Annotated in this window: 49 protein-coding genes (2 of these 49 cut by a window edge); 32 read left to right on the top strand and 17 right to left on the bottom strand. The window is 72.7% G+C overall.

Annotated features, from left to right (window positions below; all coding sequences use genetic code 11):
• The 3 genes from H9641_RS11705 to H9641_RS11715 all read right to left on the bottom strand — a co-directional run.
• Positions 1 to 257, bottom strand: partial view of an amino acid ABC transporter permease gene (locus H9641_RS11705; protein WP_030150550.1) — the 5' end (the start) only. It extends 433 nt beyond the left edge of the window; only the first 257 of its 690 coding nucleotides appear in the window; its start codon is at positions 255 to 257; its stop codon lies beyond the left edge, outside the window.
• Positions 258 to 378: 121 nt separating this feature from the next.
• The gene (locus H9641_RS11710; protein WP_191803950.1) at positions 379 to 1,242 is read right to left on the bottom strand and encodes a glutamate ABC transporter substrate-binding protein; all 864 of its coding nucleotides are present in this window, start codon (positions 1,240 to 1,242) and stop codon (positions 379 to 381) included.
• A 200-nt stretch (positions 1,243 to 1,442) separates the two neighbouring features.
• Positions 1,443 to 2,276 carry an amino acid ABC transporter ATP-binding protein gene (locus tag H9641_RS11715; protein ID WP_191803952.1) on the bottom strand — a complete coding sequence of 278 codons (834 nt, stop codon included), beginning with the start codon at positions 2,274 to 2,276 and terminating at the stop codon, positions 1,443 to 1,445.
• 137 nt (positions 2,277 to 2,413) lie between these two features.
• Here H9641_RS11715 and miaB point away from each other — a divergent pair, with 137 nt between their 5' ends.
• Positions 2,414 to 4,084: a tRNA (N6-isopentenyl adenosine(37)-C2)-methylthiotransferase MiaB gene (gene miaB / locus H9641_RS11720; protein WP_191803954.1), complete on the top strand. Its 1,671-nt coding sequence runs from the start codon at positions 2,414 to 2,416 to the stop codon at positions 4,082 to 4,084.
• A 95-nt stretch (positions 4,085 to 4,179) separates the two neighbouring features.
• Here miaB and H9641_RS11725 read toward each other — a convergent pair whose 3' ends face one another.
• A complete protein-coding gene (locus H9641_RS11725) occupies positions 4,180 to 4,683 on the bottom strand; it encodes a type III secretion system chaperone family protein (RefSeq protein ID WP_191803956.1) in 504 nt (167 codons plus the stop codon).
• The gene (locus H9641_RS11730; RefSeq protein ID WP_191803958.1) at positions 4,680 to 5,342 is read right to left on the bottom strand and encodes a type III secretion system chaperone family protein; all 663 of its coding nucleotides are present in this window, start codon (positions 5,340 to 5,342) and stop codon (positions 4,680 to 4,682) included. Before H9641_RS11730 ends, H9641_RS11725 begins: the two co-directional genes overlap by 4 nt.
• A gap of 59 nt (positions 5,343 to 5,401) precedes the next feature.
• On the opposite strand from H9641_RS11730, the gene H9641_RS11735 reads away from it, so the two are divergent.
• Positions 5,402 to 6,025 (top strand): hypothetical protein, encoded by a 624-nt coding sequence (locus tag H9641_RS11735; RefSeq protein WP_191803960.1) that lies wholly within the window; start codon positions 5,402 to 5,404, stop codon positions 6,023 to 6,025.
• 33 nt (positions 6,026 to 6,058) lie between these two features.
• Here the strand turns inward: H9641_RS11735 and H9641_RS11740 are convergent, their stop codons facing one another.
• From H9641_RS11740 to H9641_RS11750, 3 genes are read right to left on the bottom strand one after another with little or no spacing between them, the layout of a single operon-like run.
• Complete coding sequence (locus tag H9641_RS11740; RefSeq protein WP_191803962.1) at positions 6,059 to 8,077, bottom strand: hypothetical protein; 2,019 nt, start codon at positions 8,075 to 8,077, stop codon at positions 6,059 to 6,061.
• The gene (locus tag H9641_RS11745) at positions 8,074 to 9,978 is read right to left on the bottom strand and encodes an HSP90 family protein (RefSeq protein ID WP_191803964.1); all 1,905 of its coding nucleotides are present in this window, start codon (positions 9,976 to 9,978) and stop codon (positions 8,074 to 8,076) included. Before H9641_RS11745 ends, H9641_RS11740 begins: the two co-directional genes overlap by 4 nt.
• Positions 9,975 to 10,475, bottom strand: coding sequence for a type III secretion system chaperone family protein (locus H9641_RS11750; RefSeq protein ID WP_191803966.1), 501 nt, complete (start codon positions 10,473 to 10,475; stop codon positions 9,975 to 9,977). Before H9641_RS11750 ends, H9641_RS11745 begins: the two co-directional genes overlap by 4 nt.
• Positions 10,476 to 10,673: 198 nt before the next feature.
• Here H9641_RS11750 and miaA point away from each other — a divergent pair, with 198 nt between their 5' ends.
• A complete protein-coding gene (gene miaA, locus H9641_RS11755; protein WP_191803968.1) occupies positions 10,674 to 11,627 on the top strand; it encodes a tRNA (adenosine(37)-N6)-dimethylallyltransferase MiaA in 954 nt (317 codons plus the stop codon).
• Positions 11,624 to 12,616 carry a diaminopimelate epimerase gene (locus H9641_RS11760; RefSeq protein ID WP_191803970.1) on the top strand — a complete coding sequence of 331 codons (993 nt, stop codon included), beginning with the start codon at positions 11,624 to 11,626 and terminating at the stop codon, positions 12,614 to 12,616. Before miaA ends, H9641_RS11760 begins: the two co-directional genes overlap by 4 nt.
• A gap of 95 nt (positions 12,617 to 12,711) precedes the next feature.
• Here the strand turns inward: H9641_RS11760 and H9641_RS11765 are convergent, their stop codons facing one another.
• Positions 12,712 to 13,374: a class I SAM-dependent methyltransferase gene (locus tag H9641_RS11765; RefSeq protein WP_191803972.1), complete on the bottom strand. Its 663-nt coding sequence runs from the start codon at positions 13,372 to 13,374 to the stop codon at positions 12,712 to 12,714.
• Between the two features lie 226 nt (positions 13,375 to 13,600).
• Between H9641_RS11765 and hflX the strand changes: the two genes are divergently transcribed.
• From hflX to H9641_RS11780, 3 genes are all read left to right on the top strand, one after another.
• On the top strand, positions 13,601 to 15,133 hold the full coding sequence (gene hflX / locus H9641_RS11770) for a GTPase HflX (protein ID WP_191803974.1): 1,533 nt from the start codon (positions 13,601 to 13,603) through the stop codon (positions 15,131 to 15,133).
• Positions 15,134 to 15,254: 121 nt separating this feature from the next.
• On the top strand, positions 15,255 to 17,312 hold the full coding sequence (locus tag H9641_RS11775; protein ID WP_318244539.1) for an ATP-dependent DNA helicase: 2,058 nt from the start codon (positions 15,255 to 15,257) through the stop codon (positions 17,310 to 17,312).
• An 80-nt stretch (positions 17,313 to 17,392) separates the two neighbouring features.
• A complete protein-coding gene (locus tag H9641_RS11780) occupies positions 17,393 to 18,346 on the top strand; it encodes an L-lactate dehydrogenase (protein WP_191803976.1) in 954 nt (317 codons plus the stop codon).
• Positions 18,347 to 18,477: 131 nt separating this feature from the next.
• On the opposite strand, the gene lexA is transcribed toward H9641_RS11780, so the two are convergent.
• A complete protein-coding gene (gene lexA, locus H9641_RS11785; protein ID WP_191803978.1) occupies positions 18,478 to 19,227 on the bottom strand; it encodes a transcriptional repressor LexA in 750 nt (249 codons plus the stop codon).
• Between the two features lie 295 nt (positions 19,228 to 19,522).
• Here lexA and H9641_RS11790 point away from each other — a divergent pair, with 295 nt between their 5' ends.
• The gene (locus H9641_RS11790) at positions 19,523 to 19,882 is read left to right on the top strand and encodes a LysM peptidoglycan-binding domain-containing protein (RefSeq protein ID WP_191803980.1); all 360 of its coding nucleotides are present in this window, start codon (positions 19,523 to 19,525) and stop codon (positions 19,880 to 19,882) included.
• A gap of 396 nt (positions 19,883 to 20,278) precedes the next feature.
• Positions 20,279 to 20,824 (top strand): transcriptional regulator NrdR, encoded by a 546-nt coding sequence (gene nrdR / locus H9641_RS11795; RefSeq protein WP_191803982.1) that lies wholly within the window; start codon positions 20,279 to 20,281, stop codon positions 20,822 to 20,824.
• Positions 20,825 to 20,925: 101 nt separating this feature from the next.
• On the opposite strand, the gene H9641_RS11800 is transcribed toward nrdR, so the two are convergent.
• Positions 20,926 to 22,002 carry an aldo/keto reductase gene (locus tag H9641_RS11800; RefSeq protein WP_191803984.1) on the bottom strand — a complete coding sequence of 359 codons (1,077 nt, stop codon included), beginning with the start codon at positions 22,000 to 22,002 and terminating at the stop codon, positions 20,926 to 20,928.
• A gap of 114 nt (positions 22,003 to 22,116) precedes the next feature.
• On the opposite strand from H9641_RS11800, the gene H9641_RS11805 reads away from it, so the two are divergent.
• Entirely contained in the window at positions 22,117 to 22,308 is a 192-nt protein-coding gene (locus tag H9641_RS11805; RefSeq protein WP_056648816.1) for a DUF5302 domain-containing protein, read from the top strand.
• Positions 22,309 to 22,403: 95 nt separating this feature from the next.
• Here the strand turns inward: H9641_RS11805 and serA are convergent, their stop codons facing one another.
• Positions 22,404 to 23,603 carry a phosphoglycerate dehydrogenase gene (serA, locus tag H9641_RS11810; protein ID WP_056648818.1) on the bottom strand — a complete coding sequence of 400 codons (1,200 nt, stop codon included), beginning with the start codon at positions 23,601 to 23,603 and terminating at the stop codon, positions 22,404 to 22,406.
• Between the two features lie 140 nt (positions 23,604 to 23,743).
• On the bottom strand, positions 23,744 to 25,978 hold the full coding sequence (locus tag H9641_RS11815) for a HelD family protein (protein ID WP_318244553.1): 2,235 nt from the start codon (positions 25,976 to 25,978) through the stop codon (positions 23,744 to 23,746).
• 351 nt (positions 25,979 to 26,329) lie between these two features.
• On the opposite strand from H9641_RS11815, the gene H9641_RS11820 reads away from it, so the two are divergent.
• The 5 genes from H9641_RS11820 (at position 26,330) to H9641_RS11840 (ending at position 31,642) form a co-directional block, all read left to right on the top strand.
• Entirely contained in the window at positions 26,330 to 27,640 is a 1,311-nt protein-coding gene (locus H9641_RS11820) for a PP2C family protein-serine/threonine phosphatase (RefSeq protein ID WP_318244540.1), read from the top strand.
• A complete protein-coding gene (locus tag H9641_RS11825; RefSeq protein WP_318244541.1) occupies positions 27,637 to 29,385 on the top strand; it encodes a sensor histidine kinase in 1,749 nt (582 codons plus the stop codon). The genes H9641_RS11820 and H9641_RS11825 overlap by 4 nt, the downstream gene beginning before the upstream one ends.
• Positions 29,386 to 29,507: 122 nt before the next feature.
• Positions 29,508 to 29,948, top strand: coding sequence for a response regulator (locus H9641_RS11830; RefSeq protein WP_191803987.1), 441 nt, complete (start codon positions 29,508 to 29,510; stop codon positions 29,946 to 29,948).
• Between the two features lie 229 nt (positions 29,949 to 30,177).
• Positions 30,178 to 31,125, top strand: coding sequence for a proteasome assembly chaperone family protein (locus H9641_RS11835; protein ID WP_191803989.1), 948 nt, complete (start codon positions 30,178 to 30,180; stop codon positions 31,123 to 31,125).
• A gap of 313 nt (positions 31,126 to 31,438) precedes the next feature.
• Entirely contained in the window at positions 31,439 to 31,642 is a 204-nt protein-coding gene (locus tag H9641_RS11840; protein ID WP_056648823.1) for a cold-shock protein, read from the top strand.
• Positions 31,643 to 31,714: 72 nt separating this feature from the next.
• On the opposite strand, the gene H9641_RS11845 is transcribed toward H9641_RS11840, so the two are convergent.
• The gene (locus H9641_RS11845) at positions 31,715 to 32,803 is read right to left on the bottom strand and encodes a spermidine synthase (RefSeq protein WP_191803991.1); all 1,089 of its coding nucleotides are present in this window, start codon (positions 32,801 to 32,803) and stop codon (positions 31,715 to 31,717) included.
• A 116-nt stretch (positions 32,804 to 32,919) separates the two neighbouring features.
• Here H9641_RS11845 and H9641_RS11850 point away from each other — a divergent pair, with 116 nt between their 5' ends.
• The 3 genes from H9641_RS11850 to H9641_RS11860 are packed head-to-tail and all read left to right on the top strand — an operon-like array spanning position 32,920 to position 35,097.
• Entirely contained in the window at positions 32,920 to 33,360 is a 441-nt protein-coding gene (locus H9641_RS11850; protein ID WP_191803993.1) for an SAV_6107 family HEPN domain-containing protein, read from the top strand.
• A 34-nt stretch (positions 33,361 to 33,394) separates the two neighbouring features.
• A complete protein-coding gene (locus H9641_RS11855; RefSeq protein WP_191803995.1) occupies positions 33,395 to 34,654 on the top strand; it encodes a DNA polymerase IV in 1,260 nt (419 codons plus the stop codon).
• A 38-nt stretch (positions 34,655 to 34,692) separates the two neighbouring features.
• A complete protein-coding gene (locus tag H9641_RS11860) occupies positions 34,693 to 35,097 on the top strand; it encodes a DUF3040 domain-containing protein (RefSeq protein WP_191804111.1) in 405 nt (134 codons plus the stop codon).
• Here the strand turns inward: H9641_RS11860 and H9641_RS11865 are convergent.
• From H9641_RS11865 to H9641_RS11875, 3 genes are read right to left on the bottom strand one after another with little or no spacing between them, the layout of a single operon-like run.
• Entirely contained in the window at positions 35,045 to 37,366 is a 2,322-nt protein-coding gene (locus tag H9641_RS11865) for a transglutaminase family protein (protein ID WP_191803997.1), read from the bottom strand. The two genes, H9641_RS11860 and H9641_RS11865, sit on opposite strands and share 53 nt — an antisense overlap.
• Positions 37,363 to 38,682: a DUF58 domain-containing protein gene (locus tag H9641_RS11870; RefSeq protein ID WP_191803999.1), complete on the bottom strand. Its 1,320-nt coding sequence runs from the start codon at positions 38,680 to 38,682 to the stop codon at positions 37,363 to 37,365. Before H9641_RS11870 ends, H9641_RS11865 begins: the two co-directional genes overlap by 4 nt.
• A 1-nt stretch (position 38,683) precedes the next feature.
• Positions 38,684 to 39,688, bottom strand: a complete 1,005-nt coding sequence (locus H9641_RS11875) for an AAA family ATPase (protein WP_191804001.1) — start codon at positions 39,686 to 39,688, stop codon at positions 38,684 to 38,686.
• A gap of 337 nt (positions 39,689 to 40,025) precedes the next feature.
• Here H9641_RS11875 and mraZ point away from each other — a divergent pair, with 337 nt between their 5' ends.
• The 14 genes from mraZ to H9641_RS11945 form a co-directional block, all read left to right on the top strand.
• Positions 40,026 to 40,460: a division/cell wall cluster transcriptional repressor MraZ gene (gene mraZ, locus H9641_RS11880; protein WP_191804113.1), complete on the top strand. Its 435-nt coding sequence runs from the start codon at positions 40,026 to 40,028 to the stop codon at positions 40,458 to 40,460.
• 248 nt (positions 40,461 to 40,708) lie between these two features.
• Positions 40,709 to 41,731: a 16S rRNA (cytosine(1402)-N(4))-methyltransferase RsmH gene (gene rsmH / locus H9641_RS11885; RefSeq protein WP_191804003.1), complete on the top strand. Its 1,023-nt coding sequence runs from the start codon at positions 40,709 to 40,711 to the stop codon at positions 41,729 to 41,731.
• Entirely contained in the window at positions 41,728 to 42,171 is a 444-nt protein-coding gene (locus H9641_RS11890) for a hypothetical protein (RefSeq protein ID WP_191804005.1), read from the top strand. The genes rsmH and H9641_RS11890 overlap by 4 nt, the downstream gene beginning before the upstream one ends.
• Before the next feature lie 500 nt (positions 42,172 to 42,671).
• Positions 42,672 to 44,429, top strand: a complete 1,758-nt coding sequence (locus H9641_RS11895) for a peptidoglycan D,D-transpeptidase FtsI family protein (protein WP_191804007.1) — start codon at positions 42,672 to 42,674, stop codon at positions 44,427 to 44,429.
• 225 nt (positions 44,430 to 44,654) lie between these two features.
• On the top strand, positions 44,655 to 46,286 hold the full coding sequence (locus H9641_RS11900) for a UDP-N-acetylmuramoyl-L-alanyl-D-glutamate--2,6-diaminopimelate ligase (RefSeq protein ID WP_191804009.1): 1,632 nt from the start codon (positions 44,655 to 44,657) through the stop codon (positions 46,284 to 46,286).
• Positions 46,283 to 47,686, top strand: a complete 1,404-nt coding sequence (locus H9641_RS11905) for a UDP-N-acetylmuramoyl-tripeptide--D-alanyl-D-alanine ligase (protein WP_191804011.1) — start codon at positions 46,283 to 46,285, stop codon at positions 47,684 to 47,686. The genes H9641_RS11900 and H9641_RS11905 overlap by 4 nt, the downstream gene beginning before the upstream one ends.
• Complete coding sequence (mraY, locus tag H9641_RS11910) at positions 47,683 to 48,783, top strand: phospho-N-acetylmuramoyl-pentapeptide-transferase (protein ID WP_191804013.1); 1,101 nt, start codon at positions 47,683 to 47,685, stop codon at positions 48,781 to 48,783. Before H9641_RS11905 ends, mraY begins: the two co-directional genes overlap by 4 nt.
• Entirely contained in the window at positions 48,768 to 50,267 is a 1,500-nt protein-coding gene (gene murD / locus H9641_RS11915; RefSeq protein ID WP_191804015.1) for a UDP-N-acetylmuramoyl-L-alanine--D-glutamate ligase, read from the top strand. The genes mraY and murD overlap by 16 nt, the downstream gene beginning before the upstream one ends.
• A gap of 289 nt (positions 50,268 to 50,556) precedes the next feature.
• Entirely contained in the window at positions 50,557 to 51,774 is a 1,218-nt protein-coding gene (locus H9641_RS11920) for a peptidoglycan glycosyltransferase FtsW (protein WP_318244542.1), read from the top strand.
• A 106-nt stretch (positions 51,775 to 51,880) separates the two neighbouring features.
• Complete coding sequence (murG, locus tag H9641_RS11925) at positions 51,881 to 53,002, top strand: undecaprenyldiphospho-muramoylpentapeptide beta-N-acetylglucosaminyltransferase (RefSeq protein WP_377616578.1); 1,122 nt, start codon at positions 51,881 to 51,883, stop codon at positions 53,000 to 53,002.
• Positions 52,999 to 54,498, top strand: coding sequence for a UDP-N-acetylmuramate--L-alanine ligase (gene murC / locus H9641_RS11930; RefSeq protein WP_191804019.1), 1,500 nt, complete (start codon positions 52,999 to 53,001; stop codon positions 54,496 to 54,498). Before murG ends, murC begins: the two co-directional genes overlap by 4 nt.
• A 299-nt stretch (positions 54,499 to 54,797) precedes the next feature.
• Positions 54,798 to 55,610, top strand: coding sequence for a cell division protein FtsQ/DivIB (locus H9641_RS11935; protein ID WP_191804021.1), 813 nt, complete (start codon positions 54,798 to 54,800; stop codon positions 55,608 to 55,610).
• A gap of 242 nt (positions 55,611 to 55,852) precedes the next feature.
• The gene (gene ftsZ / locus H9641_RS11940; RefSeq protein ID WP_191804023.1) at positions 55,853 to 57,178 is read left to right on the top strand and encodes a cell division protein FtsZ; all 1,326 of its coding nucleotides are present in this window, start codon (positions 55,853 to 55,855) and stop codon (positions 57,176 to 57,178) included.
• A gap of 4 nt (positions 57,179 to 57,182) precedes the next feature.
• On the top strand, positions 57,183 to 57,383 hold the 5' portion of the coding sequence (locus tag H9641_RS11945) for a polyphenol oxidase family protein (protein ID WP_318244543.1). 585 nt of this gene lie beyond the right edge of the window; the window shows 201 of its 786 coding nt (coding positions 1–201); the start codon lies at positions 57,183 to 57,185; its stop codon lies beyond the right edge, outside the window.

The raw sequence follows: 57,383 nt of genomic DNA on the forward strand, positions 1-57,383 counted from the left end.
ATCTTGAGCTGGCCCCAGACCCCGAGGGTCAGGAACACCATGATGATCGTCAGCGGCGTGTTGCGGAACAGCGTGACGTACGTGGCGCCGGCCCACTGCAGGCTCGGGATCGGCGAGATCCGCATGAGCGCGAGCACCGTGCCGATGACGAGCGCCAGGATCGCCGCCCAGAACGTGAGCTGGATGTTGACCCAGAACGCGCCCAGGACGTCGTACGACTCGAAGAGCCGCAGGAACTGAGAGAGGTAGTCACCCACGACGGGTCACCCTTCACGAGGTGCAGCGCGGACGCTGCACGAGACCGGACCGGGACGGGTGCTGCGCCGGGCGGGCGCGTCCCCGGAGGGCACGCGCTCACCCGGCGCAGCAGCGGACCTGTCAGGCGCAGGCGTCCGGCGTCGGCGGGTTCTCCGAGGCGTTCGGGGTGTACCCGGTGCCCTCGGTGTTGGTCGTGATGGCCTCCTCCCACGACCCGTCCTCGATCATCTCGGTGATCGCGGCGTTGATGTCCTCGCACTTGTCGCTGCTCTGCGGGATCCCGACGCCGTAGCGCTCGGTCGAGAACGGCGCCCCGACGACCTTGACCTTGCCCTTGTTCGCAGGCTGGGCAGCGAGGCCGGCCAGGATGATGTCGTCCGTGGTGACCGCGTCGACCTGGCCCGAGAGCAGGGCCGTGACGCACTCGGCGTAGCCGGGCTGCTCGAGGAGCTGGACCCCGGCGGCGTACTCGTCCTTGATGCGCTGCGCGGACGTGGATCCCGTGACCGAGCAGAGGTTCTTGCCCTCGAGGTCCTCAGGGCCCTTGATGTCGGTGTTGTCCTCGGCGACGAGCAGGTCCTGCCCGGCGACGAAGTACGGACCGGCGAACGCGACGGTCTCCTTGCGCTTGTCGGTGATCGAGTACGTCGCGAAGATCATGTCGACCTGGTCGGTGCTCAGCAGCGTCTCGCGCTGGGCGGACGGTGCTTCCTTCCACTCGATCTGGTCCTCCGAGTAGCCCAGCTTCTCGGCGACGTAGCGGGCGACGTCGGTGTCGAACCCCGTGTAGGTGTCGCCCTCCTTGAAGCCGAGGCCCGGCTGGTCGAACTTGATGCCGATCGTGATCTTCTCGCCGCCGCCACCGGTCGTGGCGGCGTCGGTCTCGCCGCCCGAGTCGTCGGTGCCGCCGCTGCAGGCGCCGAGGATCAGGGCGGTGGCTGCGGTGAGGGCGAGGAGCCCTCCGGTTCTGGTGCGTGCTCGCATGGTGTCTTCCCCTTCGTCGTGCCGAGCCGTCACGGGGGACCTGGTGGTCACCCGCTCCGCCCGGCTGGTTCGTGGCCGGTCGAGCTGTCGGTTCTTGCAGGTGGTCGCCGGGCTCTTCGTCGAGGCCGGGACCCGTGGGGCGTGCTGTGCTGCGCGGGGAGGTGCTGGTCGGGGGCGGTGTGCTGGTGTCGGACGTGCGGTCAGTGCGTCAGGATCTTGGACAGGAAGTCCTGGGCGCGGTGGCTCTGGGGGTTCGTGAAGAACTCCTCGGGCGGGGCCTCCTCGACGATCTGGCCGTCCGCCATGAAGACGACGCGGTGCGCCGCCTTGCGCGCGAAGCCCATCTCGTGGGTCACGACGATCATGGTCATGCCCTCCTTGGCCAGCGCGACCATGACGTCGAGGACCTCGTTGATCATCTCCGGGTCCAGGGCCGAGGTGGGCTCGTCGAAGAGCATGACCTTGGGGTGCATGGCCAGCGCCCGGGCGATCGCCACGCGCTGCTGCTGCCCGCCCGAGAGCTGGGCCGGCATCTTGTCGGCCTGGTTCCCGATCCCGACCCGGTCGAGCAGAGCCAGCGCCTCCTTCTTGGCGTCCGCGGACTTCATGCGCCGGACCTTGAGCGGGCCGAGCGTCACGTTGTCGAGGATCGTCTTGTGGGCGAAGAGGTTGAACGACTGGAAGACCATCCCGACGTCCGACCGGAGCCGGGCCAGGGCCTTGCCCTCCTCGGGGAGCGGCTCGCCGTCGATCGCGATGGTGCCCGTGTCGATGGTCTCGAGCCGGTTGATGGCCCGGCACAGCGTGGACTTCCCCGAGCCCGAGGGACCGATCACGACGAGGACCTCACCGCGTCGCACCGTCAGGTCGACGTCCTTGAGGACGTGGAGGTCCCCGAAGTGCTTGTTCACCCCGCGCAGCTCGACGAGCGGGGCACCGAGCTCGTCGTCACGGGAGGTCCCGGCGGGCGCGGGCAGGGAGGAGGTGGGCGACGCGTCGGGAGCGTCGCTCGGGGTGTTCGGTTGCGCGTCCATTTCATGAACCTAGGGGGGATTTGTTGCGCACGCCACTGTTTCCGGCAACAGTTCGGCAACAGAAGGGCAACAGATGCCCGGCTCGTGGGGAACGCGCGTTTCGGTGGGGCGGGTGCGGCGCCGTACCCTTGACGGTGATGTTCTCCACCGCCCTCCGCCCCGAAGACAGCCCCGCCGCGGGTCCCTCCGACGCACCTGCGGGGGCCGCGCCGCGCACCTACATGGTCCGCACGCTGGGCTGCCAGATGAACGTGCACGACTCCGAGCACATGGCCGGCATGCTCGAGCAGGCCGGCTACACCCGCGCGGAGGCCGCCGACGAGGCCGCGCACCGCGCCGACGTCGTCGTCATCAACACGTGCGCGGTCCGTGAGAACGCCGCGACGCGCCTGTACGGGAACCTCGGCCAGCTCGCGTCGATCAAGGCCAAGCGCCCCGGCATGCAGATCGCGGTCGGGGGCTGCCTCGCGCAGAAGGACCGGTCGGGCATCGTCGAGAAGGCTCCCTGGGTCGACGTGGTGTTCGGCACGCACAACCTCGACGCACTGCCCGTGCTCCTCGAGCGTGCACGGCACAACGAGGCCGCGCAGGTCGAGATCGCCGAGTCGCTCCAGGTCTTCCCGTCGACGCTGCCGACCAAGCGCGAGTCGGTCTACGCGGGCTGGGTGTCGATCAGCGTCGGCTGCAACAACACGTGCACGTTCTGCATCGTGCCGCACCTGCGCGGCAAGGAGCGTGACCGGCGCCCGGGGCAGGTCCTGGCCGAGGTCCAGGCGCTCGTCGAGCAGGGTGCGATCGAGGTGACCCTGCTGGGTCAGAACGTCAACAGCTACGGCGTCGAGTTCGGCGACCGTGGGGCGTTCGCCAAGCTGCTGCGCGCGTGCGGTGAGATCGAGGGCCTCGAGCGGGTGCGCTTCACGTCCCCGCACCCTGCGGCCTTCACCGACGACGTGATCGCGGCCATGGCCGAGACGCCCAACGTCATGCCCCAGCTGCACATGCCGCTCCAGGCCGGCTCGGACCGCGTCCTGCGGGCCATGCGCCGCTCCTACCGCTCGGAGAAGTTCCTCGGGATCCTCGACCGCGTGCGCGAGGCCATGCCCGACGCGTCGATCACGACGGACCTCATCGTGGGCTTCCCGGGCGAGACCGAGGAGGACTTCGCCGAGACGCTGCGCGTCGTCGAGGCCTCCCGGTTCTCGTCGGCCTTCACGTTCCAGTACTCCCAGCGCCCGGGGACCCCGGCCGCGACGTTGCCGGACCAGCTGCCCAAGGAGGTCGTCCAGGAGCGCTACGAGCGGCTCCAGGCGCTCCAGGACCGGGTCAGCGCCGAGGAGTCCGCGCGCCAGGTCGGGCGCACGGTCGAGGTGCTCGTGACCGAGGGGTCGGGGCGCAAGGACGGCGCCACGCACCGGTTGACGGGCCGTGCGGCGGACAACCGTCTGGTGCACCTGGCCGTGCCCGACGACGTCGTCACCCTCATGGCCGGTCGCGGTGACGGTGACGTCCTGGCCGACGACCCGCGCCTGGCCGACGGCCTGGACCCTCGCCTGCCCCGACCCGGGGACATGGTCACCGTCGAGGTGACGCGGTCCGCGCCGTACCACCTGGTCGCCGACTCGGCCGTGGCCGGCGCCACGGGGGCCGGCGGGACCGGCACCTACTCGGTCCGCCGCACGCGCGCGGGTGACGCCTGGGTCGCCCGCGAGAAGACACGTCTGGGCGGCGACGACCACGGGCACTCGCACGGTGCACCGGCCGCAGGTGGTCCGGTCAGCCTGGGACTGCCGAGCCTGCGTCGTCCCTGAGCCGATCCTGGGCGGGCGCCCGACTCGTCCTTCGGACGGGCCGGCGCGCCCGGGCCCTCTGCCGGGGCCGACCGCGCCCCCCACAGGAGCCCCGCTCACACCGGCGGGAGCTGGCCGCCGATCGTGTTGAACAGCTGGACCGCGGTCCCGAGCCCGCACGAGACGACCTGGCCGAGCTGGTCGTCGGTCGCGCCCCGTTCGAGGTCGACCGAGACCTCGGCGTACAGCGCCAGCCCCTGGCTCTCCTCGCGGACGTAGACCTTGGGCCAGATGCGCTCGCGGTTCCAGTCGTTGACGGCCTGGAGCACGGCGAGCCGGGACGTCACGGGCAGGGTCGTCGACCAGCGTCCACGGACCTGGAGGATCTCCTGGTGCTCGCCGAGCAGCAGGAACCAGAACCGGTTGCCGTCCCAGGTCCCGGTGACGTCGCCGTCGTCGTCGATGCGGAAGTGGTAGCCGCGCCGCGAGAGGTAGTCGCCGATGCGTCGGGTCGACAGGGGTGTGGGGAGCTCGACGTCGATCGCCACGTCGTCCACGGGCTTGGGCCGGTGGTTGCCGAACAGGCGCGCGAGCCAGCTGGTGCGGGGGGCGGGACTCATGGTGCCGACCTCGCCGGGTCCGGGTAGAACTCGTCGAGCGCGTCGAAGAACATGGACCCGGTCGACAGGCCGCACTGGAGCAGCTGGTCGAGCTGGTCGTCGTTGACGCCGTGCTCGAGGTCCACCGTGACCTCGGTGAAGACGTGGACCATGCCGTTGTCGCGCACACGCGTGTAGGCCTTGGGCCAGATGCGGTCGGCGTTCCACTCGTTGCAGAACTCGAGGATCTCCTCGAGGCGCTCGATCGTGATGTCCCTGTTCCACTGGCCGCGTACCTGCAGGATCTCCTGGTGCGTGCCGAAGAGCAGGAAGTAGAAGAGCCGTCCGTGCCACAGCCCGCCGACGTCGTCCTCGGCGTCGATGAAGTAGCTGTACCCGGCGTCGGCGATCCACTCGAGCACGCGCCCTCGCCGCAGGGGCGTGGGGATCTGGTCGTGGTCGATGTCGGCGATCATGGTGCCGCCGAGCTCGCGGAGCAGGAGGCTCTCGACCGAGGCGTGGAGCGCCGCGTCGTCGAGCGAGGGGGCGCCCGCACCGTCTGGTGCAACGGGGCTGCTCTCGTCCGGGCCGCCGTCGCCGCCGTGCCCCGACCCGTCCCCGGGCTCGGGGCGGTCCCCTCTCCCGGAATGCTGTCCCCGTCTGTCGCCGAAGAACCTCATGTGCCCACCCTACCCGCGCCCGGCGCGGATCGTCCTGCTCGCGCGGTAGCGTGGCGCGCGTGATCGTCCGTGCCGTCGCCCTGCCTGGAACCCCCCTCCTCGTCCCCGGCGTCGCCGGGAGTGCCGTGGTGCTCGCGGACACGCGCGAGCACGTGCTCGGTGCGCTCCGGGACCTCGTCGCGCACGTGGACCGGGTGGTCGTGGTGGCGCCCGCGCCCCGAGGCGCGCCTGGACGCCGGGGCGAGCTGCGTCCTGCGCTCGAGGCGGTCGGCGTCGAGCCCCGCTGGTGGGGATGGGCGCCCGCCCCGGGCGCGGAAGAGCTGCCCGCCGCCGGGTTGCCCGCGTCGGTCGGGTTGCTGGCGCTCGCGGCTGCGGGCTGGCGGGGACCGGTCGAGGTCGTCGAGCTCGACGCGCGTCCCGCGGGCGAGGCCGGGCGGCTGGTCCGTGTGCTCGGGGAGGAACCTGGCACGGGTCTCGTGGTGGTGACGAGCACCGCGCCCGACGGCGCCGCTCACCCGGGTGGACCGGCGGCGGACCCGGCCGGTGCGGCCGGAGGGGTCGAGCACGAGGTGCTCGGCGCCCTGGGCGACTCGTTCGAGCAGGTCGTCGAGCGTTCGGTGGGGGAGTACGAGCAGCGCGCGTACGAGGTCGTGAGATTCGCCGGGGCGCCGGCCGGTCGGTGACCCACCGACCCACCGACCGGCCGGGCGCGACCGCTAGCGGTCGCTCAGCGTCGCCGCGACCTGTGCGGCTGCGTCCTCGCGACCCAGGCCGTGCAGGATCGCGACGAGCTCGTTGCCCACGCTCGCGCGCGACCGCTGGTCGCGTGCGAGCCGGAAGCCGTCGACCGCCGACTCGAGCACGTCGACGGCGCCCTCCGGATCGCCCGCCGCAGCCCGTGTGGTCCCGGCGAGCCAGAACGCGTGCGCGGCGCCCGAGAGGTCACCGGCCCGGGCGTACTCCTCGGCGACGGCCTCCGCTGCGGCCGACGCCTGCGCGTGATCGCCCGACGAGGCGAGCAGCCGGGCCCGGGTGTCCGAGAGCTCACGGCGCTCGCGGGACCGGAGGTCCGCGCGGGACGCGGGCTCGTCACCCGGGCGGTCCGGGGCATCCTGTTCGGCGCTGTGCGCGCTGCCCGCGGCGCCGCAGGGGCCGCCCAGGTCCGCGAGCTCCTTCTCGACCGTGACCAGGCCCGCGAGCGGGTCCCCTGCGCGGGCCGAGAGCCGGGCGAAGGCGCGCGCGACCTGGCCCCTGAACTCTGGTGCCACCCCGCCCGCGCGCAGCAGGGCCACGGCGCGAGGGAACGCGGTCAGCGCCCCTTCCAGGTCCTGCTCGAGCGCAGCGATCTGCGCGGCCTCGGCCAGGGCGAAGCCGGCGTCGGCCGGCAGACCCTGGGCCTCGAACGTCGACGAGGCCTCCTGGTACAGCAGCGCCGCGGACGCCGGGTCCGTCGCCGCTGCCTCGGTCGCACGGGCGACGAGCTCGGGGCCCGTGGGCCCTCCTCCAGGGTGGGACGTCGGGGCTGTCGCGGTCGGTGCGGCGCCGGGCCCGGGTTCGGTGACGCGCGCCGGGGCGAGGTCGTCGGGCACGGTGCCGCCGGTCGCTCCGGCGGCCGGCGACACCCCGCCCGAAGGTGCCGCCAGCACGCTCAGGCTCACGGGCAGGACGGTCGCAGCGCGCGCCCAGACCTTCTCGGTCCGCCGCGTCGCGGCGTCCGTCCCGTTGCGCGCGTCGAACGCCGCGGCGAGCTCGAGGGCCTGGGACCTGATCCACGCGTCGAGCCCCGCGACCGTCGACGCCGGGACCTCGCGCAGCGCGAGGCTCCGGTCACCGTGCTCGACCGCGAGGAGCGCGGTCGCGGTCCCGACGCTGAGCAGGAACGACCACCGGTCTCGCGGGGAGTCGGCGGACAGCAGGCTGTCCTGCTGCTCCTCGAGGCGACCGAGCGCTCGCTCGCCGTTGCCCGTCCGGGCCAGGAACTCGATGTGACGCCCCTGCGGACCGGTCATCGCGACGCCGTTGTCGAGGTGCCGCAGCCCCCGACGGTGCGTGGTCGCGGCCTTGTCCGCCTGCCCCTGCTCGAGGTAGGCGAGCTGGAGGTGGGAGAGCATGTCGCCCGGTTCCGTGGCGCACTCGGGCGACCCCGCGAGCACGGTCTCGAGGAGCCGTACCCCCTCGTCGGTGCGACCCGCGTCGAACAGGTACGCAGCGCGGTCGCCGGGCTCGCAGGCCTCGCACTGGGAGAAGTCGTCGCGCGGCGTGGCGACCCACGCCTCGTACGCGGCGGCGACGTCCTGCGTCCCGCGCGACCGCTCCCACTGGAAGCGGGACATGGTCACGGCGTTCATGCCGTTGCCCGCGACCGCGTACCGGCGCTCCATGTCGTCGAGCGTGCGGTCGATCTGCGCGGCCGGGACGGCCGGGAAGTCCATGAGGTTGCCGACCATCCACTTGAACGACCAGAACAGCGAGTGCGCGTCCTGCTCGTCGAAGTGCTCGGGGTGCTCGTCCCACCAGCGCAGGAGCTGGGTGAACGGCAGGTAGGCCTTGGTGACCTCGTTGCCCCACACGTAGGACTCGACGAGGACGAACAGCGCGTAGGCGCGGGCCTCGACCGGACCGTTCGCCGTGATCTCGTCGAGCTCGGCGGCGGCCGCGGTGCTCCGGGCGATCCCGTAGGGCAGGTCGCGGATGCGGGACAGGGCCCCGTTGGCCTCGTGGACCGAGCGGGTCATCGGTTCTCCTCCAGGGGGGTCGTTCCAGGGTGCAGCGCGCGGTCGAGCAGGACCGCGAGCGAGCCGTTCATGAGCGTCGCCTCGGAGGACCGCAGAGGTCTTCCGGACAGGAGCAGGGCCGTGACGTAGAGCGACTGGGCTCCCGCCTCCCGGACCTGCGGGTCCGTGGTCGCCAGGAGGGAACGGACCGTCCCGTTGGTGTCGTTGAGCACGAGCTGACGCGAGCGCGCGGGGCCCGAGAGCCCGGCGAGCACCTGGCCCCAGAGGTCGTCCGCGGCCTCGACGGTCGCACGGGTCTCGCGCTCGTGGTCACCGTCGCGGTCGTGCAGGAGCATCGCGGGCAGCACCGAGGGCTCGAAGGCACGCACGATCACCTCGCAGTCCTGCGGCGCGAGCGCGGCGTCGATCGCCTGCACCGAGCCGGCGATCTCGAGCTCGCGCAGCGGGTCGACCTCCAGGAGCGCCTGTGCGACGTCGCTCGACGTCACGGGCGACAGCCGCCACCGGGGAAAGCGGCGCGAGATGCGCTCGAGCAGGTCCGCGTCGTAGACGTACCCGCCGTTGACGAGCCCGAGCCCCTGCGCCGCGGCGACCGGCGCGACGCGCCGGAACTCCTCGACGCTGGGGGTCCACAGCAGGCGCGCGCCCTCGGGGAGCGCCGCCTGGAGGTCCGTGAGCGTGCCCGTGCCCTCGGTCGTCTCGAACGGGAGCACCCGGGCCGCGAGGTCCAGCATGTCGTCGTCCTGGAGCGCGAGGGCGCGGACCGCGAGGTGGTGCACCCGCAGGAACGCGCGCCCGGCGGGGGAGTCCTCGGCGAGCGCGGCCAGCGCCCAGGCGCGAACCTGCGCTCCCAGGGCCTCACGCGTCGCGAGCAGCACCTCGTCCTCGTAGAGCCCCTCGCGCGACGCGGTGGGGCGCAGCGCCGAGGCGTCGAGCACGCACCGCACGAAGAACGCCCAGGGCGGCAGCAGGTCGTCGACCTTGGTCCCCAGGAGCATGCGCTTGAGGTACACGCGATGGCTAGAGGGCGTGGTGGGCGACACTGCGGCGGGCAGGACGTACGCGACGCCGCTCAGGCCCGCGACCGGGATGTCCAGGTCGATCCGGGCGAGCGGCGTGAAGCCGAGCGTCTGCTCGGCGTAGCGTGTCAGGGCCGCGTCACGCTCGGCGGGCGTGGCGTGCGACTCCTTCCAGGGCAGCTCGTGGCCGCTCAGACGGCGCCAGACGGTGCCGGCTCCGTCCTCGTGCCCGGGCGAACCCGGTGCGTCGGCGTCCAGGTCCAGGCGTACCTCGACCTGAAGGTCCACGGGGAGCAGCGACCCGAAGTCCTGGGCGAGGGCCGTCACGGTCGCGGGGGCGAGCCAGTGCTCCATGTCGCGGCGCGGGCGCAGGCGGACGACGCTCCCGGGCTCGGCAGGGGCGGCGGGGTCGTCGGGCCCGATCTCTGCGAGCTCGTAGCTGCCGTCCGCGAACCCGCGCCAGCGCACGGGTGCGGGCCAGGTCCCGTCGTCGTGCCGACGCGCCGAGCGGGACGTGAGCTCGATCTCGTCCGCGACCATGAACGCGGACAGGAGGCCGATCCCGAACTGACCGAGGAACTCCTCGCGGCCCGTGCCGAGCTCGACGTCACGCTTGGAGCTGCGCCCGATCGTGGCGAGCAGCTCGCCGGCCTCGGCGAGCGTCAGGCCCACCCCGGAGTCGGCGACCTCGAGCCCGCCGTCGGGCAGCGGCCGGAGCCGGACGGTCGCCGGGGCGTCCTCTCCCGCGAGGCCGCGCCGCGCGGTGATCGCGTCCACGCCGTTCTGCAGGAGCTCGCGCAGGTAGACGCGGGGGCTGCTGTACAGGTGGCGTGCCAGGAGGTCGACGACCCCGTGCAGGTCGACCTGGAACGTGCTCGTCAAAGCGGGCGGTCCTCGACGTAGACGTTCGCGTCCGTGGGCCCGGCGTCCGGGGCGGGGAAGCGCTCGTCGAGCTGCTCGAAGAACTGCAGGCCGGAGAACAGCCCGCACTCGACGAGCTGCTCCAGCTGGTCGTCGGCCACGCCGAACTCGAGGTCGGTCGAGACCTCGGCGTACACGCCGAGCTCGTCGCCCTCGACGCGGGAGTACACCTTGGGCCAGATCTTGCTCTGGTTGACCTCGTTGGCCAGGAGCGCGACCTGGGTCTGGTCGGCGGCCGAGAGCGTGCGGCTCCACCGGCCCCGGACCTGCAGGATCTCGTCCTTGGTCCCCATCACGAAGAAGTAGAAGACGTTGCCGTCCCAGCTGCCGCCCAGGTCGCCGTCGTCGTCGATGCCGTAGTTCCAGCCCTTGCTCGTGAGGATCGCCTCGATGCGGTCCCGCGAGAGCGGAGCGTTCGCGGGGGGAAGGGTCTCTTCCGGCTTGGAGAAGAAGCTCATGTCTCGATTCCTCGTCGTGTGGTGGGTCCGCGCACGGCGGCGCAGGGCAGGTGCGACGCACCGGGCTGCCGGTGGCCACCCGTGGAGCCTACGCAGGACCACCCACACAGGGACAGGGGGGACACACCGGACGGGAGGGGACGCGCCCCGCGGGCGGGGGCGAGGCGACGGGCCGTCCCCGGCGGGTACGGTTCTCGGATGCTCATCGTCGCCGTCGTCGGCCCCACCGCGACCGGGAAGTCGGACCTCGCCCTCGACCTCGCCCAGGCCCTCGCCCCTGCCGAGGTCGTCAACGCCGACGCCTACCAGCTCTACCGCGGCATGGACGTGGGCACCGCGAAGGTCCCGGTCGCCGATCGTCGCGGGATCGTCCACCACCAGCTCGACGTGCTGGACCCCCACGAGGACGCCTCGGTCGCCGACTACCAGGCCGCGGCCCGTGCGGACCTCGACGCGATCGACGCGCGGGGCGCTCGTGCGGTCGTCGTCGGCGGCTCGGGCCTCTACGTGCGGGCCCTGCTCGACGAGATGAACTTCCCGGGCACGGACCCGGACGTCCGCGCGCGCCTCGAGGAGCGCGCCGAGCGCGAGGGGACCAGGGCGCTCCACTCCGAGCTCGCGCGGCTCGACCCCGGTGCCGCGACGTCGATCGGCCCCGCCAACACACGCCGCATCGTGCGAGCGCTCGAGGTCATCGAGATCACGGGCGAACCGTTCACCGCGAACCTCCCGCGCCAGGAGTACGTGCGCCCCGCCGTCCAGATCGGTCTCGACTGCGACCGCGAGACCCTCGACGCCCGCGTGGCGGGTCGGGTCGAGCGCATGTGGGAGCTGGGGCTGCTCGACGAGGTCCGTGCGCTCGCGCCGCGGCTGGGCCGTACCGCCGAGCGTGCGGTCGGCTACGCCGAGGTGCTGGCCCACCTGCGCGGGGAGATCACCGCCGACGAGGCGCGCGAGCAGATCACCGCGAACACGCGCCGGCTGGCCCGCAAGCAGATGGGCTGGTTCGGCCGCGACTCGCGCGTGCACTGGCTCGACGCGCAGTCGCCCACGCTCCTGGCCGACGCCCTGGAGATCGTCCGCGCGGGCGACGACGGCACCCTGGACACGCGCACGGACGAGCGTCCGACGCGCCGTAGTCTGGGCTCATGAGCCTGCCGCCGCCCCGTTCGACGACCCGTTTCGCCAAGGGCCACGGGACCCGCAACGACTTCGTCCTGCTCGCCGACCTCGAGGGGAGCCGCGACGTCGACGTCGAGCAGGTCCGCGCGCTCGCCGACCGTCGCGCGGGCATCGGCGGCGACGGCGTGATCCGGCTGGTCCCCACGGCCTACGTGCCCGAGTCCGCGGCGGTCCTCGCCGAGGACCCCGAGGCGATCTGGTTCATGGACTACCGCAACGCGGACGGCTCGGTCGCCGAGATGTGCGGCAACGGCGTGCGCGTCTTCGCGGCCTTCGCCGAGCGCCTGGGGCTCGTGGACCTCACGCCTGCCCCTGTCGCGACGGACGACGCAGGCGCGTCCGACGTCCCGGCCACCCCCGCGGCACCACGGGTCCTCGCCGTGGGCACGCGAGCAGGGGTCAAGTACGTCCGCAAGGAGGCGAACGGCTGGTACGCCGTGGACATGGGCCCCTGGTTCCTCCCAGGAGGCCGCACGGCGCTCGACGAGGGTTTCGACGCCGAGGTCACGGTCAAGGGGTGGGAGGTCGCCCGCCCCGCGCTGAGCGTCGACCTGGGCAACCCCCACACGGTGCTCGCGCTGCCGCACGAGGACGAGCTCGAGGCCGCCGACCTGACCGCGGTGCCCGGCGTCTCCCCGCTGCCCCCGCACGGCACGAACGTCGAGCTCGTCGTCCCCCTCGGCGAGGAGGTCTCGGTCGACGGGACCGTCGTCGGGCGTCTGCGCATGCGCGTGCACGAGCGCGGCGTGGGCGAGACCGAGTCGTGCGGCACGGGCGCGTGCGCCGCGGCGCTCGCGGTCCGGGCGTGGGGTGGCCCGCAGTCGCCGGATGTGTGGCTCGTCGACGTGCCGGGTGGCACGGTGCGCGTGACGGCCCTCGAGGGCGGCCGCGTCGAGCTCGCCGGTCGCGCGGAGATCGTGTTCGGGGGAGAGATCGACCTGGCGGCGTTCGGGCGCTGACCGCGACGGCCCGACGGCGCAGCGCCCCGGGTGCTCGGCGCGCGTCGGGCGCAGGTCCCGTCGGGGCAGGACCGACTGCCGCGCGGAGCGAGGGCTCAGCCCGCGCGCGTGACCTCGAGGACGCGGAACCCCTTGGCGCTCGCGAGCTTGGTCACCGACAGGTCGTCGTCGAGGTGCTCGTTCAGCCAGGCCATGAGCGAGTCGGCACCGAGGTTGCGCTGCACCACGAGGTAGGCCTCGGTACCCGGCTCGAGCCGGGGCAGCCAGTGCAGCAGCATGTCGTGCAGCACCTCCTTGCCGACCCGGATGGGCGGGTTGGACCAGATCGCGGCGAACCGGACGTCCTTGGGGACGTCCTCGGGGCGCACCGCGCGTACGTTCTCCAGGCCCAGCCGGGCGGCGTTGCGCCGGACCAGGTCGAGGGCGCGCTCGTTGACGTCCACGGCCCACACGGTCGAGCCCGGCGACTCGATCGCCATGCTCAGGGCGACCGGGCCCCAGCCGCAGCCCAGGTCGAGGAGGTGCGCGGCGCCGTCGGGCCCGGAGACCGCGGGCGGGAGGTCCGGGACCGAGCGCAGGAGCACCTGCGTCCCCAGGTCCAGGCGGCCCGGGGAGAAGATGCCCGACGCGACCTCGACCGTGACCTCGCGGCCCGCGAGACGGACGGTGAGCTCCCGACGTTCCTCGGCGGACGCGGGCTGCGCCGTGAAGTAGTGGTCCGGTGAGGGCTCGGGCGTCGTGCCAGGGGTGGTCGTCACGAGGGTCGATCCTATCGGGCGCCCTGCGCGGGGCCGCCCCGCACGGGCGGTTCCCGCGGGCGCTGCGGGCGTGAAAGGCTGCGCTCGCGGCGAATAGGTTCGCGCCGGGACGATCCGGCGTGCCACGCTTGTTGTACGACATGCCGACCGGAGCGTCTTCCGGACGGCGTCGACCGGCCCAGGTCACACGGACCCGGGGCCCGGACCCTCAGCTGAAAGGCGGCCCATGACCCAGACCCCTGCGAACCCCACCCCCGAGACCGCACCGGAGATCGTGGAGCGCCCCGAGCGCGACATCGCCGGTGACGTCGTGGCACGGGTGCTCGCTCGGGCGGGGACCGCGCGCGCCGAGGGGGGCACCCAGCACTCCGTCTACGACGGCGAGCAGCTCGAGCTCGCCGAGCGCACGGCGCTGCGACGGGTCGCCAACCTCTCGACCGAGCTCGAGGACGTCACCGAGGTCGAGTACCGCCAGCTGCGCCTCGAGAAGGTCGTGCTCGTCGGTCTCTACACGGGCAGCGGCGACGCCGCGGCGGCCGAGGCCGAGGTCTCGCTGCGCGAGCTCGCGGCACTCGCCGAGACGGCGGGGTCCCAGGTGCTCGACGGCGTGCTCCAGCGTCGCCAGAAGCCGGACCCCGGGACGTACCTCGGCTCGGGCAAGGCCGCCGAGCTCGCCGGCGTCGTCGCGGCCACGGGCGCGGACACCGTCGTGATCGACGGCGAGCTCGCGCCCTCGCAGCGACGTGCGCTCGAGGACATCGTCAAGGTCAAGGTCGTCGACCGGACCGCGCTGATCCTCGACATCTTCGCCCAGCACGCCAAGTCGCGGGAGGGCAAGGCGCAGGTCGAGCTCGCACAGCTCGAGTACCTGCTCCCGCGTCTGCGCGGCTGGGGCGAGTCGATGTCCCGCCAGGCCGGTGGCCAGGTCGGTGGCGCGGGAGCAGGCATGGGCTCGCGCGGTCCCGGTGAGACCAAGATCGAGCTCGACCGCCGCCGCATTCGCGACCGCATGACCAAGCTGCGGCGCGAGATCGCCGCGATGGCGCCGGCCCGCGAGACCAAGCGGTCCTCGCGCAAGCGCCACGCCATCCCGTCGGTCGCGATCGCCGGGTACACCAACGCGGGCAAGTCCAGCCTGCTCAACGCGCTGACCGGCGCCGGGGTGCTCGTCGAGAACGCGCTGTTCGCGACCCTCGACCCCACGGTGCGGCGCGCGCAGACCGAGGACGGGCGCGTCTACACGCTCGCGGACACGGTCGGGTTCGTCCGCGCGCTGCCGCACCAGCTCGTCGAGGCGTTCCGCTCGACGCTCGAGGAGGTCGGCCAGGCCGACCTGCTGCTGCACGTCGTCGACGCGTCGCACCCCGATCCCGAGGGGCAGATCGCCGCGGTCCGTCACGTCCTCGCGGACATCCCGGGCATCGACCAGGTGCTCGAGATCGTCGTGCTCAACAAGGTCGACATCGCCGACCCCGACGTCGTGGCCCGCATCCGTGGGCGCGAGCGACGCACGATCGTGGTCTCGGCGCACACCGGGCAGGGGATCGACGACCTGCTCCAGCTCATCTCCGACGAGCTGCCGCGGCCCGACGTCTCGGTCGACCTCGTGGTGCCCTACCACCGGGGCGACCTGGTCAACCGCGTGCACCTCACGGGCGAGATCGACCTCGAGGAGCACGTCGAGACGGGCACGCGCCTGCTCGCACGCGTCGACGAGGGGCTCGCGCTCGAGCTCCACGCGGTCGCCGTCCGCGCCTGAGCGCGCGAGGCCCGGGCTTCGAGGAGCCCGGGCCCCTGCTCGGGCGTGCCCAGGCGCCTGCGCGGGCTGCCCTTGCAGGGTCCAGGATCGTCGTGTCGGAGGGTCGCCGTAGACTTCCGGGGTGCCCGAGGAGACCACCACCACCCTGACCACGGGCTCTGCGACCCCTGACGTCGAGGAGCTGCTCGACCTCGCGGTCGGCGCCCTCGGCGGCGGGCGCCGCGCGGGCCAGCACCAGATGGCCGTGAGCGTCGCGACCGCGATCGACGGCTCGGGTGGCCCTGACCACCTCCTGGTCCAGGCGGGCACCGGTACCGGGAAGTCGCTCGGCTACCTCGTGCCCGCGGTGCGCCACGCCGTGTGCGAGGACGAGCGCGTCATCGTCTCGACCGCGACCCTCGCGCTCCAGCGCCAGATCATCACGCGAGACCTCCCGCTGGTCGCCCAGGCCGTCGCCGACAAGCTCCCGCGCGAGCCCCGCATCGCCCTCCTCAAGGGCTGGCACAACTACCTGTGCCAGCACAAGATCGAGGGGGGCTACCCGGCCGACGAACCCACGCTGTTCGACCTGCCCACGGGCGGCGAGCGTGCAGGCGTCGCGGAGCATCCCGCTCCGGGCGCGGCGTCGGGGGCCGCAGCGCTCGGCGAGCAGGTCGTGCGGCTGCGCGAGTGGGCGCAGGAGACCACGACGGGCGACCGGGACGACCTGGTGCCCGGCGTCTCGGACAAGGCCTGGCGGCAGGTCTCGGTCACGGCCCTCGAGTGCCTGGGGGCCAAGTGCCCGCTCATCGACGACTGCTTCCCCGACCAGGCCCGCACGAGCGCGCGCGAGGCGGACGTCGTCGTGACCAACCACGCGATGCTCGGCATCGCCGCGTCGGGCTCGCCCGGGGTCCTGCCCGAGCACGGCGTGGTCGTGGTCGACGAGGCCCACGAGCTCAGCGACCGGGTCACGGCCGCCGCCACGGCCGACCTCTCGGTGCCCATCATCGAGCACGCAGCACGGCTCGCGCGTCGCCACGGGGGCGTGCAGACGACAGACCTCGACCTCGCGATCGGCGCGTTCGGGACCGTGGTCGCCTCGCTGCCGGCCGAGCGCTTCCCGGACGGCCTGCCCGACGACGCGCGCTCGGCCGTCGCGGCGGTCCGTGACGCGGCGCGCACCGTGCTCAGCGCGCTCAAGCCGGACACCTCGGGCGGCCCCCAGGCGCAGCCCGACACCGGGATGAAGATGGCTCAGGCCACCATGCTCCAGGTCTTCGAGATCGCCGAGCGCATGGCGCAGGACCCCACGGGGCACGACGTCCTGTGGTGCTCGCGCGCGGGCGAGGACGGCCGGTGGAGCGGGGACGGCGTGAGCAGGCTGCACGCCGCGCCGCTCGCGGTGGCCGGTCTCATCCGGACCAACCTCCTGACCGAGCGCACGGGCGTCTTCACGTCGGCGACCCTGGCGCTCGGAGGGACGTTCGACCCCGTGGCCCGCTCCCTGGGGCTCGACGACGACGGGGCGACCTGGAGCGGTCTGGACGTCGGCAGCCCGTTCGACTACCCCCAGCAGGGCATCCTCTACATCGCCAAGCACCTGCCTCAGCCCGGCCGCGAGGCCGCGACGGACGGGCAGCTCGACGAGATCGCCGACCTCATCACGGCGGCGGGCGGGCGGACCCTGGGCCTGTTCTCGTCGCGGCGCGCGGCGCTCGCGGTCGCCGAGGCCATGCGTGATCGGCTCGACGTCCCCGTCCTGTGCCAGGGCGACGACCAGCTGCCCACGCTCGTCAAGGAGTTCGCCGCAGACCCGCGGACGTGCCTGTTCGGCACGCTGTCGTTGTGGCAGGGCGTGGACGTCCCCGGGCCGAGCTGCCAGCTCGTGCTCATCGACCGGATCCCGTTCCCTCGCCCCGACGACCCGGTGAAGTCGGCGCGCGCCCGCGCGGTCGAGGCCGCGGGGGGCAACGGCTTCATGCAGGTCTCGGCCAACCACGCGGCCCTGCTCCTCGCTCAGGGGGCGGGCCGGCTCATCCGGTCGACCGCAGACCGCGGTGTCGTCGCGGTCCTCGATCCGCGCCTCGCGACGGCCCGGTACGGGTCCTACCTCACCAAGTCGATGCCGGACTTCTGGACCACGACCGACCGACGTGTCGTCCTCTCTGCGCTCGAGCGCCTGTCCGCCCTAGGCTGAGACCTGGCAGTCCACGCGGTGGACGCGGCCGCTGCCCCGGCGGCGGCCGGACGCCTGCCGCACAACGTCCAGGAGGCACAGTGCCCGCCCGTACCACCAAGCTCGCGATCGTCGGCGCAGGTTCCGTCGGATCGACCCTCGCCTACGCGGCGCTCATGCGAGGGGCCGCTCACACCGTGAGCCTCCTCGACATCAACAAGACCAAGGTGGAGGCCGAGGTCCTCGACCTCCAGCACGGCATCCAGTTCATGCCCATGGCCAAGGTCGAGGGATCCGACGACGTCGCGGTGTGCGCCGACGCGGACGTCGTGGTCTTCACCGCGGGTGCCAAGCAGAAGCCCGGGCAGACGCGCCTGGACCTCGCGGGCGCGACCATCTCGCTCGTCCGGAACATCCTGCCGGGGCTCGTCGAGGTCGCACCCAACGCGATCTACATCATGGTGACCAACCCGGTCGACGTCGTGACGTACGCGGCGCTCAAGTACTCCGGCCTGCCGGCGAACCAGCTCTTCGGCAGCGGGACGGTCCTGGACTCCTCCCGCCTGCGCTTCCTGGTCGCGCAGCACTGCGGCGTCGCGGTGCAGAACGTCCACGCCTACATCGCGGGCGAGCACGGCGACAGCGAGATCCCGCTCTGGAGCTCCGCGACCATCAGCGGCGTCCCTCTGCTCGACTGGAAGGGGCTCACGGGCCGCGGGCCGCTCACCGCAGAGGTGCGCGAGGACATCGCGCACGAGGTCGTGCAGTCGGCCTACCGCATCATCGAGGGCAAGGGCGCGACCAACTACGCGGTCGCGCTCGCCGCCACCCGCATCATCGAGGCGATCCTCGACGACGAGCACCGGGTCCTGCCCGTCTCCTCGCTCCTGGAGGACTTCCACGGGATCAGCGACGTGTGCCTGTCGGTGCCGTCGCTGCTCGAGCGGCGAGGGTGCGGGGAGCGGATCGAGGTCCCGCTGTCCGACATCGAGCTCGCTGGTCTGCGCTCGTCGGCGGACTCGGTGCGCGCGGTCGCGAAGAGCTTCGGGCTGTGACGGCGACTCGCTAGAGCGGGTTCTCGCGCGAGAGTCCTGGGGTCGCTGGTCGGCGAACCTCGGACGACGAAGGGGACGGCCTGTGCGGCCGTCCCCTTCGTCATGCAGGAGCAGGGTGCTGAGGGGGCAGGTCAGAGACTGCGCAGGACCGAGACGACGCGGCCGAGCACCTGGGCGTCGTCGCCCGACAGCGGGCGGTACGCCTCGTTGTGCGGCATGAGCCAGACGTGCCCGTCGATGCGCTTGAACGTCTTGACGGTCGCCTCGCCGTCGATCATGGCGGCGACGATCTCGCCGTTCTCCGCGACGGGCTGGCGGCGGACGACGACCCAGTCGCCGTCGCAGATCGCCGCGTCGATCATGGAGTCGCCCGACACGCGCAGCAGGAAGAGCTCACCGTCGCCCACGAGCTGACGGGGCAGCGGGAACACGTCCTCGACGACCTGCTCGGCGAGGATGGGACCACCGGCTGCGATGCGCCCCACGACGGGGACGTACGACGGGGTGGGACGCTCGGGGGAGTCCTCGGCCGGGTCCACGCCCTCCACGCGCGGGAAGCCGCTGCCGGGCAGAGCGCGGATCCCGCGCGAGTCGTCGGTCTGGACGACCTCGATGGCGCGGGGCCTGTTGGGGTCGCGGCGCAGGTAGCCCTTGCGCTCGAGCGTCGTCAGCTGGTGCTTGACGCTCGACGGGCTGGTCAGGCCGACGGCCTCGCCGATCTCGCGCATGCTCGGCGGGTAGCCGCGCTGCTCGACCGACGCCCGGATCGTCTCGAGGACCAGGCGCTGGCGTGCCGTGAGCCCGTCCCCGCCCGTCGCAGGGTCGGGGAGCTCGTGCACCTTCGCGAGCCTGCCCGTGGTGTCGGCCACCCGTCCCGCCATCGTCGTCTCCGCCCTGCTCGGCCGTTCCGGTCCTTGTCCTGCGGAAAGAGCGCCGCGCGCGGCACCGTCTCCTCGAAGAGCTCCCGGTCGCCTGCGCGCGCCCCGAAGGGGCCCGACATATCGGACGACCGGTACAGGTCCAGCGTAGGTCACCGCGCGACACGAATCAAACACATGTTCGAGCATGTCTCGACAACACGCGCCGTCGGTGATAGAAATCGTACAGATGTTCGACGTACAGGTGTTCGAACCGACCGGGGAAGGCGGTTCGGGCACCCCTGGCGAAGGAGTGGACATGAGCGCAGTGGTGTCGATCGACGAGTGGCGTGCGGCACGGCGTCAGGAGTCGGCGTCGGAACGCCCCCTCCGCCTGACGCGGCGCGGTCGGGTCGTCCTGACGGCGCTCGTCCTCGGGTTCATGGCGCTCGTCGTGCTGTGGGGCGGGAAGGCCTTCGCCTCGGGACCCGGCGAGCCGCGCGAGGTCACGGTGCACGCGGTCGAGGCCGGCGAGACGCTCTGGCAGCACGCTGCGGCTCTCGCCGGGGGAGATCGCGACGTGCGTGACCTCGTGGACGAGCTGATGGCCCTCAACGGGCTCTCCTCGACCAGTCTTCAGGTCGGGCAGCAGCTGCTGCTCCCTGTGGACGAGGGGTGACGTGTCACCCCGAGGGGCCGGGGCGGCGCGAGTCGTGCCTGGTCCGGCCGTGTCCCGGCGTCTTGCTCCTGGAGCAGGGGTTGCGCACTGCCCTTAGGTTCCCCTAAGTTAGTACTGCCTCACCAACCCGGCTGGGGGGTCGGTCGGTGAGGAGGAGACGCGCATCGCTGCGTCTCCGCAGTTGCGTCGACGTCCGCGAGGCGAGTCGCGGGCGTGAGATGGGGACGGGGGCGTCCCGACGGAGGTGGCCGGTTCTCGGCCACCTCCGTTCTCCGTTTGTGACCGATGCCCGGCGCGAGGCGCCTTGCATGTCGCCGAGCGGGCGACGTACGTTCGGGGCGCACCTTCGGAGCGGCCGCTCCGGAGCCAGGCCGACCAGCACAGGAGACCTTTCCCATGCACTGTCCGTTCTGCCGGCACGCGGACTCTCGGGTCGTCGACTCACGGACCTCCGACGACGGCGCATCGATCCGTCGTCGCCGCCAGTGCCCTGCGTGCAACCGGCGCTTCACCACGATCGAGACCGCGAGCCTGTCCGTGGTCAAGCGTTCGGGAGTGACCGAGCCGTTCAGCCGGGAGAAGATCGTCACCGGCGTGCGCAAGGCCTGCCAGGGGCGACCGGTCAACGAGGACGATCTCGCGGTGCTGGCCCAGCGCGTCGAGGAGTCGCTGCGGGCCGGAGGCAGCGCCGAGCTCGACGCCTACGAGATCGGCCTGGCGATCCTCGGCCCGCTGCGCGAGCTCGACGAGGTCGCCTACCTGCGCTTCGCGAGCGTCTACCAGGCCTTCGACTCGCTCGAGGACTTCGAGGCCGCGATCAACTCGTTGCGCGCCGAGCGTGAGGCTCGGGAGGACGCGGTGCGTGAGCTCGACGGCTCCGGGACCGTCGACCATGCGCAGGAGGACCCCGCACCCGCGGGAGGGGCTTCGCACCTGGCGTGACCAGGTGGCCGCGCGGACCCGTTGCTGGGCGAGCCGCGTCCCGTCGGGGTGTGAACCGCGTCGGCAGGGGGTAGGCGCAGTCCGCAGCGGCCGGTCGGTGCTCAGAGCCTGCTCGACCGATCGGCCCAGATGTTGATGCCGGTGTCGAGCGGACGCGACGTGCCGTCCGGGGCCGTCTCGAGCGACACGGCGTCGATCGCCGCGAGCTCGGCGGGGGAGAACGGGGCAGCCTCGAGCGCGCGCAGGTTCTCGTCGAGCTGGGCGGTGGTGCGCGCGCCCACCAGGACCGAGGTCACCCGCGGGTCGCGGAGAGTCCAGGCGAGCGCCATCTGTGGCAGGGACTCGCCGCGACCCGACGCGATCTCGTGCAGCGCGCGGACCCGGGCGAGGTTCTCCGGCGAGAGGAACTCGGGACGGAGCGAGACGCCGCGCGCGGCGCGGGAGTCGTCGGGCACCCCGTCGAGGTAGCGGTCGGTCAGCATGCCCTGGGCCAGGGGTGAGAAGACGACGAGACCTGTCCCTGAGTCACCGGCGACGTCGAGCAGGGTCCTACCGTCGGTCCCCGGTTCCTCGATCCAGCGGTTCAGGATCGAGTAGGACGGCTGGTGCAGGACCAGCGGCAGGCCCAGGTCCGCGGCGATCTCGAGCGCCTGCGCGGTACGGCGGGCCGAGTAGGACGAGATCGCGGCGTACCGGGCGCGTCCCGAGGTCACGGCCGTGGCGAGGGCACCGATCGTCTCGGTCAGGGGGGTCGTCGGGTCGTACCGGTGGGAGTAGAACACGTCCACGTGCTCGACCCCCAGGCGCCGCAGCGAGGCGTCGAGCGAGGACAGCAGGTACTTGCGCGACCCACCCTCGCCGTAGGGGCCAGGTCCCATGCGGTAGCCGGCCTTGGTCGAGAGGAGGAGCTCGTCGCGGTGTCCGCGCAGGTCGCTCGCGAGCACGCGACCGAACCCGGCCTCGGCCGATCCCGGAGGTGGGCCGTAGTTGTTCGCGAGGTCGAAGTGGACGACCCCTCGCTCGTAGGCGTGCAGCACGAGCTCGCGCTGCACGGCGTACGGCGTGGAGTCCCCGAAGTTCTGCCACAGTCCGAGCGACAGGGCAGGCAGGCTCAGCCCTGACCTGCCGGCTGGCCGGAACTTCATGCCATCGGTGCTCTCCGGTGTTTTGTGCGACATGTCTCGACCGTACCCGGTCGTATTCGCTGGCGTTACCGATCGGCGTACGCCAGGCTGGGGGCAGGGGAGCGCCCTCAGGCGTACCCGTTCCACCGAGAGCAAGGAGGCCCGCCGATGACGACGTCGAAGGACGAGACACCAGCGACCACGCCCAGCGAGGACGCGAAGGCGAAGTTCCGCGAGGCGCTGGACCGCAAGAACGCCGCGAGCCACCGCACCGCGGACGGGGGCTCGAACACGGGCACCGTCCACGGTTCGGAGACCGTCGGACCCGTGCAGCGCACGTTCCGCCGCAAGTCCGGCTGAGCCGCGCTGCTGGGCACTGCCCGGCCCGCCTGCTACGACGAAGGGACCGCACCCACGGGTGCGGTCCCTTCGTCGTAGCAGGTCTTCCTAGCGGGTCAGGACAGGACCCGGAGCTTGACGGTCGCGTCCATCGCACGCAGCGCCTCGATCGCGGCCGGCTCGAGCTCCGAGCCGACGTCGGTCACCACGTAGCCGAGCTCGCCGCGGGTCGCGAGCATCTGCCCCTCGATGTTGGTGCCGTGCTCCGCGAGCACGGCGTTGACGGCGGCCAGCACACCCGGGGTGTTGCGGTGCAGGTGCGCGATGCGGCTCACGCCCGTGCTCTGCTCCAGGGCGAGTCCGGGCATGTTGACGCTCAGCGTGGTCGAGCCCGTGGCGAGGTAGTCGCGGAGCTTGCCGGCGACGAACTGGCCGATCGACTCCTGCGCCTCCTCCGTGGACCCACCGATGTGCGGGGTCAGGATGACGTTCGGCAGGCCACGGAGGTCAGACTCGAAGTGGTCGCCGCGCTTCTTGGGCTCCTCGGGGAAGACGTCGATCGCCGCGCCCGACAGGTGACCGGACAGGATGGCCTCGCGCAGTGCCCCCGTGTCGACGACGAAGCCGCGCGAGAGGTTGAGCAGGATCGAGCCCGGGCGCATGCGCGAGAGCTGCTTCTCGCCGAACAGGCCGGCGTTCCCGCCCCGACCGTCCACGTGCAGGGTCACGACGTCGGCGGTCTCGAGGAGCTCGTCGAGGGTGTCCATGCGGCGGGCGTTGCCCAGTGCGAGCTTCTCGGCCGTGTCGTAGAAGATGACCGACATGCCGAGCGCCTCGGCCACGACCGAGAGCTGGGTCCCGATGTTGCCGTAGCCGATGATGCCCAGGGTGCGGCCGCGGACCTCGTGCGCGCCCTCGGCCGACTTGTCCCAGATGCCGTCGTGGAGCGCGCGGTCGCGCTCGGTCAGGCGACGGGTCAGCGCGATGATCTCGGCCAGGGCGATCTCCACGACCGACCGGGTGTTCGAGAACGGGGCGTTGAACGTCGCGACGCCGTGCGAGGCAGCGGCCTTGAGGTCGATCTGGTTGGTGCCGATGCAGAACGCGCCGATCGCGACGAGGTCCGGTGCGGACTCGATGACGCGGGCGGTCACGTTGGTCTTGGACCGGATGCCGAGGATGTTGACGCCCTGGAGCGCCTCGATCAGCTCGGCCTCGTCCATGGCCCCGGATCGCACGGTCACGTCGATACCGGCGGACTCGAAGATCGAGGTGGCGAGTGGGTGCAGGTTTTCGAGGAAGAGGGCGCGTAGCACCTCCCTATGGTGCTCCGAGTTGCCATGAGCACCAAACGAGTCTTGTCCTTCGGACGCCCGGCCCGGACCGCCGGACGCCGTGCGAGCGCCCCGCGCCGTGGCCGCGTACCGGCCGGTCGCCCGGCCGGTACGCGCGCCTCTCAGTCGGCGAACCCGGCGGGCAGGGGCTGGGCGTGCACGACGACGAGCCGCTGGGTGGGCCGTGTCATGGCCACGTACAGGTCGGAGGCGCCCGAGGTCCCGGCGAGGATCTCGGCCGGCTCGACCAGGACGACGGCGTCGAACTCGAGGCCCTTGCTCTGCGTGGGGCTCAGGACCGTCAGGGCTGCGGCGAGCGCGCCGGGGAGGGCAGCGGCCGGACCGGTGAGCAGCGGCGTCGAGCCGTGGGCCTCGACCAGCTGCTCGCGCACCTCGGTCACGCGCCCGGCCGGTGCGACCACCGCGACCCGGCCCGCGCCGTCGGGCCCGACGAACTCCGCGAGGGCCGCACGGACCCGCGCGACGACCTCGTGACCCACACCTGCCCCGCCCTCGACCGGGGCCAGGACGAGCGCGCCCGGGACGTCGCGCGCCGAGGTGAGCGACGACGTCGGGAGGCCCGACGCGGCCGCGAACCGCTGCGCCGTGTCCGCGATCTGGGTGGGTGTGCGGTAGTTGACGGTCAGCGTCGCCTGCCGCCACGCGTCGCGCAGCAGCGGGTCGAGCATGCTCGCCCAGGACCGGGCGCCCGCGAGGGAGGACGTCTGGGCGACGTCGCCGACGATCGTCATGGACCGCGTGGGGCACCGACGCACCAGGGCGCGCCACGCCATCGCGGAGAGCTCCTGTGCCTCGTCGACCACGACGTGCGCGTAGGTCCACGTACGGTCCTGGGCGGCCCGCTCGGCCGTGGTCAGCCGCGATCCGCCGCCGCCGAAGCGGTCCGCGAGGATCTCGGCACCGACGATCCCGCCGCCGGCCCCCGAGGACTCCAGGACCTGGCGCGCGTACTCGAGGTTCGCCGCGCGGTCCGCGGCCTCGGCCTTGGCCTGGGCGCGCGCCGCCTGGTCGTCCTCGCCCAGGAGCTCGGCCGCCTCGTCGAGCAGCGGCACGTCGGCGGGCGTCCAGGGCGAACCCTTGGGACGGGCGAGAGCCGCGCGGTCCGCACGTGACATGTCGGGTGCCGCCTCGGCGAGGCGGTGCGGCTTGACGAACAGGTCCTCGATCAGGCGCTCGGGAGTCAGCGGCATCCAGGCGAGGTTGAGCGCGATCCGGATCTCGCGCTGGCGTCGCAGGTCGTCGATCACCTCGGCCCGCTCCTCGGGCGCGACCGGCCCGCCGAGCTCGGCCAGGTACTGGTCGGCGAGCCGGCCCAGCATCTCGCGGACGAACGGGACCCGCGCGAGGTTGTGCGGCTTGTGCGTGCGGTGGGCCTTGGCGATCGCGTCGCGCACGTCGGAGCGTCGGACCACCAGGTCGTGCCCGTCGATGCGCAGGTGCTGGTCCTCGGCGGGCACGCGCTGGCGCGCGCGGACCGCCCGCTGGACGATCCTGGCCCAGGACGCGCGGCCCTTGATGCGGGCCACCTCGGGAGACTCCTCGCCGTCGGCGACGAGTCCCGGGAGCAGCTCGGCGATCGTCGTGCTCACGACCCCGGTCTCGCCGAGCGAGGGCAGGACCTGGTCGATGTAGTGCAGGAAGGACAGGCTGGGGCCGACCAGCAGGACGCCCGAGCGCTCGAGCAGCCGGCGGTGGGCGTACAGCAGGTAGGCCGCGCGGTGCAGCGCGACGGCGGTCTTGCCCGTCCCCGGTCCGCCCTGGACGACGAGCGCTCCCGCGAGCTCGGAGCGGATGATCGCGTCCTGCTCGGCCTGGATCGTCGCGACGATGTCGCCCATCCGGCTCGTCCGCCCGGCCGCCATCGCGGCGAGCAGGGCTCCCTCGCCCGAGAGCGAGGACTGCGTGGCCGCGTCGGACGACAGGTCGAGGACCTCGTCCTCGAGCCCGGTCACGTTGCGTCCCTTGGTCACGAGGTGCCGACGGCGTCGCACCCCGTCGGGGTGGGCGGCGGTCGCCCTATAGAAGGCCTGGGCGGCAGGAGCCCGCCAGTCGGTCAGGATCGAGGCGTGGTCCTCGTCGGACAGGCCGATCCTGCCGACGTAGCGCGTCGTGCCGTCGTCGAGGTCGAGGCGCCCGAAGGTCAGGCGTTCCTCGACGGACTCGAGCTGAGCGAGCCTGTCCTCGTAGAGGGTCGCGAACGCGTCGCGCTCGCTGCGGTTCTGGGGGGAGCCCGAGGGGCCGCCGCGGCGGACGCCTGCGAGGCGGGCCCGGGTCGCGGCGCGGAGCTCGTCGAGGCGGCCGTAGAGCGTGTCGACGACGACCTGCTCCTTGCCGATCTCCTCCTGCCGTCCGGAGGGCTGGTGGTCCGGCGTGGCCGGGACCTGTCCGTCCGGAGCCCGTGTCCCGCTCGTCCGGTCGCTCGTCTCGCGCACCCTGATCCGTCCTGTCCTCTGGTCCCACGTGGCCCGCTCGCGCACCCCCGCGATGCAGCCGTCCATTATTGCCGATCCGCGCGGTCTCGGGTGCCATCCGACCGAGGCGCGGACCGGGGCGCGGACCTGCCGCTCGCCCGTCGGTGCCGGTGTGCCCGGCACGCCGGGCGGCACAGGAGGTCCCTCCGCATCCCACCGCGAGGCAGCGCTGTCCTCTACGATCGGGAACCATGGCGAGAGTGGGGAGTGCGCGTCGTGGTGACTGACCCGGTGCCGCCCCGTGCGCAGGACGGGGCCCCTGACGTCCTGTCGCCCGAGGACCTGCTGCGGGTCCTGCTCGTCGAGGACGACGACGGGGACGCGATCCTCGTCGAGGCGTTGCTCGAGGACGCGAGCGTCAACGTCGAGCTGCACCGCGCGACCGCGCTCGACGCCGCCCTGGAGAAGCTCGGCCAGCACGACGTGCACTGCATCCTCCTGGACCTCGGTCTGCCGGACGCGGTGGGCCTGTCCGCGGTCGAGCGGCTGCAGTCGCGGCCGAACCCGCCGGCCCTCGTCGTCCTGACAGGGCACACCGGGATCGACCTCGGGGTCCAGGCCGTGGCAGCCGGCGCCGACGACTACCTCGTCAAGGGCGAGGTCGACGGCGACCTCCTCGGCCGCTCGGTGCGGTATGCCGTGCAGCGGCGTCGCTCCAAGGAGCAGCAGCGCGCGCTGTACCGCAGCGAGGTTCGTGCCGCGGAGACGGCGCGCCTCGAGCGCGCCCTCCTGCCCAAGGCACTCGTCTCGGACGAGCGGATCGCGGTCATGGTCGGCTACATCCCGGGGGGCAACGGGCTGCTCGGCGGCGACTTCTACGACGCCGTCGAGCGCAGCGACGGCAGCGTCCTGTGCCTCATCGGTGACGTCGCGGGGCACGGACCCGACGAGGCCGCGCTCGGGGCGACGCTGCGCACGGCCTGGCGCACGCTCGTCCTGTCGGACGTCGCCCCCGACCAGATCCTGCCGCTCGTCGAGCGCGTCCTGGTACCTGAGCGTGCCCGCCCCGAGGTGTTCGTCACGCTGTGCCAGGTCGTCATCTCCGCCGACCGTTCGGGGGTCGACCTCTATCTCGCGGGGCACATGCCGCCGCTGCTCCTGCAGGACTCGTGCTCGGAGCTCCCGACGACGTCGCGCGGTCGGGCGCTCGGCATCCCCGTGGGCGGGGGCTGGAGCGCCGAGCACGTGGAGCTCGAGGCGCCCTGGGCGCTCATGCTCTACACCGACGGGCTCATCGAGGCGACCCTGGCGGAGGATCCGGCGGTCCCCGGGACGGGCTTCGTCCCCGGGGCGCCTGGTCGCCGGGAGCGGTTGGGGGTCGCGGGGCTCCTCGCCGCGGTCGACACGGAGATCACGCACGGGGGTGAGGGGCTCGTCGAGCGCGTCTTCCGCCGCGTCCGAGACCTGCACGGCGGGCCGCTGGCCGACGACGCGGCGGTCCTCGTCGTCGGGTGGGGCGGACCGGACCAGGCAGCCCGCGGCGAGCGGACCGCGACCCTCGCAGACTCCGACGAGTGGTCGCAGTGACGACAGACCCGGCGGCGGCGGGGGGAGCGCCTGCCGAGGGCGAGCCTCGTGCAGCCTCCGCGAGCCCCGCGACGCCCGCGCCGTCCCCGACCCGCACCGACGCTGCGGACGGCAGGCGGCCGGGCACCGACCGCGAGCCCGAGATCCTTGCGAGGACCGCCCCGCAGGGCGCGTCCCTGCGGCGCCGTCTCGGTGTCCTCCTGGTGGTCGCCGCGGCGATCCTCCTCGCGGTCCTCGTGACCTCGGTCGTCGCGCTCGTCAACGTCGTGCGCATCCAGGACGAGGTGACCAACCCCTACTTCACCGCCATCACCCAGGCCGACACGGCCTACATCTCGCTCGTCGACGCCGAGTCGTCGGTGCGGGCCTTCCTCGCGACGGGGGCCGAGGTCAACCTCGAGCCGTTCGAGCGCTCGATCGGCTCGGACGGCTCCGTGTCCCTCCACGACGACGCGACGTCGGAGGTGCTCTCGGTGTCCCCTCCCGTGGCGGCCGCCCTGGACCGGGCGTCGACCGCCATCCACGAGTGGGCGCTGGGGTACGCCCTGCCGTCCGTCCAGAAGGTCCAGGACGGCGCCCCGGACGCCGTGACGACCGACGACAAGCTCGAGGGCGCCCGACTGTTCGACGACGCCCGGGTCGCGACGAGGGACTACATCACCGTCCTGCGTTCCGTCCGGTCGGAGAAGGTCGAGGCGCTCGAGAGCTGGACGCAGGTGCTGTTCGGTTCGGTCGTCGTCCTCGTCCTCGCTGCGCTGCTCGTGGGCGCGGTCCTGTGGAGCGTGCTCAAGCGATGGATCACCGAGCCCGTGACCTCCCTCGCCCACCAGGTCCGGGTCGTCAGCGGCGGTCGGCTGCGGCAGCCGGTCGCGGTCAGCGCACCCGGCGAGATCGGGGCGCTCGCGATCGACATCGAGCACATGCGTCAGGAGCTCGTGAGCCAGGTGGCCGAGATCCGCGCCTCGCACGAGGAGGTCGAGCTCTCCCACGAGCTGCTCGCGGCCCAGGCCCAGGAGCTCGAGCGGTCGAACCGTGACCTCGAGCAGTTCGCCTACGTCGCCTCGCACGACCTCCAGGAGCCGTTGCGCAAGGTCGCGTCGTTCACCCAGCTGCTGCAGAAACGGTACGGCGGACAGCTCGACGACCGCGCGGACCAGTACATCGAGTTCGCGGTCGACGGCGCCAAGCGCATGCAGCGGCTGATCCAGGACCTGCTCGGGTTCTCGCGCGTCGGGCGGACCGGGACCGAGCGGGTCCAGGTCGACCTCGAGAAGGCGCTCGCGGTGGCCCTGTCGGACCTCGAGGACAAGATCGCCGCGACGGGAGCCGTCGTGACGCACGACCCGCTCCCGACGGTGCGGGGAGAGAAGGCGCTGCTCGAACAGCTCCTCGTCAATCTCGTGGGCAACGCGATCAAGTTCCGCGACCCGGAGCGTCCGCCGGTCGTCCACGTCGGCGTCCGGGCGAGCGAGCGCTCGTGGGAGCTGAGCGTGGTCGACAACGGGATCGGGATCGACGCGCAGTACGCCGAACGGGTGTTCGTCATCTTCCAGCGGCTGCACCCCAAGGACGTCTACGAGGGGACGGGGATCGGCCTCGCGCTGTGCAAGCGGATCGTGGAGTACCACGGCGGCCGCATCTGGCTCGAGCCGACCGAGGGCGGCGGGACGACGGTCCGGTTCACGATCGCGCACGCCTACGATCCCTCCGCCGCTGGCCACCGGCCCTCGCCGGACGCTCCGTAGCCGACCGGGCCCGCGACCTCGCGCCACGTGCTGAGACGTGGAGGCACGCTCGTCGACTAGGCTCGCGGCGTGGCCCCGGAGGACCGGGGCGACCTGGGGACGACGGACTGCGGGGACACGGCATGAGCAACGGGCACAAGGTGATCGACGTCCTGCTGGTCGAGGACGACCCGGGCGACGTCCTGATGACGCGTGAGGCGTTCGAGGACCACAAGGTCACGAACCGGCTCTCGGTCGTCAGCGACGGTGTCAGCGCGATGGCCTTCCTGCGCAAGGAGGGGGAGTACGCGGACGCGCCCACCCCGGACCTGATCCTGCTGGACCTGAACCTCCCGCGGATGGACGGGCGCGAGGTCCTCGGCGAGCTCAAGTCGGACCCGGCCCTCCGGCAGATCCCCGTGGTCGTGCTCACGACGTCGGAGGCCGAGGAGGACGTCGTCCGTTCCTACTCGCTGCACGCGAACGCCTACGTGACCAAGCCCGTCGACTTCGACCGGTTCATCGACGTCGTCCGTCAGATCGACGACTTCTTCGTCACCGTGGTCCGCCTCCCCGGTCGCTGAGACGACGGGCGACGCCCCGAGCAGGTGCGTGCCGGCGTGCTCGCGCCCCGTGGCACGGCACGCTCCGGGCGTACGGAGGGGAGGGCCTCGTGCCGGGAAGGTTCCGGCGGTGCGTGGTGTTGTCCTGATCGAACCGCCGACGAGCGGGCTGCGCGGGGACCTTCACGGTCCCGGTCGGCTCCCCGCCCCGGCGGGCGGCAGGGATCGCACGACGACGGAGGAGCTTCTGGTGTTGGACCCACGAGGGATCTACGAGGTGGACGAGGCCGCGGTGGCGCGCGTCCTGCCCGCGGCGACGCATGCACAGGAGGGGACCTCGCTCCGCGCGGTCGGCCCGGTCCTGCTGCACTCGGTGCGCGGGTTCGTGGACGCCGGCACGGCCGGTGACCTCGCGGTCGAGCACCTTCTCGAGGAGTTCGAGGTCACACGCCTGGTCACGTTCGATGTGGACCAGCTCCTCGACTACCGCTCGAAGCGCGTGACGATGGTCTTCGACGCGGACCGGTGGGCCTCGTACGACGAGCCGTTCCTCGCGATCGATCACGTGCGCGACGCCGAGGGGACGGGCTTCCTGCTCCTCCACGGTATCGAGCCGGACCTCCAGTGGGAGCGCGTGGTCGCCGCGCTGCGCGAGCTCGTGCAGCGCTTCGACGTCTCGCTCGTCGTGGGCTTCCACGGCATCCCCATGGGCATCCCGCACACGCGTCCCCTCTCGGTGACGGCGCACGCGACCCGGCGCGAGCTGATCGAGGACCACACGTCGTGGTTCGGCACGGTCAAGGTCCCTGGCTCGTTGGCCGCGCTGCTCGAGCTGCGTCTCGGGGAGTCGGGGCACGACGCCCTGGGGTTCACGGTCCACGTCCCGCACTACCTCGCGCAGTCGCCGTTCCCGCCGGCGGCGGTCGTCGCCCTTGAGAACGTCCAGCGGTCGACGGGTCTCGACCTGCGCGTCGCGGCGCTCGCGGACGCGTCCCAGGAGGCCGTCCAGGAGGTCGAGCGGCAGATGGCAGAGTCCGAGGAGGTCACGGCCGTGGTGCGCGCGCTCGAGGAGCAGTACGACGCGTTCGCCCGCTCGGTGGGCCGCACGAGCCTGCTCGCGGACTCCGCTCCCATCCCGACGGCGGACGAGCTCGGGGCCGAGTTCGAGCGCTTCCTCGCCCAGCAGGGTGGCGAGTGACCGGTCCCTCGCGGAGGTTCTGCGGAGGTTGTGGGGACGAATCACGGTATTTCCCGGCGTTTGACGTGGCGAACCTCACCTTGACCGTGCAAAACTAGGTCTCGTTGCAGTGACGTGCTCGAGACATGCCTTCGCGTGAACCGGTGTCGACGCAGCAGGATCCCGGTCCGCCGGGGTCGTGCCTGTCCAGCCGGCGGTCGCCACGACCGGAACCACGCGGAGCGGGTCGCGGGTCCGGCTGCGACGGCTCGATGAACGGGCGAAGGGTCCGTTCGCGGATGTCCCCGGTTGGACAGAAGGTACGAGGAACAGCATGGCGCAGGGTTCTGTGAAGTGGTTCAACGCTGAGAAGGGCTATGGGTTCATCGCCCAGGACGACGGCGGAGCCGACGTCTTCGTCCACTACTCGGCGATCGAGGCCCAGGGCTACCGGTCGCTCGAAGAGGCTCAGCGTGTCGAGTTCGAGATCACCCAGGGGCCCAAGGGCCCGCAGGCGGAGAACGTCCGCCCGCTCTGATCTCCCTGATCTTCTCCCGGTTCTCGCGAGCCGGATCCGGAGGCCGCACCCCCAGGGGTGCGGCCTCCGGTGTCATGAGGTCCCAGGCCCGACGACGTCGCGCGAGGCCGCGTCGGACGCACCTGGGCGGGTGGCGCCGTCGGGCACGGGGAGCGGGAGATCGTCCTCGAGCGGGACCGCCGTGCCCGTGAAGCGTCGTACCTCTTCCCCGGCGAGGAGGGTCGCGGGGACCGGGAGGCTGCGCAGGGCGCGCGCCAGGCCCGGGTCGTCGAGCCCGAACGGCACGGGGTCGTCCTGGGCCGCCTGGTTCTCGTCGGCGGAGGTCGCGTCGTCGACCGGGCGCACGACGACCAGGACGAGGTTCCCGTAGCGGCGCCCCTTGAGCTGACCCGGTTCGGCGATCAGTCCGATCCGGCCCTCGGTGGTTGCGCCCGTCGAGAACGGGGTGAGGGCCGCGGCAGCGGTCGCGAGCTCTCTGCGGACCAGCGCGAGCGGCGGCCGGTCCGCGCAGTTGGCGAGGTAGACGCCGCCGGGGCGCAGGACGTGCAGCGCCTCGCGGACGAAGCCGACCGTCGTGACGTGCGCGGGAGTGGTGTCACCCGCGAAGACGTCGCGCACCACGACGTCGACGCTCGAGTCCGGCAGCGTCGCGAGCTCGGCCCGGGCGTCTCCGGCGCGCAGCCGGAGCCGCGGTGCGCGGGGGAGGGCGAACCACTCACGGACACGGGCGACGAGGTCGGCGTCGAGGTCCACCGCGATCTGGCGCGAGTCCGGCCGTTCGTGCTCGACGTAGCGCGCGAGCGTGCAGCCTGCCGCGCCGAGGTGCACGACACGCAGCGGTCCTGCCGGGAGGGCCCCCAGGACCGCGGCCATCTGCTGCATGTACTCGAACGTCAGGAGGCCCGGGTCTGCGAGGTCCAGGTGCGAGCTGGCGACGCCGTTGACCATGAGCGTCACGCCCGTGCTGCCGTCCGGGTCGGGGACCAGCTCGGCCGTCCCGGTCGATGTCTGGACCTCACCCGCGGGGAGCTCGTGGACGCTCTCCGCACCGCGAGGCCGGGTGCCGCCTCGAGCCCGCCGAGGGGCCGGGGAGGGCTCTGTGGGTGCCGAGGTGGATGCTGGGGAGCGACGGGACGTCCGTCGGGAGGACTTGCGAGGCATGGGTCCACCGTAGGGGCATCGCGCGGGCGGGTCGGCGTCGGACAGGCGGACGGCCCGCCCGGACGGATTGACTTTCGTCGAACAGGTGTTCGATAGTTGACTTCGGAGGTGTTGAGATGACTACGCAGCACAGGGTCTCGCCGGGTGCGCTCGCCCCTGACGTCGCTCGGCTCCTCGCGCGGGCCGACGCCGAGATCATCGCGGCGAACCTCGCGGCAGACCCGGCAGAGCGGTTCGTCCACGCCCACCTCGGGGCTCTGCGCGCCGCTGCGGCGGTCGTCGCGCTGCGGGGCAGGCCCTCCGCGCGCTCCCGGGCCCGCTCGGTCTGGGACCTGCTGGCCGTCGTCGAGCCTGGTCTCGCGGCCTGGTCGGTCTACTTCGCGGGCGGGGCACGGATCCGGGCGGCGGTGGACGCCGGGAGGTTCGACGCGGTCGACCCTGGGCGCGCCGAGGAGATCATGGTCTGCGCCGAGGACTTCCGTGACGAGGTCGCGATGATCATCGACCCGGACGCAGGGTTCGTCCGGCATCCCACGCTCCGGGTCGTGGCCTCGTGACGGGCAGGCCCCTCCTCGAGGGGGCAGGTGTTCCGTGAGCCGCGGCCCGCGCTCCGCCCAGGCGCACCGGGACTGGGGGACGGACGAGACGGGGTGCTCCGTCCTGCACGTCGACATGGACGCCTTCTTCGCCTCGGTCGAGCTCCGCCGTCGACCTGAGCTGAGGGGGCGCCCGGTCGTGGTCGGCGGGTCGGAACGCAGCGTGGTCCTCGCGGCCACGTACGAGGCTCGCGCCTTCGGCGTCCACTCGGCCATGCCCATGGCTCTCGCCCGGAGGCTGTGCCCGCAGGCCGTCGTGCTTCCTCCGGACCACCGGGCGTACCAGGAGGCCTCGCGGGCGGTCATGGAGATCGTCCACGAGGTCACGGCGCTGGTCGAGCAGATCAGCATCGACGAGGCCTTCCTCGACGTGAGCGGAGCCCGGCGCCGGCTGGGTGCCCCCACGGTGATCGCGAGGAACCTCCGTGAGCGCGTGCAGGCAGAGGTGGGCATCACGTGCTCGGTGGGGATCGCCACGACCAAGTTCGTCGCGAAGCTCGCCTCGACGCACGCCAAGCCCGACGGCATGATGCTGGTGCCTGCCGCCGCGACCGTTCCGTTCCTGCGGACGCTTCCGGTCGGCGCGCTGTGGGGCGTGGGGGAGCGGACCGAGAAGCTGCTCGCCGACTGGGGCATCACGACGGTCGCCGAGCTCGCGGACACCGAGGTCTCGGCCGTGCAGGCGGCCGTGGGCAAGGCCGCGGGCGCGCACCTCCACGACCTCGCGTGGGGCAGGGACCCGCGTCCCGTCGAGCCCGGGCGTGCCGAACGGAGCATCGGTGCCGAGACGACCTTCGAGCACGACCTGTACGACTCCGCGGTGATCGGCTCGGCCCTGCTGGGGCTCGCAGACCGGTGCGGCGCGCGGCTGCGGCACCAGGGGCTCGTGGCACGGACCGTCAGCGTCAAGGTCCGAACGTCGGACTTCCGGACCCTCACGCGTTCGAGGACCCTGCGTGCTCCGACGGACGTCGCGCAGGAGATCCACCAGGTGGCCCGCGAGCTCGTCGAGTCGGTGGACCGCAGGGGTCTCCCGGTGCGGCTCGTCGGGGTGAGGGCGGAGAACCTCGAGGCCCGGAGCACCTCGACGCTCCAGCCCACCCTCGACGAGGCGGTGCAGGAGGAGGCAGGGACGCGGCGCGCGGCCGAGGAGACGCTCGACCGGATCCGTGACCGTTTCGGGGTGAATTCGATCGGTCCGGCGTCCACCCGTCGACGCTCGACTACCACCAGGGCGGATGTCGATCTATCCTGAGAGGGACACACTTCAACTGCTGACACCCGGGGGTGCCCATGCCTCTGTCTGAGTACGAGCAGCGCGTACTGGAACAGATGGAAAGAGCGCTGACCTCGGATGATCCGCGGTTGGCGACCACACTTCAGTCCACGCCCCGCAAGTCCGGCCTGCGCTATGTCGCGGCAGGGATCGGCGTGGTCGGCGGACTCCTCCTCCTCGTCGTCGGGGCGGCCACGGCCAACCCGTGGCTCGGGGTGGCCGGGTTCGTCGTGATGTTCGCGGGGGTGGCCTTCGCCTTCTCCGCACCGCGCAAGCGCGCGAGCGGCCCGGTGGGCGTCGTCGACGGAGACGGGAAGGTCACGCCGCCCCGCGGCACCACCAAGAGCTCACCCTCCGGTCAGGGCTTCCTCACCCGACTGGAAGAGCGCTGGGACCGTCGACGTGAGCAGGGCGGTCGCTGAGTCCCTCGCGGACGCCGGTGACCACCTGCTTGAGCAGCGAGGTGAGCGTCTCCGCCCCGGGCGACTGCCAGGTGCGGGCGTAGCGCTCGGCCTCGACGGCTGACGTGAGCGTCACCAGCGCGTCCGTCGTCGACACGGGAAGCTGCCTTCCGGTGCGTGCGACCACCTGGGCGACCACGAGAGCCGGCACGTTGCGCAGCGTCGCCGAGGCGGGCCAGCGGATGTCCAGGTCGCCGAGGCGTTCCGTGAGTTCTGCCCAGGTGCTCTCGACGTCCGGCGTGGAGTCGGGTTCTGTACGACGGCGCACGATCAGCCAGGCGAGCGCCGACAGTGCCAGGAGGACCGCCAGGGCGCTCGCGCCGATGATCCAGGTCCGCTGCATGCCGTCCTGCGTGTTCCCGGTCCCGCTGCTGAGGTCGGGAGCAGGGCCGGTCGTGGGTGCTGTGGTGTTGGGTGCGTTCGGCGTCGCGGCGTTCGTCGGGACCTCGCCAGGATCCGCAGGTGCCGGCGCGTTGTTGGCGGCGAGGAGAGGGTCGGCCCACGAGGGGACCGCGCCCGCCTGGACCGCCGGTGTCGGTTCGAAGCGCACCCAGCCCTGGCCGGGGAAGTAGAGCTCGGGCCACGCGTGCGAGTCCTTGCCCGTGACCTCGAAGAGGTTGTCGCTCGTCCGCTCGCCGGGCAGGAAGCCGACGGCCATGCGTGCAGGGATCCCGATGGACCTGGCCATCATCGTCATCGAGGTCGCGAACTGCACGCAGTAGCCCTGTCGGTCCTGCAGGAAGTTCCACACGGTGTCGTCGGTCTGACCGTCAGGGACCTCGGTCGAGTAGGTGAACCGGCTCCCGTCGCGGAAGTAGGACTGCAGCGCGACGGCCGCGTCGTAGCGGTTGTCCGTCTCGGCGGTGATCTCGGTCGCGAGGGCGCGGATGTCCTCCTCGTGGGAGGAGGCCGGGACCTCGAGCAGGTTCGGGTCGTCGAGGTCGCCGCCCTCGCTGGCGCGCAGCGCCTGGGCGGTCAGGTCGCGCGGGTGCACCACGAAGGAGTACTCCATCCCTGGTTCGGTCGCCTGGTTCCCCGTGACCTCGTCGCGGGCGTCGTCGTAGAACCACTCGCCAGGGGCGGCGACCGTCCGGGGTTCGGTCGGCAGGACGAGCCGTTCGTCGCGCAGCGTCCGGAGCGTGACGTCGACCTGGCTAGGCTCGCCGGCGGCGGTGCCCGCGTCGTCGGGCCACAGGATGTTCGACTCCTCGACCTGGGGCCCCTGGCGGGCGTCGCCGCGTCGCCAGTTGCGCCCGTCGAACCCGGTCAGCGTGAACATCCGCAAGGGTCCGACGTCCGTGCTGCTGGTGTCGTTCGCACGGTCCTCCGGGAACTCGTAGGTCAGGGCGACCTCCTCCGAACGGGCCTTGAGGTTGCTCTCCATGTCGAGGTCGCTGGCCAGCCGGACGGTGGGGCCCGCGCTCGTGAAGAAGGCCGTCCACGGCGACCGCACGATCTGGGGGAGCGCGCCGGCGGCGGAGCCTGCCACGAGGGCGACCAGCGCGATCGCGAGGGTCGCGGCGAGCGTGGTGCTCGCGCGCAGCGCCCGGGTGGCACGGTCGACGGTCTGGACGGCCGCGCCGGAGGTCCGGCGGACGGCCCGGTGCGGGTTGTCGACGGCGACCAGCAGGAGCAGCGCTGTGACCGTGACGACGAAGACGGCGGGCGGGACCGCGCCCTCGATGACCAGCGGAGGGATCCACAGGGCCAGCAGGGGCAGGCCGGCGGCGGCAGGAAGCCGGAGCCCACCCGCGATCAGGTCGGTCAGGAGGAAGACGAGGGCGGCACCGCCGACGGCGATTAGGACGAGGGGGAACGACGGTTCGATCGGTGAGGTCTCGGTGGCGATGAGCTGTCGGCCTGCCGCGAAGCGGGCGAGGATCCTGTCGAGGCTCGCGCTGCTGATCGCCAGGTCGATCCCACGGGACGTGACCCCGCCGAAGACGGCCAGCAGCCCCCAGGCACCGACGAGCAGTCCCGCGACCGTCGGTACGAGCGAGCGTGCGCGTGCCGACGAGGCCGACGGGCGCGTCTCGAGGAGCGCTCGGGTGGCCCAGGTGACCAGGCCGAGGACCAGCACGAAGACGGTGCCGGTGCGGGTCCACGTCCCAGGCCCGATCAGCACGGTCAGGGCGTGGAACGACGCGACGGTCGCGACGAGGACCAGCGCGGTGGTGGTCGTGGTCCGCACCAGGTCGGCGCGCCGGGTGCTGATGGTCGGGGTGGTCACCGGTGCTCCTCCATGAGCCTGTCCCAGGCCTGGTCGATCGATGTGAGCTGCGGGTCGACGTGCACGGCGTGCCACCCCGTCGCGCGCAGCGCGCCCAGCGACTCCTCCAGGTCGGGCGAGTCGTGCGGCCCGACGACGAACGCCCAGTGGTTCCCGTCGCCCGCCATCGCGGCGACCGCCTGCCGGGCGAGCGGCCCGAGGGGCGCGAGGATCGCGACCGTCAGCTCCGCGGGGCGCCTGGTGCTGCGCAGCGCGTCGGCGGTCGCGATCAGCCCGGCCTCGGCGTTCCGGCGGCTCGAGTGACCCTGCAGGTCGACGGTCTGGTCGAGGAGCTGGGCCGTGCCCTCGGACCGGCGTCCGGGCGAGTACGGGATCGCCTCGACCGCCGGGGCACCCGTCGAGGCGACGAGGCGGACGGGGTGACCTGCGGCGAGCAACGAGACGCCGACGGACGCGGCGGCCTCGACGGCCCACTCCCCGTCCTCGGCTGCCGACGTGGACCGGGCCGTCCCCGGCGGAGGCAGGGTCGACCGGTCGAGGAGCACGGTCACGGGCGGCATCCCGGCGCTCTCGTCCGTGCGCACCATGAGCTGTCCGCGCCGGGCTGCGGTCGCCCAGTGCACGCGGCGCGGGTCGTCGCCGGCGACGTAGTCGCGCAGCACGCTGTCGTCGCTCGACGACGTCCGCGCGCCGTGGGCCGAGCGCGCGAACTCCCCGAAGGCGCGTGCACCACGCACCGAGAGGTCGGTCGTGCGTGGCCACACCGTGACGGTGCTCGGCGCGCCCAGGGGCTGGGCCGCACGCACGAGGCCGAACACGTCGACGCGGCTGGTCAGCACGGGGCCGAGGGCCCAGCGTCCGCGGTGCTGGGGGCGCAGGCGGTAGCGCACGGCGATCCGATCGGGGTGCGTCACGACCTGAGCGCGCAGCGCGTCCTGCTCGCAGAGCTCCCCGGCGGCCTGCTCGCTGATCTGCAGGCGTGCGAGCCGCCCGAGCGCCGTCGCCGTCGGGTGGACGGGGGCCACGACGAGCCGGGTGGTGACCTGGTTCCCGCGGACCGCGGGGTCGGGCTCGACCTTGCGGCCGACCTGGAGGGCGCCACGGCCGCGGTCGATGCCACGCACGGCCATCCACACCCAGGACGAGAGGACCGCGAGGGCCCCGGCCGCCCCGAGCCCCACGACGTCGCGCAGCCCCAGAGCCGATCCGACGGCGATCAGCACGATGCCCGCGCCGAGGACGGCGCTGCCTCGGACGGTGGGCCGGACCCGGGCGAGGCCTCGCGGGCGCCGGGGCAGCATGCGGGCGCCCGGCATGTCAGCGGCTGTCCGTCGACGTGTAGGCGGGGATCGGTGTGCGCTCGACGATCGAGGCCACCACGTGGGCGGCGGTGTGGCCGGCCAGGCGGGACTCGGTGGACAGGATCAGCCGGTGGGCGAGCACCGGCTGGGCGAGCAGCTGGACGTCGTCCGGCAGGACGTGGTCACGCCCCGCCATGGCCGCGACCGCCTTGGCCGCGCGGAGCAGCTGGAGGGAGGTGCGGGGCGAGGCGCCGAGCTTGAGACCGGGATGCTCGCGCGTCTGGGTGACGAGGGCCAGCACGTACCTCTTGACGGCGGGGGAGGCGAAGACCGAGCGGGCGACCTGCGCGAAGCGCAGGATCGTCGCTCCGTCGACGACGGGGTCGATGTGCTCGAGCGGGGTGTCCGACTCCTGGCGGTCGAGCATCTCGAGCTCGGCCTCGACGTCCGGGTAGCCGACCGTGAGGCGTGCCATGAAGCGGTCGCGCTGTGCCTCGGGCAGAGGGTAGGTGCCCTCCATCTCGACCGGGTTCTGCGTCGCGACCACGAGGAAGGGGCGGGGGAGCGGGTGAGTCGTGCCGTCGACCGTCGTCTGCCCCTCCTCCATGCACTCCAGGAGGGCCGACTGCGTCTTGGGCGACGCACGGTTGATCTCGTCGCCGATGACGATGTTGGAGAACACGGGTCCGGGGCGGAACTCGAAGTCGTGCGTCTGCGTCCGGTAGATGTTGACGCCCGTGAGGTCGCTCGGGAGCAGGTCGGGCGTGAACTGGATGCGGCCCACGTGGCAGTCGATGGTGCGTGCGAGCGCCTTGGCGAGGGTCGTCTTGCCGACGCCGGGCACGTCCTCGAGCAGGAGGTGCCCCTCGGCGAGGAGCACCGCGACGGTGAGGTGGACGAGCTCCGGGCGTCCGGAGATCACCGACTCGATCCGGGAACGGATCCGACCGGTCGCCTCGACGAGCTCGCCGAGCGGATCGAGGCCGTCACGGGACGGGGGAGAGGTGTAGTCGGTGAGCACGAGAAACCTCCGTTGGCCACGCTCGGTGTGCGGACTCGCAAGCCTAGTTGACCATTGTCCCCACTCTCCTCCCCGTCCGGATCCCGAAATGCGCCGAGCTGCCGTGCGCGGTGCGGACGAGCCGGGCGAACGTGAGGAAACGCCGGCCGGCACGGGTTCGTCCGCGTCCGGCACCCCACCGTGTCCTCCACCGTCTGACCTGCGGAGATTGTGCGAAGAGGGGTGAATTGGCGGTGATATCCCGGGCTTCGTGGAGGCATGTGGAGTACTGTGGAGGAAGTGGGAGCAGGAGGGGAGGGCAAGGCGGATGAGCGAGCTGTTCAGCGGTTCCCCGAGCCTGCTTCTCGGCACCTACACCCCCCGTCTGGACGACAAGGGTCGCCTCATCCTCCCCGCGAAGTTCCGCAGCCAGCTCGCGCCCGGGCTGGTGATGACCAGGGGGCAGGAGCACTGCCTCTTCCTCCTGCCGATGGACGAGTTCCGACGCATGTACGACCAGATCCGTCAGGCCCCCGTCACGAGCAAGCAGGCGCGGGACTATCTCCGGGTCTTCCTCTCGGGCGCGAGCGACGAGATCCCGGACAAGCAGGGGCGGATCTCCATCCCGGCTCCGCTCCGGGCGTACGCAGGGCTCGACCGGGAGGTCGCCGTGATCGGCGCCGGCACCCGGGTGGAGATCTGGGACGCCTCGGCGTGGTCGACCTACCTCGCCGAGCAGGAGGCCGGGTACGCCACCACGGCGGAGGAGGTGCTTCCCGCCCTCCGCTTCTGACCGGCAGCACGACCGCACGACCGCACGACGACATGAAGAGCTGGACGACGAGGACCTGACGCTCCCGCAGGACGAGGCCTCCTCCCGCCCGGTCTGGCGCACTTCCCCGGTGCCAGAACGGACGCGGTGGGAGACCTGGTCCGGCGGCGCGGCACGGCTTCACCGGCACCACGTACGACAGGCAGACACCGAGGACCATGCATCACCCCACGAGCAGCACGACGAGCACCGACCAGGAAGGAGGCGTCATGTCCACACCTCGCAGCACGTCAGGAGCGGGAGCGGAGGACCGGCACGTCCCGGTGCTCCTCCAACGGTGCGTCGACCTCCTCGCGCCGGCCCTCGTGGCCCCCGGCTCGGTCCTGGTCGACTGCACGCTCGGCATGGGCGGGCACACCGAGGCCGTCCTGGAGCAGATCCCCACGGCCCGGGTGATCGGCATCGATCGTGACACGCAGGCCATCGCACTGGCCTCCGAACGGCTCGCCCGGTTCGGTGACCGGTTCCAGGCCGTGCACGCGGTCTACGACGAGATCGGCGACGTGATCGCCGACCTCGGCCTGCCGTCCGTCCAGGGGGTGCTGATGGACCTGGGCGTCTCGTCGCTGCAGATCGACGAGTCGGAGCGTGGCTTCTCCTACGCCCACGACGCGCCGCTCGACATGCGCATGGACGCGACCACGGGTCTCACGGCCGCCGACGTCCTCAACACCTACGACGAGCGCGACCTGGTCCGGATCCTGCGGGAGTACGGCGAGGAGCGCTTCGCGCAGCGCATCGCCCGCGCGGTGATCCGCCGCCGAGAGGTCGAGCCGTGGACCCGCAGCGCGGCGCTCGTGGACCTCGTGCGTGCCAACATCCCGGCCGCGACCCGCAAGACCGGCGGCAACCCGGCCAAGCGCACCTTCCAGGCGCTGCGGATCGAGGTCAACGGCGAGCTCGAGGTGCTCGAGCGCGCGGTCCCGGCCGCCGTCGAGGCGCTCGCGGTCGGTGGGCGCATCGTCGTCGAGTCGTACCAGTCCCTCGAGGACCGCATCGTCAAGCGTGAGCTGGCACGCGGTGCGACGTCGAGCGCGCCGGCGGGGCTGCCCGTCGAGCCCGAGACCCACAAGCCGTACCTGAAGCTGCTCGTCCGTGGGGCCGAGGAGGCCCCGGCGGACGAGCTCGAGCACAACCCGCGCTCCGCGTCGGTGCGCCTGCGCGCCGCCGAACGGCTGCGTCCCACACCTGATCACCTGCGACACCGCAACCGAGGGGAGAAGCACTCATGAGCTCACGACAGGCTGCGGCGCGTCCTCTGTCGACGCCGGCCCCCGCCCCTGCCCGCCGTGCGCCCCTCACTGCGCTCCCGGGTGGTGCCGCCGGGCGCTCCTCGCGCCCGCGGCTCGAGGCGGTCCGTGCGCCGCTCCAGGTACGTTCTCGGATTCCGTTCCTCGTCCTGTGCATGTCGATCCTCGCTGCGGCGCTCCTGGGTGCTTTGCTGTTGAACACCACGATGGCCAACGGCTCGTACCAGATGTCGAAGCTCCGGACGGAGGCAGGTGTGCTCGAGCAGGACACGCAGGCTCTCGACGCCCAGCTCCGGGCGGCCCAGACGTCGCTGCCGGACCGCGCGGTCGCGCTCGGGATGGTCGAGTCGGACGTGACCACGATGCTCCGCCTCTCCGACGGTGCGGTCATCGGCGCCCCGGAGGCGGGAAGCACGCCGTGACCGGTGGGACGGGGCGCAGGACCGGCGAGAGCTCGCCGCGTCCTTCCGCGTCGTCCCGGGCGGCGGGCACCACGACCACCGGCTCGGCCCACCAGGGGACGACTCGCCGTTCGCCGGCCACCTCTCGTGAGGGCGCGCCCCGCAGCTCGAGCGGTACGGGAGCTCCTCGCCGCACCTCCGCTCCCGGGGTGGAGCGCGGCTCAGGGTCGGCGACCGCGAGCCAGCGCGACCGGGCCAGCAAGGCCGCCACCGGCAACCCGGCGGGCACGCCGCGCACGACAGGCAAGGCACGAACGACCGGGAAGACGCCGTCGACCGGGAAGACGGCCGTGACCGGCAAGGTCTCCACAGCAAAGCCCCGAGGCGCCTCGACCTCCCCCCGGACGACGACGCTCACGCCGCGTGCCGGAGGCGGGTCGGGCGGCGGACGAGGCGTGGGACGACCTGCGACCGCGGCCGTCGCCAGTCCTGCGCGGCCGGAGAAACGGCAGCGCTGGGTCATGGCCGTCGCGCTCCTGGTCCTGCTCGTCTTCGCCGGCCGCCTCGTCTACCTGCAGGTCGTCATCGGCCCCAGTCTCGCCGCCAGCGCAGAGGCGACGCGTACCCAGTCCCACGTGACCCTCGCGCACCGCGGTGACATCACGGATGCCGACGGCGTGGTCCTCGCCACGTCGATCGACCGGTACACGGTCTCGGCGGACCAGGCGACGATCCCGGACTTCGTCCCCTCGAAGCGGCACACGATCGACGGGAAGGCGGTCGAGGAGAAGGGGGCCGTCGGGCTGGCCAAGCTGCTCGCACCGATCCTGGACCGCTCCGCCCCCGAGCTCGCGGCCGAGCTCAGCGGGACCAACGGGCGCGTGAACCGCAACGTGCTGCTGGCCAAGGGCGTGGTGCCCGAGGTCCAGCGGCAGATCGCCGAGCTCGGGGTCTCGGCCTACATCGGCACGCGGCTCACGACGACCCGGACCTACCCAGCGGGGACCACCGCGGGCAACATCGTCGGGTACGTGGGCGAGGACGAGACGACCGAGAACGTGATCGGCCGCGGCGGGATCGAGGCCGCCTACGACGACCTGCTCACCGGCACACCGGGCAGCGAGAGCTTCGAGCGCGCGGGCGGAGCCGGCGGGGTCCGGATCCCGGGCAGCACGCAGGAGACCGTCGAGGCCGTCCCGGGGAGCTCGGTCGCCCTGACCCTCGTGCGGGACATCGGCTGGAAGGCGCAGGACGCGGTCGACAAGGCCGTGGCCGAGACCGGGGCCGACTACGCGATCGCCGTGGTGCAGGACGTGAAGACCCAGGAGGTCCTTGCGCTCGCCGACTCGGGGGCGATCGACCCGAACGACCGGTCCGACGCGCGCGTCGCGGACGGCAGCCGTGCGGTCAAGGACGTGTTCGCGCCCGGATCGACGGGCAAGGTCATCACGATGGCCGCCGCGATCGAGGAGGGCCTGGCGACCCCCGCGAGCCAGTACGAGGTGAACGACACCTACACGACGGCCAACGGGCAGTCGTTCCGTGACTCGCACTCGCACGCCATGGAGCGCATGACCCTGGCGGGCATCCTCGCGCAGTCCTCGAACACCGGGACGGTCATGGTCGGCCAGGACATCCCCCGGCAGCAGCGCGAGGACTACCTGCGCAAGTTCGGCTTCGGTGCCAAGACGGGCCTCGGCCTCCCCGGCGAGTCCGCGGGCATCCTCGGATCGTCGGACGGCTGGGACGGGCGCAAGGAGTACGAGGTCCTGTTCGGGCAGGGTATCGCCGTCAACGCCGTGCAGGCCACGAGCGTGTTCTCCACGATCGCGAACGGCGGGGTGCGGGTCGCACCGACGCTGCTCAAGGGCACCACGGGGCCCGACGGCGTGTTCGTCCCCGCGCCGGTGCGGGAGACCACGCAGGTCGTCTCGGAGTCGACCGCGGACCAGGTCCTGCACATGATGGAGGCCGTCGTCGAGGAGGGGTCGGGCACCGAGGCGGCGATCGAGGGCTACCGGGTCGCAGGCAAGACGGGCACGGCGGAAGAGGTCGGGGCGGGTGGCGGCCTGACGGACATCATGGCCTCGTTCATCGGTGTGGCCCCCGCGGACGACCCGCAGTACACGGTCGCGGTCTTCCTCAAGAACCCTCGGACCAACATCTTCGGCGGCATGGTCGCGGCGCCGGTGTTCAAGGACCTGATGAGCTTCACGCTCCAGAACCGGAACGTCCCCCCGAGCTCGTCGGTCGAGGCGCCGTACCCGACGACCTGGTGACGGGCGGGCCCGAGGCGAGGTCCGCCGTCGGCGCGGGCGCGCCGCCGAGCGCCGCCCAGGGTTCGCTCGGCCGCACGGCGACCCCGAGGGGCCGTCCCGGCCCCTGGGCAGGCCGGCGGGAGTTCGGCGTACCCTGCCACGGCCGCGCGTGAAGGTCCCGTGAAGTACCGGGTCCGGGCCCACCAGCCGACCGGTGGGGACCACGATGCACGGTAAGTTCTACTCGTGACATCCCCGATCGACCGCCTTCGTCCCACCGCGTCCGCACACCACTCCGCTCAGGACCTCGCGACCACCTTCGAGCTCACGGTCGGCACCGGACGAACGGCCCCCGACGCCGGTCCCGGCGCGCTCGCGGGCGTCGAGATCTGGTCGGTGGCCTCGGACAACCGCGTGGTGGCCGACGGCGACCTCTTCGTCGCGCTGCCCGGTGCGAGCGCGCACGGCGCGACCTTCGCGAGCGGTGCGATCGACCGCGGCGCCCGCGCCGTCCTGACGGACCCGCGCGGTGCCCTCCTCCTCGACGAGGCGGGCGAGCGTCGGGTCCCGGTCCTCGTGACCGACGACCCCCGGAACCTCCTGGGCCCGGTCGCCGCCTGGGTCTACGGGGCGCCGGCCGAGCACCTGACGACGTTCGCCGTGACGGGCACCAACGGCAAGACCACGACGACGTACCTGATCGACCACGTCCTGCGTGCGCTGGGCTGGAAGGGCGGCCTGATCGGCACGGTCGAGATGCGCTCGGGCGACCGCGTGCTCCCGAGCCGGCTCACCACGCCGGAGGCCGCGGACCTGCAGGCTCTCCTGGCCACCATGCGCGAGGACGGCGTGGGCACGCTCGCGATGGAGGTCTCCTCGCACGCGCTGTCGCTGCACAGGGTCGACGGCATCGTCTTCGACGTGGCCGGGTTCACGAACCTGAGCCAGGACCATCTCGACTTCCACGGCGACCTCCAGGAGTACTTCGACGCCAAGGCCGCGCTGTTCACCCCGGAGCACGCCCGTCGCGGCGTCGTCGTCGTCGACGACGCCTGGGGCCGGCGCATGACCGAGGCGGCGACGATCCCCGTCGCGACGCTGTCGGTGGCGGGCGAGCGGACGGACGCGGACTGGACGGTCACGGACGTGGTCGCCGACGGCGCGGCCGGCAGCGCGTTCACGCTGCGGCACCGCGACGGCCGGGAGATCCGCACGACGACGGCGCTGCCCGGGGGCTTCAACGTCGCCAACGCGGCGCTCGCCCTCGCCATGGTCCTCGAGGCGGGAGCGGACGTGCGCGACGTGCGCGCCGCGCTCGAGGCCGCAGGCGGTGTCAGCGCGGCCGTCCCCGGACGCATGGAGGTCGTGGGCACGTCCCCCCGCGTCGTGGTGGACTTCGCGCACAACACCGACGCGCTCTCGCTCGCGCTGGCCGCGCTGCGTCCCACGACCGAGGGGCGCCTGGTCGTGGTGTTCGGTGCCACGGGTGACCGCGACAAGGGCAAGCGCCCGCGCATGGGCGCGGTCGCGGTCGAGGGCGCCGACGTCGTCGTCGTGACCGACGACGACCCGCACGGCGAGGACCCGGCCTCGATCCGTGCCGAGGTGCTCGCCGGGGCGCTCGCCGCGCGGGACGTGGCGGACGGTGCGCACGCACCGGGCGTGCCGGCGAGGACAGTGACCGAGGTCGCGCCCCGGGCCGCCGCGATCCGTGACACGATCCGGGAGGCCGGTCCGCAGGACACGGTGCTGATCGCCGGCAGGGGCCACGAGGTCTGGCAGGAGATCGCCGGGGTGGACCATGCCCTGGACGACAGGGTGGAGGCGCGGGCCGCACTGGCCGAGCGCGACGAGACGACGAAGGAGCACGGAGCATGATCGAGCTGACTGCGGCGGAGGTCGCCGCAGCGACCGGAGGACGGCTCGCCGCCGACCCGGACGTGAGGGTGACCGGCTCGGTCGTCATCGACTCCCGGCTCGCGGGACCCGGAGCGCTCTTCGTGGCGCTGCCCGGTGAGCACGTCGACGGGCACGACTACGTCCCCGTCGCTGTCGGCAACGGCGCTGCGCTCGTCCTGGCGGCCCGTGACGTCGACGCCCCCGCCGTCGTGGTCGAGGACGTCCAGGTCGCCCTCGGGGCCCTTGCGCGTGAGGTCCTGCGCCGGTTGCGCTCGACCGGCGACGTCAAGGTGGTCGGCATCACCGGCTCGGTCGGCAAGACGACCACCAAGGACCTCCTCGGGCAGCTCCTGACGCCGCACGGGCCGACCGTCGTGCCGCGCGGCTCGTTCAACAACGAGATCGGCCTGCCGCTCACGGTGCTCGAGGCCGACGCCTCGACCCGTTTCCTCGTCCTCGAGATGGGGGCCAGCGGCATCGGTCACCTGACCTACCTGACGCAGATCGCGCCGCCCGACGTCTCGGTCGTCCTCGCCGTGGGCAGCGCCCACCTGGGCGAGTTCGGCGGGATCGAGGCCGTGGCCACGGCCAAGGCCGAGATCGTCGCGGGGCTCGCCCCGGGCGGTACCGCGGTCCTCAACGCCGACGACCTGCGGGTCGTCGCGATGGCCGGCGCCGCGCCGGGCCCGGTCGTGACGTTCGGGACCATCCCCACGGCGGACGTGCGCGCCGAGAACATCGGCATGGACCGCTCGGGCTGCGCGTCGTTCGACCTGCGCGTGCGCGGTGCCGAGCCCGTCACCCACCCGGTCCAGCTCCGCCTCGTGGGCGAGCACCACATCTCCAACGCGCTCGCGGCGGCCGCCGCGGCGATCCAGGTGGGGATCGACGCGGGGACGGTCGCGGCGGGCCTGAACCAGGCCACTGCTGTCAGCCCGCACCGCATGGCGGTCACGCAGCGCCCCGACGGCATCACGGTGATCGACGACTCCTACAACGCGAACCCCGACTCGATGCGCGCGGCTCTCAAGGCGCTCGCGGTCATGGCAGGGCGCGAGCGGCGGTCGGTCGCGGTCCTGGGCGAGATGCTGGAACTCGGGCCCGACTCGCGCGCCGCTCACGACGAGATCGGCCGTCTCGTGGTCCGATTGAACATCAAGCTGCTCGTCGTGGTCGGTGACGGTGCCGGCGGCATCCACGACGGCGCCACCCAAGAGGGGTCCTGGGGCGATGAGACTCGGTTCGTACCTGACGTCGAGGCGGCCTCCGCGCTGCTGCGTGACGAGCTCCTTCCCGGCGACGTGGTCCTGGTGAAGTCCTCGAACGGCTCGGGCCTGTGGCGCCTGGGCGACGAGCTCGCGGGCGAGGTGCGCGCATGATCGCGATCCTCGTCTCCGCGTGCGTCTCGCTGCTCGTCGCGCTCCTGGGCACCCCGCTCTTCATCAAGTTCCTGATCCGTCGCAACTACGGCCAGTTCGTCCGCCAGGACGGCCCGACGGCGCACTTCACCAAGCGTGGGACGCCCACCATGGGCGGGGTCGTCATCATCGGGGCGACCCTGATCGGCTGGGCGATGTCCTACGTCGTGTCCTCGATCGTGTCGGAGACGCCCCGGACCCCGAGCATCTCGGCGATCCTGGTGCTCTTCCTCATGACCGGTCTGGGGCTCGTCGGGTTCTTCGACGACTTCACCAAGATCCGCAAGCAACGGAGCCTCGGCCTCTCGCCGCGCGCCAAGATCATCGGCCAGGGCATCGTGGGCATCACGTTCGCGGTGCTGGCCCTGCAGTTCCCCAACGAGAACTTCCGCACGCCGGCCTCGACGCACATCTCGTTCCTGCGGGACACCAACCTGGACCTGGCCTTCGCGGGGGCGACGATCGGTCTGATCCTGTTCGTGCTCTGGGCCAACTTCCTCATCACGGCGTGGTCGAACGCGGTCAACCTGACGGACGGGCTCGACGGCCTGGCCACGGGGGTCTCGATCATCGTCTTCGGCTCCTACATCCTCGTGAGCATCTGGCAGCTCAACCAGAGCTGCCAGGTCATCGAGGCCGCAGGGCCTCGCTGCTACGAGGTCCGTGATCCGCAGGACCTCGCGATCGTCGCGGCCGCGATCATGGGCGCGTGCGTCGGGTTCCTGTGGTGGAACGCGAGCCCCGCGAAGATCTTCATGGGCGACACGGGGTCCCTCGCCCTCGGCGGCGCCCTGGCCGGTCTGACGATCCTGTCCCGCACCGAGATCCTCGCGGTCATCATCGGCGGGCTGTTCGTCCTCATCGTGCTCTCCGACGTGATCCAGATCGGCTACTTCAAGATGACGGGCAAACGCGTCTTCAAGATGGCCCCGCTGCACCACCACTTCGAGCTCTCGGGCTGGGGAGAGGTCACGATCGTCATCAGGTTCTGGCTGATCGCCGGGCTGTTCGCGGGGCTCGGCCTCGGGATCTTCTACGCCGAATGGGTGGTCAGCTAGTGCCGGAGGACTCCGTCCCCTCTCCTGCTCCGCTCGGCCTGGCCGTCCCGTGGGCACAGGCCCGGGTCCTGGTCGCGGGGCTCGGGGTCTCCGGGCGCGCGGCCGTCCGGGCGTTGCGCGACGCGGCGAAGGTGGCCTCGGTCCTCACGGTGGACCGTTCGGCGTCCGACGCCGACGTGCAGGGCGAGTCGGGTGTGGACCTGGGCCAGGTCGACCTGGTCGTCGCCTCCCCGGGGTGGGCGCCGTCGTCGGCCCTGCTGGTCGCCGCACGCGAGGCGGGCGTGCCCGTCTGGAGCGAGGTCGAGCTGGCCTGGGCGCTGCGCGTCCCGCGCGCGGACGGGTCGTACGCGCCGTGGCTCGCGGTCACGGGGACGAACGGCAAGACCACCACGGTCGAGATGCTGGCCTCGATCCTGACCGCGGCCGGCCTCCGGACGGCGGCCGTGGGCAACGTCGGCACCCCCGTGGTCGTCGCCGCGCTCGATCCGGGGCTGGACGTCCTCGCGGTCGAGCTCTCGAGCTTCCAGCTGCACTTCACGCACAGCATGTCGGTCCAGGCGGGGGCCGTCCTCAACGTCGCGGCGGACCACCTCGACTGGCACGGCTCGCTCGACGCCTACGCCGCGGACAAGGGCCGCATCTACGAGCGCGCCCAGGTCGCGTGCGTCTACAACGTCGCCGACCCTCGCACCGAGCACCTCGTCCGCGAGGCGGACGTGCTCGAGGGGGCTCGTGCGATCGGGTTCACGGTCGGAGCGCCTGCTCGCGCCCAGCTCGGGGTCATCGAGGACGTCCTCGTGGACCGCGCGTTCCACGCGGCGCCCGACGACCCGGCTCGCCACCGCAGCGCCCAGGAGCTCGCGACGTTCGCGGACCTGGCCCACCTCGCGGGTCCCGGGGGCACCGTCCCCGTCCACGTGGTCGCGGACGCGCTCGCGGCGGCGGCCCTCGCGCGCGCTCACGGCGTGAGCGCGCAGGCGGTCCGCGACGGCCTGCGCGCGTTCCGTCCGGGGGCGCACCGCATCCAGCGTGTCGCGGTGGTCGACGGCGTGACGTACGTCGACGACTCGAAGGCGACCAACCCGCACGCGGCCTCGGCCTCGCTCGGCGCCTACGAGGCCGGCACGGTGGTCTGGATCGCGGGCGGCCTCGCCAAGGGGGCGACGTACGACGAGCTCGTGCGCGCGCGTCTGTCCCGCCTGCGTGCCGTGGTGCTGATCGGCGCCGACCCGGCACCGATCGCGAGTGCACTGGCCCGACACGCACCCGACGTCCCCGTGGTCCGCATCGATCCCGGTGACACTGGGACGGTGATGCAGCGCGCCGTCGAAAGTGCCCGGGACCTGGCGGTCCCCGGGGACACCGTCCTGCTCGCCCCCGCCAGCGCGTCGATGGACCAGTTCTCGTCGTACGCCGCCCGGGGCGAGGCGTTCGCGCAGGCCGCACGGTCGTTGGTAGGCGCCGAGACCACGCTGGGAGGGTAGTCCGGTGGCCCAGACGACGAGCGGGCGCGGGCCTGCGCAGCGCTCGGCGGCGGGTCCTTCCCGGTCGAGCACCGCGGGCACGCCCCGCGCGAAGAGCCCGACCCCTCGGACGACGACGGGCTCGACGCCCTCCGGTGCGGGTCCCGGGCCGCGGCCGACCGCGACCGCGGCGACCGGCCTCCCCGTCAAGGGGGGGACCACCCGGTCGACCCGCACGCCGCGTCCCCGACCGCGCCCGGCCAGGACCTCGTCGAACGAGCGCGCGTGGCTCGGCCAGTGGGACAGCGCCGTGACGAGCTACTACCTGCTCGTCGGAGCGACCACGCTGCTCGCGATCATCGGCCTGGTCATGGTGCTCTCGAGCTCGGCGATCACGGAGATCGCGGCGGGCAAGTCGCCCTACGGCGCCTTCCTGACCCAGGCGCAGTTCGCGCTCATCGGTCTGCCCGTGCTGCTCGTCGCGAGCAGGCTCCCCACGAGCGTCTACCGGCACGGTGCATGGCCGCTGCTCATCTTCTCGCTGTGCCTCCAGCTCCTGATCTTCAGCCCGCTCGGTCACGAGGTCAACGGCAACCTGAACTGGATCAACTTCGGGTCGTTCTTCGTGCAGCCCTCCGAGCCGGCCAAGCTCGCCCTCGCGGTCTGGCTGGGCGTCGTGCTCGGTCGCAAGCAGCACCTGCTGGGCTCCTGGAAGCACGCGATCATCCCCGCGGTCCCCGGCGCGCTCCTGGTCATGGGGCTGGTCCTCGCGGGGCACGACCTGGGCACCATGCTCGTGATCCTGATCCTCGTGGCGGGCGCGTTCTTCGTCGCGGGCGTCGACTGGAAGCTCCTCGCCCTGGCAGGGGCCGGAGCGGCGACCGTGGTCGTGGTCGGGTTCGTCGCGATGCAGCAGAACGCGAACCGCATGAACCGGCTCCTCGCGACGTACACGAACGTGTGCGACACCGCGGACGCCAACGCCGGCTCGAGCGTCTGCTACCAGACGGTCCACGGCCTCTGGGCGCTCGGGACGGGCGGGTTCGGCGGGGTCGGTCTCGGGGCGAGCCGCGAGAAGTGGAGCTACCTGCCCGAGGCCCACAACGACTTCATCTTCTCGGTCATCGGCGAGGAGCTCGGTCTGCTCGGCACGCTCCTGGTCCTCGCGCTGTTCGCGGTGCTCGGGCTGGCCATGAGCCGTGTGATCCGCCGTCACCCCGACCCGTTCGTGAAGATCACGACCGCCGGCATCGCGTGCTGGATCGTGGGTCAGGCGTTCATCAACATCGGTGTGGTCATCGGCGTGATCCCGGTCATCGGGGTGCCGCTGCCGCTCGTCTCCTCGGGCGGGTCCGCACTGATCACGACCATGGCGGCCCTCGGCGTCGTGATCTCGTTCGCGCGCAACGAGCCCGGTGCCAAGGAGGCGTTCGCCGCGCGGGGCAGCGTCGTGCGCAAGTCGCTCGCCGTCGTCGGGCAGGCAGGGCGTCGCGCGCTGCCGGGGCGTCGGCGCGCCCAGTCCCGATGACTCGGCCCTGCCGTGCGCCCGTGGGCGCGCGGCGCCCCCAGAACTTCTCGGCCCCCGGGTCCTCCGGGGACGACAGCAACAGCAAGGACAGGTGACGAGGTACGTGGTGAGTTCTTCTCTCGGTTCGGTGGTGCTCGCGGGCGGCGGGACGGCGGGGCACGTGAACCCGCTGCTCGCGGTGGCGGACGAGCTGCGCGAGCGCAACCCCGGGGCGGTCGTCACGGTGCTCGGGACGGAGAGCGGCCTCGAGGCCGACCTGGTCCCGGCGCGCGGGTACCCCTTGCGCTTCGTGCCCAAGGTGCCGCTGCCGCGGCGCCCGAGCGGTGAGTGGGTCGCCCTGCCGGGCAAGCTCAAGTCGGCCGTGGAGGCGGCCGGTGCCGTGATCGACGAGACGCGGGCAGAGGTCGTCGTGGGCTTCGGCGGGTACGTCTCGACGCCCGCCTACCTCGCGGCGCACCGCCGCGGGGTACCGATCGTGATCCACGAGCAGAACGCCCGGCCGGGACTGGCCAACCGTGCGGGCGCACGGTGGGCGAAGTACGTCGCCGTCACGTTCGACGGCACGCCGCTCAAGGGCGGGATCGTCACGGGTCTGCCGCTGCGCTGGGAGATCGCGGACCTGATCCGCGACCGTTCGGTCGACGCGGCGACGGTCCGGACCAACGCCGCGGCCGCGCTCGGGCTCGACCCGGCGCGCCCGACGGTCGTCGTCACGGGTGGTTCGCTGGGCGCGCAGAGCGTCAACGAGGCGGTCGCCGGGGCGGCCCGCGCGGTCCTCGCGACGGGCGCGCAGGTCCTGCACCTGACGGGCAAGGGCAAGGCCGACGCGGTGCGCGAGGTCGTGGGCGGTCTGCCCGGGTACGACGTGCGTGAGTACCTGTCGGCGATGCACCTGGCGTACGCGGTCGCCGACCTGGTCGTGTGCCGTTCGGGCGCCGGGACGGTCAGCGAGCTCGCGGCCCTGGGCATCCCGGCGGTGTACGTGCCGCTGCCGATCGGCAACGGTGAGCAGCGCCTGAACGCCGCACCGCTCGTGCGGGCGGGCGGCGGGATCCTGGTCGACGACGACGAGTTCACCTCGGCCTGGGTGGCCACGAACCTTCCAGGTCTGGTGGGCGACGCCGAGCGTCTGCGGACCATGGCGGCGCTCGCGTCGCGCGCGGGCATGCAGGACGCGACGTCGCGCGTCGCGGACCTCGTCGAGAAGGCTGCGGGGGTGTCCCGATGACGGACGACGGCGCGACGGTGCGGTCGGCGCCCCCTGCGCTCTCGGAGCTCGGGACGGTCCACCTGATCGGCATCGGCGGCGCGGGGATGTCGGTCGTGGCCCGTCTGCTCGCGGCCCGCGGGGTGCGGGTGCAGGGTTCGGACGCCAAGGGCAGCGCCGTGGTGGACGCGCTGCGGGCGGACGGCGTCCTGATGCACGTCGGGCACGCGGCGGAGAACGTCGAGGGCGCGGACACGCTCGTCCTGTCGAGCGCGGTCCGTCCCGACAACCCGGAGCTGGTCGCGGCGCGGGCCGCTGGCCTGCGCGTGCTGCACCGCTCGGAGGCGCTCGCCGCGCTCATGGCGCAGGGGCGCTCGGTCGCGGTCGCGGGCGCGCACGGCAAGACCACGACGTCGGCCATGATCGCCACGACCCTGCGGTCGGCGGGGCTCGACCCGTCGTTCGCGATCGGCGGCTCGGTCATCACGAGCGACGGCGCGATCCCGGGCGGGCGGCTGGGCTCGGGCGACGTGCTGGTCGCCGAGGCCGACGAGTCGGACGGCTCGTTCCTCAACTACGCGCCGACGATCGCGGTCGTGCTGAACGTCGAGCCCGACCACCTGGACCACTACGGGTCGCGCGAGGCGTTCGAGCAGGCGTTCGTGGACTTCGCGGCACGCATCGTGCCCGGCGGCCACCTGGTCGCGTGCGCCGACGACCCGGGGGCGCTCGCGCTCGCGCAGGCGCACCGCGCGGCGGGCGGCAGCGTCGTCACGTACGGGACGTCGCCGGGCAGCGACGTGCTGCTGGCGGACGTCCGGCCCGACGGCGCCGCGGGGGTGGCCGCTCGGCTCACCGTCGCGGTGGAGTCGTCGGGTGCGTCCACCACGACGACCGGGCCGCTCGAGCTGCGCCTGCACGTCCCGGGCGCGCACAACGCCCTGAACGCCGCCGCCGCGGTCGCGACGGCCGTCCTCCTGGGCGTCGCGCCGGAGCGGGCCGTCGCGGGGGTCGGCGAGTTCCTCGGCACGGGCCGCCGGTTCGAGGCGCAGGGCGAGGCCGGCGGGGTGCGGGTCGTCGACGACTACGCCCACCACCCGACCGAGGTCGCCGCGCTCCTGACGGCCGCTCGACCCGTGGCCGCCGGGGGGCGCGTCCTGGTCCTGTTCCAGCCGCACCTGTTCTCGCGGACGAGGCTGTTCGCGCAGGAGTTCGCCGACGCGCTGGCCCTCGCGGACGACGTCGTCGTGACGGGTGTCTACGCGGCGCGAGAGGACCTGGACCCGGACACCGGTTCGTGGACGATCGTGGACCGGATGCCCACGGGCACCGCGCGGGGCGTCGAGGACCGTGTCGAGGCCGCGCGTGCCGTCGCGGCTGCCGCGCGGCCCGGCGACCTGGTCCTCACGGTCGGCGCGGGGGACGTGACCGAGCTCGGCGCCGTGATCCTCGACGCCCTCGTGGCAGGTGCCGCGGCCGCGGACGGCGACGCGACGTCCCCGGGGGCCGAGGGCTGATGAGACCGCCCTCCCGGCCGCGTCCTGCGACCCCGCGACCGGCACCTCGGGGCGCGCGGGACGCTCAGGCGCGCCCGGGGACGGAGCGGGTCGCGGCGCCGGACGAGACGCTGGTCGGGGATCCCGCCGCTCGCGGGACCTCGCGCGACCGGGACGCTCGCCACGACACCCGTCGTGAGCCGCGTCCGGCCCGCGCCGGGCAGGACGAGACCCTCACGCAGCCCCTCGAGCTCCAGGGCCAGGAGCTCGTCCCGGTCAGCCCCTCTCGACCGCTGCCCCGGAAGCCCGGTGGCCGTCCCGTGACGGGACAGGTCCCGGTGCCGCCGTCGGGGGGCGCGGGCAGCAGGTCGACCGCGCGGCCGACCGACAGGGTCGTCTCGACCGGCATGGCCGACCGGCTCGCGGAGAAGGCGGCCATGCGCCGCCACCGCGTGCGACGCACGATCCTGATCTGGGTCGCCTCGGTGCTCGCGGTCGCGGCCGTCGCCTGGGTCGTCCTGTTCTCCCCGGTCCTCGGCACGGACCCCGAGAAGATCGAGATCACGGGGGAGGGGACCGTGATCGACGTCGCACAGGTGCAGCAGGTCGTGTCGGGTGTGTCGGACGTGCCTCTGCCGCGCGTCGACACGATCGGGCTGCGCGAGCAGATCCTGTCCCTGAACGGCGTGCGGGACGTCACGATCCTGCGGGAGTGGCCCGACGGGCTGAGCGTGACCCTCGAGTCGAGGGAGCCCGTGGCCGCGGTGCCGCACGACGGGTCCTACGTGCTGCTCGACCGCGACGGCGTCCAGGTGCAGACCGTCGAGGCCGTGCCCGAGGGGATCCCCGAGATCGGGGTCAGCCTGGACGACGAGGGGGCCCGGTCGTTGCGTGCCGCGCGCATCGTGCTCAACGCGCTCCCGCCCGAGCTGCGGGCCGAGGTCGCCGAGGTCACGGCGGGGACGCAGGACGCGGTCGAGATGAGGCTGCGCGACGGCGCGGTCGTGGAGTGGGGCAACGGCGAGGACGCGGCCCTCAAGGTCAAGGTGCTGCAGACCCTGAGGTCGTTGCCGGAGAACCAGGGCGTGACGCTCTACGACGTGTCGGCCCCCACGATGCCGATCACCCGATGACCGGGGCCCGGGCCCTGGGGGAGGGCCTCGCCGGGGGCTCGCGGACGTCGGTCGGGGACCCGTGGCCGTCGATGGCACCGGGGTGAGACATGGCCCACGCGGCAGGTTTTCGCCGACACGCGCGGGCGGGTCGTTGATAGGACCAGGGCGGGCACCTACCGTCGACACAGCACAACCTGACATAACTATAACCCTCTAGTTGAGGGTGAAGGTTGAGGGCTACAGGATCGAGAGGCATTGACGTGGCAACTCCGCAGAACTACCTAGCAGTGATCAAGGTGGTCGGCATCGGCGGTGGTGGCGTGAACGCCGTCAACCGGATGATCGAGGTCGGTCTCAAGGGCGTCGAGTTCATCGCCATCAACACCGACGCGCAGGCGCTGCTGATGTCCGACGCGGACGTCAAGCTCGACGTCGGGCGCGAGCTCACGCGTGGGCTGGGCGCCGGTGCGGATCCCGAGGTCGGCAAGAAGGCCGCCGAGGACCACGCCGAGGAGATCGAGGACGTCCTGCGCGGCGCCGACATGGTCTTCGTCACGGCCGGTGAGGGCGGCGGGACCGGCACGGGCGGTGCGCCGGTCGTCGCGCGCATCGCGCGGTCGCTGGGAGCCCTGACCGTGGGTGTCGTCACGCGCCCCTTCACGTTCGAGGGCCGGCGCCGCTCGGTCCAGGCGGACCAGGGGATCGAGGCCCTGCGCAACGAGGTCGACACCCTTATCGTCATCCCGAACGACCGGCTCCTGTCGATGTCGGACCGCAGCGTCTCGGCGCTCGACGCGTTCCACTCGGCGGACCAGGTCCTGCTCTCGGGTGTCCAGGGCATCACCGACCTCATCACGACCCCCGGTCTGATCAACCTCGACTTCGCCGACGTGAAGTCGGTCATGCAGGGGGCGGGCAGCGCCCTCATGGGCATCGGCTCGGCACGGGGCGAGGACCGCGCGGTCCAGGCCGCGGAGCTCGCGATCTCCTCGCCGCTGCTCGAGGCCAGCATCGACGGCGCCCACGGCGTCCTCCTCTCGATCCAGGGCGGCTCGGACCTCGGGCTCTTCGAGATCAACGAGGCGGCGCGACTGGTCCACGAGGCCGCGCACACCGAGGCGAACATCATCTTCGGTGCCGTGATCGACGACGCGCTGGGCGACGAGGTCCGCGTGACCGTCATCGCCGCAGGCTTCGACGGCGGCACGCCCCAGGTCCGCAAGGACTCGCGGGCTCCTGGGCAGCTCGCCGGGGCGCCCGCGGCGCAGCCGGCACAGCCCGTCCAGGCCCAGCGCCCAGTCGCGGTGCCGACCACCACGGGCAGCCACACGCTGCCCCGTCCGGTCGTCCCCATCGCCTCGGAGCCCGACGACGTCCCGGTCACCTTCGGCGGCGGGGCGGCTCAGGTCTCGGCCGGCTACCCGGCGGCGATCCCGACGTTCAGCGTCGTCCCCAGCGAGGACAACCAGAACGCGGAGCAGCCCGCGGCCGAGCGGTCGGCACAGGTCGAGGTGCCTCGCCTCTACGACGAGGAGCCCGTCCGTCGCAAGGTCGAGGAGCTCGACGTCCCCGACTTCCTCAAGTAGCGCCGTGCTCGATCCTGCACTCCCCGCACCCCCGGTTCTCGAGGTCGACCTCGGGCCGGGGGTGCGTGCTGCGTTCACGACCCGTGCGGGCGGGACCTCGCCCGCGCCGTGGGACGGTCTCAACCTCGGCCTCGGGGTCCAGGACGATGCCGAGCGTGTCCTCGTCCATCGTCAGGCGGTCGGCCGGTGGCTCGGAGCGCCCCTC

Origin of the sequence: Oerskovia merdavium, assembly GCF_014836755.1 — a bacterium.
Classification (GTDB): Bacteria; Actinomycetota; Actinomycetes; order Actinomycetales; family Cellulomonadaceae; genus Oerskovia; species Oerskovia merdavium.

Coding starts and splice junctions, on each gene's coding strand:
- H9641_RS11710 (WP_191803950.1), bottom strand. CDS start 1,242: ATGCGAGCACGCACCAGAACCGGAGGGCTCCTCGCCCTCACCGCAGCC.
- H9641_RS11715 (WP_191803952.1), bottom strand. CDS start 2,276: ATGGACGCGCAACCGAACACCCCGAGCGACGCTCCCGACGCGTCGCCC.
- miaB (WP_191803954.1), top strand. CDS start 2,414: ATGTTCTCCACCGCCCTCCGCCCCGAAGACAGCCCCGCCGCGGGTCCC.
- H9641_RS11725 (WP_191803956.1), bottom strand. CDS start 4,683: ATGAGTCCCGCCCCCCGCACCAGCTGGCTCGCGCGCCTGTTCGGCAAC.
- H9641_RS11730 (WP_191803958.1), bottom strand. CDS start 5,342: ATGAGGTTCTTCGGCGACAGACGGGGACAGCATTCCGGGAGAGGGGAC.
- H9641_RS11740 (WP_191803962.1), bottom strand. CDS start 8,077: ATGACCCGCTCGGTCCACGAGGCCAACGGGGCCCTGTCCCGCATCCGC.
- H9641_RS11750 (WP_191803966.1), bottom strand. CDS start 10,475: ATGAGCTTCTTCTCCAAGCCGGAAGAGACCCTTCCCCCCGCGAACGCT.
- miaA (WP_191803968.1), top strand. CDS start 10,674: ATGCTCATCGTCGCCGTCGTCGGCCCCACCGCGACCGGGAAGTCGGAC.
- H9641_RS11760 (WP_191803970.1), top strand. CDS start 11,624: ATGAGCCTGCCGCCGCCCCGTTCGACGACCCGTTTCGCCAAGGGCCAC.
- hflX (WP_191803974.1), top strand. CDS start 13,601: ATGACCCAGACCCCTGCGAACCCCACCCCCGAGACCGCACCGGAGATC.
- lexA (WP_191803978.1), bottom strand. CDS start 19,227: ATGGCGGGACGGGTGGCCGACACCACGGGCAGGCTCGCGAAGGTGCAC.
- H9641_RS11790 (WP_191803980.1), top strand. CDS start 19,523: ATGAGCGCAGTGGTGTCGATCGACGAGTGGCGTGCGGCACGGCGTCAG.
- nrdR (WP_191803982.1), top strand. CDS start 20,279: ATGCACTGTCCGTTCTGCCGGCACGCGGACTCTCGGGTCGTCGACTCA.
- H9641_RS11800 (WP_191803984.1), bottom strand. CDS start 22,002: ATGTCGCACAAAACACCGGAGAGCACCGATGGCATGAAGTTCCGGCCA.
- H9641_RS11805 (WP_056648816.1), top strand. CDS start 22,117: ATGACGACGTCGAAGGACGAGACACCAGCGACCACGCCCAGCGAGGAC.
- H9641_RS11830 (WP_191803987.1), top strand. CDS start 29,508: ATGAGCAACGGGCACAAGGTGATCGACGTCCTGCTGGTCGAGGACGAC.
- H9641_RS11840 (WP_056648823.1), top strand. CDS start 31,439: ATGGCGCAGGGTTCTGTGAAGTGGTTCAACGCTGAGAAGGGCTATGGG.
- H9641_RS11845 (WP_191803991.1), bottom strand. CDS start 32,803: ATGCCTCGCAAGTCCTCCCGACGGACGTCCCGTCGCTCCCCAGCATCC.
- H9641_RS11850 (WP_191803993.1), top strand. CDS start 32,920: ATGACTACGCAGCACAGGGTCTCGCCGGGTGCGCTCGCCCCTGACGTC.
- H9641_RS11860 (WP_191804111.1), top strand. CDS start 34,693: ATGCCTCTGTCTGAGTACGAGCAGCGCGTACTGGAACAGATGGAAAGA.
- H9641_RS11870 (WP_191803999.1), bottom strand. CDS start 38,682: ATGCCGGGCGCCCGCATGCTGCCCCGGCGCCCGCGAGGCCTCGCCCGG.
- rsmH (WP_191804003.1), top strand. CDS start 40,709: ATGTCCACACCTCGCAGCACGTCAGGAGCGGGAGCGGAGGACCGGCAC.
- H9641_RS11890 (WP_191804005.1), top strand. CDS start 41,728: ATGAGCTCACGACAGGCTGCGGCGCGTCCTCTGTCGACGCCGGCCCCC.
- H9641_RS11895 (WP_191804007.1), top strand. CDS start 42,672: ATGGCCGTCGCGCTCCTGGTCCTGCTCGTCTTCGCCGGCCGCCTCGTC.
- H9641_RS11905 (WP_191804011.1), top strand. CDS start 46,283: ATGATCGAGCTGACTGCGGCGGAGGTCGCCGCAGCGACCGGAGGACGG.
- mraY (WP_191804013.1), top strand. CDS start 47,683: ATGATCGCGATCCTCGTCTCCGCGTGCGTCTCGCTGCTCGTCGCGCTC.
- murD (WP_191804015.1), top strand. CDS start 48,768: ATGGGTGGTCAGCTAGTGCCGGAGGACTCCGTCCCCTCTCCTGCTCCG.
- murC (WP_191804019.1), top strand. CDS start 52,999: ATGACGGACGACGGCGCGACGGTGCGGTCGGCGCCCCCTGCGCTCTCG.